The sequence below is a fragment of the Photorhabdus africana genome (assembly GCF_035181445.1).
Classification (GTDB): Bacteria; Pseudomonadota; Gammaproteobacteria; order Enterobacterales; family Enterobacteriaceae; genus Photorhabdus; species Photorhabdus laumondii.
Map to the genome: position 1 here is coordinate 1 of NZ_JAXBVE010000025.1, position 57671 is coordinate 57671.

Genomic DNA, 57671 nt, shown 5'->3' on the forward strand with positions numbered 1-57671 from the left:
CGCGGCGGTCCCACCTGACCCCATGCCGAACTCAGCAGTGAAACGCCGTAGCGCCGATGGTAGTGTGGGGTCTCCCCATGCGAGAGTAGGACACTGCCAGGCTTTAATTTTAGCTTTATGTGATGGACAGCATGACATAAGGCGTAATGGTAGCGAGTAGGGCAACTCCGTCGAGAACGGATTTGAACGTCGCGGATAGCGACGGCCCGAAGGGCAAACGGCAGGAAAGCCGTTTGTAAGCTGCCAAGCTTGATATTTAAGTTTTATGTCGTAACAGCGATGTAAATCAAAGAGAATTCGGTGGTGCGGTAGTTCAGTTGGTTAGAATACCGGCCTGTCACGCCGGGGGTCGCGGGTTCGAGCCCCGTCCGCACCGCCACCTTAATTTAGGGGCGTAGTTCAATTGGTAGAGCACCGGTCTCCAAAACCGGGTGTTGGGAGTTCGAGTCTCTCCGCCCCTGCCAGTTATAAGCTAAATGGCAACTAAGGTAGTTCATAATAAATTGATGATCCATATATGCTATTTGGATTAGATTATTGATAAGGCGTTGGCTTTTTGGTCAGCGCCTTTTTCCTAATGGAACTTTGTAAAAAAACGGATTTGCCGTTACACTAAAAATCTCCTTATGCGAACCTTTTCTCTAGAAATGATCTCACTTGGAAAATTTGTTCCCAAATATTGTCTGGTTCGTAAAGCCAATGTTGCCATCGATTTGAATTCACCATTGATGTTGTTACACATTTTTCAGTTCTCAATGTTATTCGACCTTATAGCAATAAAATCTTTCTTTCTAACTAATTAACCTCAGCTTCGTTTAAAAATAGCGATATCACAATCTCGTAAATTCAAGCTCGGTTTTTTAGGTTGGAATGTATAAGCAATTAAGCCAGCGACGATTTCCAACAAAAACCCGAGCTGACTGCGGTGTCTTGAATGCGCTATCTGAGAAATATTTTTGAGCTGATCCACGACAGTTTCTATCAAAAATCGCCTTCTTAACATCAGCTTATCCCAGAGAGATAATTCTTTTGCCTTCATGTTATTACGGACATGAGTGATTAACGTTATTCCTTCTGCTTCCAGTTCATTGCATAAGGCCTGTGACAAATACCCTTTATCGCCACATCCGGTTAACCCTTGTACCCGCGCTTTGACGGGATGGCGATCATCCTTATTTCCTGAGGTCAACTTCACTGCCAGAAGTTCACCACAATCATTGATAACCCGATGAAGTTTAAAGCCATAAAACCAGACTGTACTCGTTTTCCCTCGCTGTGCGACGCCCTCAAATACGCGATGACGGGGAATACGGAGGTGGTGACAAACGGCAATTTTGGTTGAATCAATAAAAGCGATCCCCGGGGTTTCAGCCTTGCGTGACGAAAGAAAAGCACAGAGGGGAATGAGCGCTCTTTGTTTCAAGGTTAACATCTGGGTGTAGCTGACCAACTGGGGAAAATCGGTCTTAAGATAGTGTTTGACATGCTGAATATAAAACGTTTTAAAATCACGATAATGGCTTCATGTGGAATAAAATGAGGAGCGTCATGACTTCACTGAGAGAAAGGGAAGCTTCGCGGCGACGTTTGAGCAAGCCATTTTCAATTAACTGTTGATGCCAGAGAGGAATAAATTTCTGGCAAAATCATCGACGCAGCAGTAAAGTTCTTCCAAATTAGACATGCCTAAGGATCTCCACGATTTTGTTTTCTTTGATAAAAACTTTGATCGTGCCTCAGGCACTTAGTTCCCTTCTTAAGCAAACCTCAGGTTAATTAACCCGAATTCCGTTTAAGTTGTCACAGGGAAATCTTCTTCTGAGTAGAAAACTTTCAGTGATGGTTTCTTCCATTCAAGGCAGTACGCAATCATCCCACCTAACACGGTCAACAGAAATCCTTTTATGCTTCGGTGACGCGAATGCTCTATCTGAGAAAGGGTTTTTAATTGCCCATTAATCGTTTCGATAATAAAACGCCTTAATAACATTGTTTTATCCCACTCGGCCAGCACACGCGCTTTCATGTTGCGGCGCTTTTTCGTGATGAAAGTGATGCCGGTTTTGGCTAAATTATCTGCCAGTTTTTGGTCTAGATAACCTTTATTTCCGTAAAGAGAACCTGTTAATTTTTTTGTTAATTCGCGAACAGGCTCCCGATCATGCACATTCCCGGCGGTCACTTTAAGCGCCAAAATTTCGCCCTGATGGTTAACAATCATGTGTAACTTGAAACCGCAAAACTATCCCATTGAGGTTTTTCCTCGTTTTGCAACTCCCTTAAAAACCTTATGGAGATGGCGAGGAATACGGAACGAGCAAACTCGTGGAATCAATAAAAGCTATCCCTGTTGGTTCTCCTTTTAATTGAGTAGAGGCACCAAAACGGAAGGGGCGCCACTGATAAAACGGGTATAACTGAGCAAGGTAGAAAAATCGTTGTGATGGTATTTCCAGAGGGATTCCAAATAGAAAGCTTTAAAATTACGGTAATGTGACATGTGAAAGAGGATCAAAATGGTCATGATTTCACTGGGATACATGTAATCTTGCCTGCGGCGCAGATGGTATCCGTTATCGAGACAAAACTGCGCCCATTGGGGGATGAAAAAGCGGCAAAAATCATCGACATTACAGAAAATTTCAACTAACTTATTCATAGCCTGTTCCTCCCTGGAGCTGTTTTATGCGTTCACCAAAACTTTGCTCCTGGAACAGGCTCCCCGTCAATTTCTTATCCAGAATTCGGGTTAGTTAAAGTCCTTCTGAACTAAGTGTCTGGAGGATATGTACGAATGGATCTTAGCTAATATTTTGATTGTGAAAGTTTTCTTCTTAAGAAAAGCTCGGTTTGAAGGAAAGGATACCTAAAACGATAAGGTGGGAACATTACGTCTGATTCAGGTTATACTATACGTAAGGAGTACTTGGTAAATAGGGAGCTATATGTGGGAATATAGCAAAAGTAATCCCACCTTAATGCTCGATCTGAAATTTCTTTCTCCCTTACTATTTTCATCCCTGTTTTCGTATAGTATTGCTATCCATAAATTTTGCAGAACATATATTTGCTGATTAAATGATTTACATGGATGCTTCTTAACCTCTTGTAGAAGTATGTATGATAGGTATTTTTAATAGCTGTTGGATGAATGCTTGCTGATCATTTTTTTGTAGCCATATGGCATATAATGGGCGTTCAATTAGTTCAGTATTTGGATAGGAGATCAACTCTGGATATTCATTTTGCCAGTGTATTGGTAGGAAGGCGGCTCCTCTTACGCTATTGAGCAGTTGGCGGGCTATATGTGCTGAAGTGGTTGTGATGGTGGGTAACTGCTCACTTTTTAAAATCCGTTGTTCCTGATGATGGAAATCAGCTCCCCATTCTAGTTTGATGTAATTTTTAATTTGGTATTTCAGATTTTCTTCTGTTGTTAATAACTTCAAGCGAATATTTCCTAATAATAGGCTTTGGAACTCATCCATTTTGGGCGGTTCGGTAGTAATCAACAGATCTAACTCACGTGAATGAAGCTGCTTAACAAGGGATTGCCGTGTAGAAACTCGGGATTCCAATCTTAATTCCTGATGTTTTTTATAGAAGTCTTGTAACCAGGAAGTTAAATATGCTTCCCATAGTGATGCAGTGGCACCAATTGTTAATTCAGTATGTTGAGAAGCATGCATTATCTCTTTTTTAGCCAATTGCCAGGTGCTCATCAGTGATTCTGCATAGGGAATAAGGCGCTCGCCTGCTGCTGTAAGACGGATGTTATTGCGGTGGCGAGTGAAAAGATGAGTACCTAATTGATTTTCTAGTTGGCGTATGCGAAAGCTAACGGCTGATTGCGTCAGGTACAGTGATTCGGCCGCTCTCCCAAAGTGACGAGTTTTACTGACTTCCAAGAAGGTTTTCAGTAATTCAGTGTCCACATATATCTCCAATAATATTTATCGTTAAGATTTAAATTTTTTGTTTTACAGAACGCCAGGCCTATCTAATACTCCGCGCCATAATTGTCATGATAGTAACAGTACTAGAATTAGGAGTGTGTCAGATGGCCGAAAGCTTCATCACGACTAATCGTTTTTTTGATAACAAAAATTACCCTCGCGGATTCTCCCGCCATGGCGATTTCACCATTAAAGAGGCGCAATTGCTAGAGCGCCATGGTTTTGCGTTCAATGAGTTAGATCTTGGTAAACGCGAGCCTCAAACAGAAGTAGAAGAGCTGTTTGTTGCTGTTTGCCGGGGTGAACGGCAGCCTGTGACAATAGAAGAAAAAGTATGGACCAAATATCTTGCAAGGATTAGGCGTCCAAAACGTTTTCATACTCTTTCAGGCGGTAAGCCCCAGATCGATGCTTCTGATGACTATACCGACGCTGATGATTAATATCATCATAAATTGTGAATATAGGGGCTTTGCCCCTTTTTCATTGCTAACCCGATTGTTTTTGTAATTGTATTAATAACCTGTCCATACTGCGGTAGCTTAAGGCTTCCATGATATGTGGTTTTTCTATCTCTTTTTTTTCTTCTAAGTCGGCCAGTGTCCGGGATGTTTTCAGAATTCTATGCCATGCTCGGATTGAAAGCCCTAGTTTTATTAGCGTTTGTTCTAGAAATACAGCATCGTTAGGTTTGAGCTTACAAAATGCCTCTGTCTCTTTACTATTTAGATGAGCATTAATTTTTCCACAGCGTTTCAGTTGTATTTCTCGCGCTGCCAGCACTCTTAATCTTACATCTTTACTGCTTTCGCTTGATCTAAGAGGGCTGCTCAATGTTCCAATGGGTAACAGAGGAACTTCAATTGAGAGATCAAAACGATCCAAGAAAGGACCAGAAAGTTTTGCTAGGTATCGAAGTATTTGCTGAGGACTACTTCGATTGTTAATGCCCTGATGATAGCCTGTAGGGCTAGGATTCATTGCTGCTATCAATTGAACTTGGGCAGGAAAACAAACTTTTGCTCTGGCTCGGGAGATAATTATTTCCCCTGATTCCAGCGGTTCTCTGAGAGCATCAAGGACTCTGCGTTCAAATTCAGGTAGTTCATCTAGAAATAGCACGCCGTTGTGAGCAAGTGAAATTTCACCAGGTTTTGGAAGTCCACCGCCGCCGATCAGAGCTGCCATTGAAGAACTGTGATGAGGCGCTCTAAATGGGCGTGTATGCCATCGTTCAGGTGGAAGGTAGGTATCCACCAAGCTATTGATAGCGGCAACCTCAAGGGCCTCTTTGTTTGTTAATGGTGGTAATAGACTACATAGTCTGCTTGCCAACATTGTTTTTCCTGTCCCTGGTGGGCCAAGTAGCAAAAGATTATGCCCGCCTGCTGCTGTGATTTCTAGGGCGCGTTTTGCTTGTTCCTGGCCAATAATATCCTGAAGATCCGGTTGTGATGGTTCTGTTAAGGATTCATGTTGAATTGGTGCTGTCAGCAGTTGTTGTTCTCCCTGAAGAAAGTGGCAGATATGCAAGAGGTGTTCTGTCATTAACGTTTCATTCTGAGATAAAATTGCCAGTTCCATTGCGTTTTCTGTTGGTAGAATAAGTTGTCTTCCTGCTTCTCCTGCGCTGAGTGCGGCTGGAATTGCGCCGTTAACTTTCCGTAAACCCCCGGATAGAGCGAGTTCACCAAGAAATTCGTAATGACTTAGTTTATTGGTAGGTATTTGTTCTGAAGCGGCTAGAATAGCGATAGCGATCGGCAAATCATAACGGCCGCCTTCTTTGGGAAGATCTGCGGGTGCAAGATTGACGGTGATTCTTTTAGGCGGATAGGTAAATCCGCTGTTGATCAACGCGCTTCTGACACGATCTCTTGCTTCTTTTACGGCTGTTTCAGGCAAACCAACTAAGGTTAATCCAGGTAAACCATTACTAATATGCGCTTCAACAGTAACAATAGGGGCGTGAATACCTATAGTCGCTCTGGTATAAATAACAGCGAGGGCCATCCTATTCTCCTTAGTAAGAAAGCGTATATGATGGACTGAAATTAGATAATAAATAGTTTTCTATTATTTTTTTGCGAAGCGGCTCTAATAAATATTTTTCTGAGAAACTGTAAAAATTTTATTTTGAAATTTAGATTAAATGATTTTTATTTTATTGATTTTATTGATTTTATTGATTTAAATTTTGTTGTTTTAGTGTTTAAATCATTGTGTCTATTATCTTTATATTCTTATTTTGAGGTTTTGTTATTATTTTAGTTGTGTTTTTAGATTGATTTTTTATTGGTTTAATTTAATTCAAATTTATATATATTTATACAGTGAATAAATTTAATATGTTATATCATTATGTTTTATTTTTAATGAGAAGTTTTTGTCACCAAAGTGATTAATAATAAGCTCTTTATTTTTGATTATAGTCGGATGATTTGTTTTTTATGTTATCTATTAATGTGTTGTTTTGTTTATATCTAATCAGTTAGTTTTTATCACTTAAATCGGTCTGTTTACTGGATAAATAATCCATATGACAAGTATTTAATTGAAAATAAACAGTATTTTTTTATATCGAGTAATAAAACAAAATAAATATTGTCAAGCTATGAAGAACGTGATAACTCTTAAATATAGATTAAACAAACGAATTAAACGACCAAGATTATGAACATATTTGTCCTAGTGATTAGCCTAATTATTGTCAGCGTGGTGGTGATTATTATCCCACCGTGCGGGGCTGCACTTGGACGAAGAAAGGCTTAGAAGAACAGCCAGATCTCTCGAAGACCCCCGCACCGAAAGGCGCGGGGGTTTTTTTTCGACAAGCAAAATCCGGTAGAGACGGAAACATACAACAGAACAGAATCTTGTCTCACAGGGTAAACACAGGGGATATGAAAAATGAACGGGGCGCAGTGGATTGTAAAGGCATTACGAACGCAGGGGGTTGATAAGGTTTTTGGCTACCCTGGTGGTACGATCATGCCGGTTTATGATGCTTTGTACGATGGTGGTGTGGAGCATTTGCTTTGTCGGCATGAACAGGGGGCCGCTATGGCTGCAATCGGTTATGCGAGAGCCAGTGGTAAGCCGGGAGTTTGTATCGCTACATCGGGACCGGGAGCAACAAACTTAATCACTGGATTAGCCGATGCATTGTTAGATTCTGTTCCTATTGTTGCTATCACTGGTCAGGTTGGTTCTGAATTGATTGGAACTGATGCCTTCCAAGAAGTTGATGTTTTAGGTCTCTCCCTTGCTTGTACCAAACACAGTTTCTTAGTGGACACACTGGAAGATTTACCTCAAATTATGGCGGAAGCCTTTTCTATTGCCACTAGTGGTCGACCTGGCCCAGTTTTGGTTGATATTCCTAAAGATATTCAGTTGAAAGAGGGAAATTTGGTACCACATTTGGTACCCGTTGAGCAAAAGGAGCCCCGCTCGGAAAGTGAATTAGAACAAGCTCGGAAAATGATTGCGGTTGCGGCAAAGCCAGTGTTGTATGTCGGTGGTGGGGTAGGGATGTCTCAAGCAGTTTCTGTTCTGCGAGATTTTGTTGTGGAAACCGGTATGCCGGTTGCTTCTACGTTGAAAGGCTTAGGGGCTGCCGATTCAGAACATCCATGTTATCTGGGAATGCTTGGGATGCATGGTTCGAAAGCGGCTAATCTTGCCGTTCAGTCATGTGATTTGTTGATTGCTGTAGGTGCTCGTTTTGATGATCGTGTGACTGGCAAACTTAATACTTTTGCTCCGTGTGCAAAAATCATTCATCTGGATATCGATCCGGCAGAATTGGGTAAATTACGTCAGGCCCATGTGTCGTTACTGGGGGATGTGAAGGTATTATTGCCCCGTTTGCAACAGCCATTGTCAATTATGCCCTGGCAACAGGAAGTTAAGTATCTGAAAGCTGAATATCCTTGGTGTTATGACCATCAGGGGGAGAGTATCTATGCGCCTTGGTTATTGAAGCAAGTTTCAGATCGTAAAACATTTAATACGGTTATTACTACTGATGTTGGACAGCATCAAATGTGGACAGCTCAGCATATGACTTTTGATGGGCCTGAAAATTTCATTACATCTAGTGGATTGGGCTCGATGGGATTTGGTATCCCTGCTGCAATTGGTGCTCAGATTGCTCGACCGGAAGATATGGTGATTTGTGTCTCTGGAGATGGCTCTTTCATGATGAATGTCCAAGAATTGGGGACAATTAAACGCAAGCAATTACCCGTAAAAATTTTATTGTTGGATAACCAGCGATTGGGAATGGTGCGGCAATGGCAGGAGCTGTTTTTTGATAAGCGATATAGTGAAACGACATTAACAGATAACCCCGATTTTGTCACATTAGCGAAAGCTTTTGGTATTCCTGGGCAACATATCACTGATAAATCACAGATTGATGAAGCGCTGAATGCATTATTCAGCAGTAAGGGCCCCTATTTATTACAGGTATCTATTGAGGAATTAGAGAACGTTTGGCCGTTAGTTCCTCCCGGTGCAAGCAATGAAACTATGTTGGAGAAATCATTATGATGCAGCATCAACTTGCAATCCATGCTCGTTTCCGTCCTGAAATATTAGAGCGTATCTTACGGGTAACGCGTCATCGTGGATTTCAGATATGTTCCATGAATATGGATCAAACAATGGATGGCGATAATGTTAATATCGAATTAATTGTTGCCAGCCAAAAACCGGTTAATTTGTTGTCTTCACAACTGACTAAATTAGTGGATGTCGCTGGCGTCAAGATCCTGCAACAAAAATCACAACTCATACGTGCATAACGTAGAAATAAAGGGATAAGAGAATGACGAAGCAATCCGATTACATTTGGTTCAATGGTGAGATGGTTCCTTGGGTAGATGCTAAAGTTCACGTAATGTCCCATGCTTTGCATTATGGTACATCTGTTTTTGAGGGAATTCGCTGCTATGACTCTCATAAAGGGCCAGTGGTTTTCCGCCATCGTGAGCATATGCAGCGTTTACATGACTCAGCAAAGATTTATCGTATGCCGTTGAACCTGAGTGTCGATGAATTAATGGAGGCGTGTCGGGCAACTCTTCGTAAAAATAATTTAGTCAGCGCTTATATACGTCCATTGGTCTTTATCGGTGATGTTGGCATGGGAGTTAATCCACCCGCCGGTTATAAAACTGATGTCATTATTGCCGCCTTTCCGTGGGGAGCTTATTTGGGAGAAGGCGCATTAGATCAAGGAATCGATGCGATGGTTTCTTCATGGAATCGTGCGGCACCAAACACAATGCCAACTGCGGCTAAAGCCGGTGGTAACTACCTGTCTTCGCTTTTAGTGGGTAGTGAAGCTCGTCGTCGTGGGTATCAGGAAGGTATTGCACTGGATGTTTCTGGTTATATCTCTGAGGGGGCGGGTGAAAATCTATTTGAAGTAAAAGATGGCGTATTATTTACCCCACCATTTACCTCCGCTGCATTACCAGGAATTACTCGTGATGCCATTATCAAACTGGCGAAAGATTTAGGTCTGGAAGTGCGTGAACAGGTATTGTCGCGCGAATCACTGTACTTGGCTGATGAAGTTTTTATGTCTGGTACAGCGGCTGAAATCACACCCGTTCGCAGTGTTGATGATATTCAGGTTGGTATCGGTCGATGTGGGCCTATTACCAAAAAAATTCAACAAGCTTTCTTTGGCTTGTTTGATGGCACGACAGATGATAAATGGGGCTGGTTAGATCCAGTCAATCCTTAATAGAACTATACCCAATGGATTTCAAGATGGATCGCGACGGCAAGGGAGCGAATCCCCGGGAGCATAGAGAACGATGTGACCGGGGTGAGTGAGTGCAGCCAACAAAGAGGCAACTTGAAAGATGACGGGTATATAAATAATTTAACAGGCGGTTCGTTCCCCGCCTGTTTTGATAACACGGGAGTGAAGATAATGCCTAAGTACCGTTCTGCCACTACGACTCATGGCCGCAATATGGCAGGAGCTCGCGCTTTATGGCGTGCGACAGGGATGACCGATGCAGATTTCGGTAAACCGATTATTGCAGTAGTTAACTCATTTACTCAGTTTGTTCCAGGGCATGTTCATTTGCGGGACTTAGGTAAATTGGTTGCGGAACAGATTGAAGCATCAGGCGGTGTTGCAAAAGAGTTCAATACTATAGCGGTGGATGACGGTATCGCAATGGGGCATGGTGGTATGCTCTATTCTCTGCCGTCACGTGAATTGATCGCTGATTCTGTTGAATATATGGTGAATGCACATTGTGCGGACGCTATGGTGTGTATTTCCAATTGTGACAAAATTACCCCAGGAATGCTGATGGCAGCACTACGTCTGAACATTCCGGCGATTTTTGTTTCCGGTGGCCCTATGGAGGCAGGTAAAACTAAATTGTCAGATCAGATTATTAAATTGGATCTGATCGATGCCATGATCCAAGGCGCGAACCCGAAGGTCAGTGATGAGGATAGCAATCAGATTGAGCGCTCAGCTTGCCCAACCTGCGGTTCTTGCTCAGGCATGTTTACTGCTAACTCTATGAATTGTCTTACAGAAGCACTGGGTTTGTCTCAACCGGGGAATGGCTCATTACTGGCTACTCATGCAGATCGTAAAGTGCTGTTTCTGAATGCAGGCAAGCGCATTGTTGAGTTGACTAAGCGTTATTATGAACAAAATGATGACAGTGCTCTGCCGCGTAGTATTGCAACGAAAGCCGCATTTGAAAATGCGATGATGTTGGATATTGCAATGGGGGGGTCAACGAATACTGTACTTCACTTACTGGCTGCGGCGCAGGAAGGGGAGGTTGATTTCACTATGGCAGATATTGATCGTTTGTCTCGTCAGATCCCTCATTTATGTAAAGTTGCACCGAGTACACAAAAATACCATATGGAAGATGTTCATCGTGCTGGTGGTGTGATTGGTATTTTAGGTGAGCTGGATAGAGCGGGTTTGTTGAATTGTCAGGTTAAAAATGTTTTGGGTCTGGATTTGTTACAAACGCTTAATCAATACGATGTGATGCAGACGGTAGATGAGTCAGTGAAGGAGATGTATTCGGCAGGCCCTGCGGGTATCCGTACTACTCAGGCTTTTTCACAAGATTGTCGCTGGTCTTCGTTGGATACTGACCGTGTAGAAGGGTGTATTCGCGACATTGAACATGCCTATAGTCGGGATGGTGGTCTTGCTGTTCTATTTGGTAATTTGGCTATAGATGGTTGTATTGTAAAAACCGCTGGGGTTGATGAGGGCAGTCTGACGTTCCGTGGGCCAGCTAAAGTTTACGAAAGTCAGGAAGATGCGGTTGATGCGATCTTGGGTGGAAAAGTCGTTGCTGGTGATGTGGTGGTCATTCGTTATGAAGGGCCAAAAGGTGGGCCTGGCATGCAGGAAATGTTGTATCCGACGACTTATCTAAAATCTATGGGGCTAGGCAAAAGCTGTGCATTGATTACCGATGGCCGTTTCTCTGGTGGTACTTCGGGTTTGTCGATCGGCCATGTTTCTCCCGAAGCGGCTAATGGTGGGCTAATCGGTTTGGTGCAAGATGGCGATATTATTGATATTGATATTCCCCTACGGAAAATTAGACTTGATGTAGATGAAAGGATACTTGCTACCCGTAAAGAAGTGGAATTTACCCGCGGTGATCAATCGTGGACGCCGAAAACTCGTGAACGTCAGGTATCGTTTGCCCTGAGAGCTTATGCTTCATTGGCGACCAGTGCGGATAAAGGTGCTGTCCGTGATAAATCTAAGTTAGGGGGATAATCGTATGGCTGCATTTCTTCCCTTAACTTCCTCACCAAACGGTGCAGAGTATTTGAAAGCAGCATTAAGCGCGCCTGTTTATGAAGTTGCTCAGGTGACTCCTTTGCAGGAAATGGAGAAAATTTCTGCCCGCTTGGGAAATACTATTTTGGTAAAGCGGGAAGATCGGCAACCTGTTCACAGTTTCAAGCTCCGTGGTGCGTATGCCATGATTGCGAGTTTGACTGAGGAACAAAAAAACCGGGGAGTGATTACCGCGTCAGCCGGTAACCATGCTCAGGGGGTTGCACTTTCTGCTAATCGTTTGGGAATTAACTCTCTGATTGTTATGCCGGTCACTACCGCGGAGATTAAAGTCGATGCAGTCCGGAATTTCGGTGGTAAGGCTCTGTTGTATGGTGCTAATTTTGATGAGGCTAAAGCTAAAGCGATAGAAATGGCACAACAGGAGGGCTATACCTTTGTTCCTCCGTTTGATCATCCTGCTGTAATCGCAGGTCAGGCAACACTGGCGATGGAACTTTTGCAACAGGATGTGCGTCTGGATCGAATTTTTGTACCTGTTGGTGGGGGTGGTTTGATTGCTGGTGTTGCTGTATTGATTAAGCAACTGATGCCAGAAATTAAAATTATTGGGGTAGAAGCGGAAGATTCAGCTTGTCTGAAAGCAGCAATGGAGGCTGGACATCCGGTAGACTTACCACGAGTTGGCTTGTTTGCTGAAGGCGTTGCTGTTAAGCGTATCGGTGATGAAACATTTCGTTTGTGTCAGCAATATGTGGATGATGTTATCACGGTAGATAGTGATGCTATTTGTGCTGCGGTAAAAGATCTGTTCGAGGATGTGCGTGCGATTGCTGAGCCATCCGGTGCATTGGCACTCGCTGGATTGAAAAAATATGTTCAGCAGCATCAGCTTAAAGGTGAACGACTGGCACATATTCTTTCTGGCGCTAACGTAAGCTTCCACGGGTTACGTTATGTCTCTGAGCGTTGTGAATTGGGCGAGCAGCGGGAAGCATTGCTGGCAGTGACTATTCCTGAACAGAAAGGGAGTTTCCTGAGTTTTTGCCAGAAATTGGGCGATCGGGTGGTAACAGAGTTTAATTATCGTTATACGGATGCAGATCCTGATCAGGCTTGTCTTTTCGTTGGTGTTCGCCTGAGTCGGGGTGAGATAGAACGACGGGAAATTATCGAGGAATTGCGTACCGCAGGGTATCAGGTTGCCGATCTTTCAGATGATGAGATGGCGAAATTACATGTTCGCTATATGATCGGCGGTCGTCCATCTAAGCCATTGAAAGAGCGTTTGTTTAGTTTTGAATTTCCTGAATCACCGGGGGCTTTACTAAAGTTCCTCCAAACTTTGGGAACTCACTGGAATATTACGTTATTCCATTATCGCAATTACGGTACAGATTATGGCCGGGTGTTAGCCGCATTTGAATTGTCAGGAGCGGCAGTGCGTTTTAAGCGTCATCTTGATGCATTAGGCTATGCGTATCACGATGAGACGGACACCCCCGCGTTTAAATTCTTTTTGATGTGCCAAAACATCTGAAACAGCCGGAGATTGATCGGTGTTTGGGTGATGAAAAAACATGTTCTATAAGACGACAAAATAGCGCCTTGATAAGGTGCTATTTTGATTAAGTTTCATTGGAAAGAGTGCTAAATGGGTTCTTTGATTATTTATCGATAGTTTTGTTTTTAAGCTTATTTTTTTATTTATCATAGTGTTATTTCTAGTGTTATTTCTTTTCTCCGACGGTGGGTTTTGCCAGCCAGATAAAGATCAGCAAGATCAGAAAAATAAAACCAAATAGCCAATAAATTTCATTAGCAGCAATAATCAATCCCTGATTAGTGATTTCACGTGCCAGAGAGTGACTGGCTTGGGCGTGTGACATCCCTAATTGTTCCATTTTCTCATAGGCTTGTTGGGCAATAGGATTATGGGGAGTTATCGATTCAGTTAACTGGACATGATGGACAGCTTCGCGACGGGACCACATGGTCGTGGTAATGGAAGTACCCACGGATGTTGCCAGCGTGCGTAAAAAGTTAAATAAACTGCCCGCAGAGGCGATTTTAGCGGGTTCAACATCAGATAATATAATGGCTGTTAGTGGCATAATTAAACAGGCGATAGCAAAGCCCTGAATAAATTGTGGCCAAGCAGCCGTGGCAAAATCCATTGATATCTCAAAGGTATTAGTTCTCCAAAAGAAACAGAGTGCAAAAATGATAAAGCTAAACATAACTAAATAACGCATATCAATTTTTGAACTAAAACGACCAATGAGTGGAACGAGCATTATTGGCACTATCCCTAATGGAGCCATGACTAATCCTGCCCAAGTGGCTGTATAACCCAATACCATTTGCAATAGTTGAGGTTGCAAAACCAGAGTGCCTATATGGAGTAGGAAAGCCAAACTGATACATAAAGTACCGATAGTAAAATTACGTGATTTAAATAGTGATAAATCAATGATCGGATCATCATCGGTGAATTCCCAGATGATCAGGAAAGTTATGGCAATAACCGCGATAATGGCTAATGCAATAATTTCTGTTGAGTTGAACCAATCAAGCTCTTTTCCTCTATCAAGCAATAGCTGAAAACAACCAACACCGATGACCAATAAAATTAGCCCTACGATATCAATTGACCTAGCCGTTATTTTAGTTTCCCGGTCTTTTAACAGCATCCAGGTGATAGCAATGGCGGCAAAGCCAACCGGAACGTTGATGAGAAAGATCCATCCCCAATGGTAGTTGTCGCTGATCCAACCGCCGAGTATCGGACCACAAACTGGAGCGATAACGATAGTCATTGACCACAGTGCCAATGCCATATTGCGTTTTAGTGGAGGATAGTTGTTGAGTAGCAAACTTTGCGAAAGGGGCATAATTGGTCCGGCTGAGATACCTTGCAGGACGCGGGAAATAATCAACATTTCCAGGCTATTGGCAATACCGCACAACCAAGAAGTTATCACAAACAGTAGCATTGAAATTAAGAAAACCCGGACTTCCCCGAATCGTTTTGCTAACCAGCCTGTTAATGGGATAGAGATCGCGTTAGCAACAGCAAATGAGGTAATAACCCAGGTCCCCTGCGATACTGATGAACCCAAGTCTCCGGCAATCGTCGATATTGCGACGTTAGCAATAGTTAGGTCCAATATTTGTAAAAAAGCGGCTAATGCTAAAGCCAGGGTTAGCCAGCCAAGTTTGGCTCCTGATAATGGCTCTTTTAGCATGTTAACCTCACTTATTTTGACTGGTATTAACTTGAATGATTTCGTTAATTAGCCGATCAATTTCTCCAGTGTTGTAAGACAAGACGTTGGTTTCATAAACAATGCCATTACGAGGAGTGTCGGCAAGCACCAGTCCATTCCGATTTCGAGTATCGACAGTGGCGTGCATGGATAAACCGATGCGTAAAGGATGATCAATAAGCTTCTGTGTTTCTAGTTCAACACGGACAGGCAAACGTTGAACCACTTTGATCCAGTTGCCGGTGGCGTTTTGTGCTGGTAGTAAAGAAAATGCGCTGCCAGTACCCATATCAAGACCTACGATCCGGCCTTTATAAGTGACATCACTACCATAGAAATCGCTAATCAGGGTTACAGGTTGACCAATACGCACATTGGCAAGTTGAACTTCTTTGAAGTTAGCTTCGACCCAAAGTTGGTCAGCGGGTACGATAACCATCAGTGGAGCACTATTTTTTATTTGTGAGCCTACTTGAACACTGCGGCGTGAAACGTAGCCTGTTACCGGCGCTACAATCTGGGTGCGCTGTAAGGTTAACCATGCATCGCGGAGCTGGGAAGCGGCCAGTTTAATCGCAGGTTGTTGATCTAATTGGGTGTCTATAACTAGTGCTTTGTTGGCATAATATTGTTGTCGGGCGACATTTAGCTCAGATTTTGCCATTTGTACGCTATTGCGGGAATGAATCAGATTTTCTTTGGCGATAGCACCTGTGAGTCCCAGATGTTCACGTCGTTTTAAATCATCTTGAGCCTGTTGTAATGCCGTTTGTTTGAGCTCAATGTTAGCCAGTAGTTTTTCATTATCAATAATGGTTTGGTGAGTTTGTCTGACATTATTAGCCAAGGTATTTTTCGCTCGTTCAAAAGCATGTTCCGCATCAATAGAGTCTAAACGTAGCAAAATATCGCCTTGTTGAACGAAATCGGTATTATCGGCATAAATGGCGGTTACGCTACCGGTGATCTGGGCCATCACTTGTACCTGATTACCCACAACGTAAGCATCATCAGTCGCTTGATAATGACGTAATGAAATAAGCCAATAGGCGAAGTAACCCAACCCGACAAAAACAAATAAGAGAGTTGCGAGGATCAGTGCTAACTTACGTTTTGACTTTTTCTCATTAAGCGGAGGTGATTGTATTTCTCCGGCCATGTGTTCTCTCCCATGATTAAAAATAAATTCGTCTTAATTAATGTGCTTATATTTGATTAAACACCTTGGAGTCGACTACAAGGTCAAGCTCTTCTCATCTGATAAAATGAAAATTGCTAATATTTAGCACTTAACGCCAAGAGCATGATTTAATATTAAAATTATTTATTATCGTTATTAGCATTTGATCAGAGAGGCTGGATTGCCTTTTTGACAATGATTAACGGTATTTTGTGTCAGTACCCAGAATATTTATCTGGGTACAAATGACCACAGGATAGGGCTACGAATCCATTGATGTTAATTGTTTAACTGACTCAAGCAGTCATTCCTCCATCAATAACGAATGTTTGCCCGGTAATGTAGCGTCCTCCAGGGCTGAGCAGGAAATTGATTGTCAGAGCAATATCTTCTACTGAACCCAAGCGGCCCAATGGGATGTTAGATAACAGTTTTTTCCTATGTGGCGCGGGGATATGATCCAGCATTTCAGTGTCAATCAAGCCTGGCGCAACGGTATTGACCCGGACATTAAATCGGCCAACTTCAACAGCTAATGAACGGGTAATACCGATCATGGCGGCTTTGGTTGCAGCGTAGTTAACTTGCCCTGAGTTAGCTTTAAATGCAGTGACTGAGCTCATGTGGATAATGCAGCCTTCTCCAGCAGTCATCATTTCAGGGAGAAATGCGTGATTAACTAAATAGACAGAAGAAAGATTGGTGGAAATGACATTATGCCACTCTTCTTCTTTCATATTTATCAGCAATGCATCTTGTGTAATTCCAGCGTTATTGATGATGGCATAAGGAGCGCCATATTGTGAGATAAGTTCTGCTGACAACGTTGTGACTTCTTTCGCGTTTGAGACGTCACATTGATAGCCCTCACAGCGATAACCTTGTTGTTCAATTTCCTGACACAATATTTGCGCTTCATTTGTGCTTGATTTATAGGTAAAAACCACGTGATAGTGTTGAGCTGCCAGCATTTTTACTATGCCTTTGCCGATACCACGTGATCCTCCTGAAATAAAAACCCAAGGGGTGCTGATATTCATTAAGTGATTCCTCTAAATTTATGCCATCCGTTTGCCAATACCGCATTCATCAGATCTTAGTTGGCAATCTACTTTCTTTTTGTTGTTCCCATCAGACTCATCTCAACAACTAAAGAGATTTCGCCATTCAGCCAGATCGGAATTTCCAACGTACCGTATAACGAACCATCAACGTCGAATGTATCTTTTGGTACGATCGTATATTCGATATTTGGCATTTCATCTGGGATTTGGCGATTAAGTAGCGCTGGAGAGAAACTCACGGTGTGCATAACATGCAAAACAATGAGATCTTTGAGGCATGTTTCATCATGTTCTTGTTTGCCAAAATAGGTTTTAAATTCTGTTGCTAGTGCAGTTTTGGCACTTTGCTGCATAAAAAGATAAAACATCAGAGCATCAAGAAAGATCCAGAATTCATTGATTTCCGGAAAGGTATGCTTAAATTCGATGGATTTTTTTATTGTCTCTTGTATGGGAACTTGGCAACGTGGTTTTTCGGGAAAGCGAGTTTTTTGTGAAAAATCGAAACAACTATAGTGACCAACCAGAGGTTTCAGGTTGGTTGTTTCGTCTTGTAGATTAAAGGTCGTTTTCCCATTCCGGTTAGTGTGCTTAGTTTTGACGCAATAGCAGGCATCCAGAGGTACGGGATTGCGTAAATTAACGTGCCACTGTCTGCCCATTTCCCGATTTAGTTGTGACAGATAATCGTATCCGCTTTTGAGCGGGATCATTGCCAGCATGCCGTGTACTGCAATACCACCCAACCCAACTTCTCTTGCGATTTTTTCATCAAAATGGATAGGATTGTAGTCGCCAGAGAATTTAGCCCATTGACTGAGATCTTTTTTGCTAAATTGAACGTTCATCTATCGGCCTTCCTGAAAATAAGTGCGCAGTTTGTGCCACCGAATCCGTAATTAACATTTAAAGCAATGTCAACAACTTGGTGAGTTCGGTGGATATTGGGGACATAATCCAGATCGCATAGCGGATCAGGGTTATTCAAGTGCATCGTTGCGGGAATCGTTGCTGTTTCTATCGCTTTGAGACAGAAAATGGATTCAATTGCTCCTGCTCCGGCAATAAGATGGCCTGTATAGGATTTTGTACTGGAAATAGGAATACGATAAGCGTGCTCGCCTAGGCTCATTTTTAGAACATCGGTTTCGTTAATGTCGTTTAATGGGGTTGATGTCCCATGAGCATTAATATAGTGAATGTCTGAGGTGGAGAGCTTGGCCTGTTCCAGCGCCATCTGAATCGCCATGACCCGTCCTTTGCAATCTGGTGCCGGGGCTGTCATATCTGACGCATCAGAGTTATTGCCATAGCCAATCACTTCCGCCAGTATTTTGGCTCCCCTGGCAACAGCGCTGTCATAGTCTTCAAGGCATAATATTGCGGCACCCTCCGACATAACAAAACCACTACGATCTTTACTGAACGGGCAGCAGGCCTTTTCGACAGATTCCTGTTCTTTACTCAATGCCCCAAGAATGTCGATACTCCAGACAATGAATGGATCTCTGATACTTTCACCGCCCCCTGCTAGCATCATTTTAGTGCGTCCACTGCGGATAAGTTCAAATGCATCACCTATCGCCATACTGCCAGTTGCACAAGCTGCAACCGGGGTATTTTGATATCCCCGTAAATTCCAGTTCATCGAAATCGCCGCCGTCCCTACGCTGTGCATAGACATAATATTGGTCATAGGTGAAGCAATGCCTTGCTCAGCATAGGAGTGGCTGTTTTCAACGGTTGCATCTTCTCCTCCCCAGCCAGTGCCAAAAATAACGCCGCGTTCAAAAGGAGAATAATTTTCGTCAAGAGCGGCTTTATCGTTACCAAATGCCATCTTGATTGCTTCATCCGCCGCAATCAGCCCAAGTTTGCTGAATTTGGGCAGGTTCTTTAATAACTTTTTGGAAAACCGTGATACATCAGGAGAAAAAGGGATATTACCGAAAAACTTTGCTACGACAGAAGCGTCTGGGTGGTCTTCCTTTTTGTAGCCTACACGGTAGTTTAGAATCGCATCCCAAATTTCTTGGGTATTTTGCCCAAGCGAACAGATAGAACCATAGCCTGTGACGGCAACGCGGTGATAGCCTGTTTGAATATTCATGAAACATTATCTCCAAAATTCATTTCCTGGTGACATGCTTTATTTTTTAATACAACCAAATAATAGGATTGGTAGATAAAAGCATCATAAAAATGAATGTTAGCTGTGTTGTGATATTGTCATAGACAGCTATACCCGTCCTCTTTCAAGTTGCCTCTTTGTTGGCTGCACTCACTCACCCCGGTCACATAGTTTGCTATGCTCCCGGGGATTCGCTCCCTTGCCGTCGCGATGCATCTTGAAATCCATAGGGTATATACCCGTCCTCTTTCAAGTTGCCTCTTTGTTGGCGGTACTCACTCACCCCGGTCACATCGTTATCTATGCTCCCGGGGATTCGCTCCCTTGCCGTCGCGATCCATCTTGAAATCCATTGGGTATAACATCCCAGTGTATTAGTGTATTAGTGATGATTATTTTGCTAATTCACTGACGTAATTGACGAAATCACCGATTGTCGTCGTGTTATCTCGCTGGAACTTATCGAAATTTAGTTGAATTCCCATTTCTCTTTTTAAAGCAACCTGAATAGAAACAAAATCCAGACTCACCAAATGAATATCATCAAGTAGAGTGTCGAGAGTAATATCTTCTGGTTCGATATCAGTTAATTCAGTAATTTGAGATTGAAGTAATTCAAACAGTTTCATATTAATGTCCCCTAAAAATTTAAATAATGTTGGCGGAGCTTAGGTGCAGGGGTATAAGTACCAATTAATAAATGCGTTATTCCTGCCACACCGTTTTTTAAATATCGTTTTGCTATTATTCCTGGGTGATTAAATATTTCCCTGAAATTTTAAGTAAGTCATATGTTTCTTGTTTGATAGCGCTAGCCAATATCTCAATATCATCTTGGCTTGTGGTATATCCGAAACTGATGCGTACCGCACTATCAATACGATCATTGGGGAGCCCCATAGCAGCCAGAACATGAGAACGTTGTGTTGATTTGTTATTGCTACAGGCTGATCCTAAGGATAAAGAGATGCCGTGACGTAAATCTAGCCTGCTGGCTAGCGATTCAGCACGAATACCTGGGAAACTTAAATTGAGAGTCCAAGGTGCCTGAAACGCTGGATTGGTATTACCATTAATCAGGTAGTTAACATGATGTTGATCTAACAGAGATAGCAAGGTTGTTCTGAGCGTTTTGTAAGTATTGAAGCGTCCTTGCAAGCCGTTCAGTGATTCTTTAGCTGCCGCTGCCAGTCCAGCAAGTCCTAAGGTGTTCTCAGTGCCGCTGCGTACTCCTTGTTCTTGCCCTCCACCATGTAGCAAGGGATTTAATTGAATACCTGGTGCATGGTAGAGCCCGCCAATACCTTTCGGGCCGTTAAACTTATGGCCGGAGAAAGATACGGTCGTTACGCCGGAAAGCGTGTCACAGCTAAAAGGCAGCTTACCAATAGCCTGTACTGCATCGATATGCAGATAAACACTGGCCTCTTTTGCTAAAGAGGCGACCGCTTCATAGGGCTGGATCACGCCGGTTTCGTTGTTAATCGCCATCAATGTAATCAGACGTGTTTGTGGCCGCAGGTTTTCCTGAATACTTTGTACACTGATCCGTCCTTGATTATCGGGATTGATCAGCGTGAGCTGAAGTCCGCGTTGTTGATACCAGAGTAACGGTGCCAGAACAGACGGATGCTCAATGGAAGAGCTAATAACATGATGAGCAGACAGATCCGAACCGGAAAGTGTTGCTAACAAGCTGGATAATGCTTGGTTATTACTTTCGGTTCCCCCTGATGTAAACAGGATTTGCTCTGGGACTGTGTCCATCAATGCAGCCATCGATCTTCTAGCGTCAGTGAGCAACTTTTTCGCCATACCGCTTAAGCTGTAGTGGCTAGACGGATTAGCAAAAATAGACATTGCATCTTTAATCGCCAACTGCGCTTTAACACTTAGCGGTGTTGTGGCGTTGTAGTCGAAATATAGACTTGTCATATTTTTCCCTTTAGCTGCTCAAATAGCTTATGCAGCATATCAAGGCAGTGTTGCTGTGCGGGTTCTAACTCGCCTAATAATGCATCTATGCCTTCAGGCGATAATGTGTTCAATTCTTCGAGAGTCTTACCTTTAGCATGGCGACAAAATTGGTTAGACATTGCCAGGGAGGCGGTACATCCCCATGCACGAAAACAGGCATTATTTACCCGCCCTTGGTTATCCAGTGTCAGGTCGATATCAACCTTGTCACCGCATACAGGGTTACCTAATGCCAGTTTAATGGTAGGGGCGGATAACGTCCCTTGGCAGTCAGGATTGCAAAAGTTGTCAATAATGATGTTGTTAAACATAATTCCACCTTGCTATTTATACAGCGGGTGTAGCTGAAGTACCTTCATCGTCTGACATTTTTCTCTCAAGGTTGACTGCACAGCAACCAAACTCTTTAGCAGCAGCGGTACGCATAACAAACTGAACTCGCTGAGAATTACGCCAAGATTTATGAGGATCGGTGCGCAAGTAGACCAAATCTTCTGTCAGTAACATGCCGGGAGTGGAAACAGAGAGTGGATCTAAGATCACTAATTGTCCGGTTTCGCCATCAGGTAATTCACGTGTTAAATCGTTAGGATCACGGACGGAGAAATGAATATAAGGAGGAACATGCTTATGGTTATATTCATCTTCGATGGCAAGAACGTTTGCTTCAACCAGACCATACATATCACGTATCCGGGAAACTGGAATGCCCATCCATTCTTCGATATCAGCATTCAATTCGCCGCGGGAGATCATATCCCCGGTAAAACGTTTCCAGCCGCCCATAGTAATTACCATGCTATCGCGATCTAAAGTGAGCTTGGTATTATTCTCTTTTAGGAACGTAATAAAACGATGGATCATGAATGGAGGGCCAATTAAATGCCGGGTGAATTTGCCTTTCCACTGGATTAATTGGTTCAGAGCATCTTCTGGGGAGAAGTGGTCCTGATTAATCATATAGCGTCGGGTATCTAACAAACCTGTCAGGAAATTAAAGATTTTGACCAGTGCCATTTCTGGAATATCTTCTGTTGACGGGCATAAGCATAGGCCGGCACCGCCAGATACTTTGAACATACTGCGATAATTGGAATAGACAGCCAATACTGTATGATCCATCGTATCGTGGCAACGACGATAAACGCTAGGAATTCCACTGGTACCCGTTGAGCGCATTTCATGTTCGATTTCAGATAATGGTTTGCTTAATAAACGGTGACTTTCGGCTGATTTATAAGTTGCAACGGGTATGAGTGGGATGCGAACTAAATCATTATAGTTTTGGATGTCTTCTGGCTTAATACCTTGTTTTTCACAAATATCTTTGTAGTAAGAGTTATTATGATAATGGAAATTAAAAGCGTCCTTAAGCAAACAGGTTTTTAATTCTTGTTGCTCTTCTTTAGACAGCTTATAGAGAAAGTCAACATCGGCTATTAACCACTTCAACGGATTTCCGCCACGAGATTTTATACTGTCATATATACTTTTGATATTTTCCATTTTTCCATCTCCGGTAGGGTAAAGAGTAGATAAATTAATCTTTGCTTATTATAAGTTATAGCGATAAAGCATAAGTTACGTAGGCAAAAAGGATAGTCATTAATAATTTATTTTTATTGAATAAATTGGCTATATTATTGCTTTGATCATTATATGGATTTGTCAATATTGTTAAAATTATGCTAAAAATAGCTGGTTTATTCAAAATATTCACTTTAGTGCGAATATGACCAGTTAATTCAAGTAAATTTTTTAATTGTCTTTTATATTTTTGTGAAGTTCGTTGTTTTTTGATCTATTGAGTGTTCTTTTGTAAAGTTTTTCATTGTCCTAAGATTGGGATAATGATAGAAATAAAATATAAATAAATGCTAAATTAAAAAACGAGTACGCATGATGAAAATGGATTGCTTAATTGTGGGTGCCGGTCAAGCCGGGTTAAGTTTAGCTGCCATCCTTGCGGCTAAGAATATTAATGTCTGCATATTAGAGCGGGAGGCGCGTATTGGTGATGTGTGGCGCAGGCGTCCAGATAATATGCTATTATTCACTTCACGCGGTATGACTCAACTTCATGGCTTACCGTTTCCTGGAATTAAAGAAGGTTATCCAGATAAAAATGAAGTCGCTGATTATCTTGAGCGCTATGCTTCACATCATAACCTTGCGATACATACTCAAACCGAAGTGGTTGAGGTGAAACATGATACAGATGGCTATCGCGTTAAAACAAAAGATGGAAAAGTATTTCATGCGCCTTGTTTGGTTAATGCAACAGGGGCTAATCAATTAGTTGATATTCCGGCGCTTGCTGAACGGTTTTCTACCGATATACAACAAATTGCAGCAGATCAATATCGGGAACCTAAGCAAATTAAAACGGGCAGCCGGGTTGCTATCGTTGGTGATGGTGCGAGTGGTCGTCAGATTGCTAAAGATTTGGCAGCAACTGCGAAGGTGACATTATTTTGTGGCTCCTCCCGTCCTCTCTTACCTAATAGAATACTGGGCAAAGATATCTTTTGGTGGTTAAGCAAAAGTGGTCTGTTATTTGCTAATTATTACAGTTTGGTCGGGAAAATTATGCGGCGGCGTAATCCTATCCCTTGTGGCAATCTGAAAAACTATCGATTAGCTGCTTTGGATATAAAAATAGCGAATAGGTTAGTTGATATAAAAGACAATAAATTATGTGATTCGTCCGGCAATCAATATGAGGTGGATACGGTTATCTGGTGTTTGGGGTATAAAGATGATACGGCATGGTTAACGCTTCCCGGTGCTGCGGATGCTAATGGATTCGTTTGTAAAAATGGTCATGCAGAAGGTGGGAAAACCCCTTATCCTGGGTTATTTATCGTTGGGCGGAAATGGTTGAGTAGCCGTGGTTCTGAATTGATGTTAGGGGCTTATAAAGACACTTGTCGGGTCGCTAAATGGGTAGAAAATTACCTGAAAGAGCATGTACCATTAAAATGAATGATTAATACAGAATAGTGATATTTTACTCTGTATATACCCTATGGATTTCAAGATGCATCGCGACGGCAAGGGCGTGAATCCCCGGGAGCATAGGAAACTATGTGACCGGGGTGAGCGAGTGCAGCCAACAAAGAGGCAACTTGAAGGATAACGGGTATATTTTATTTGTCGTGGATTGAGGGTTTATTGGGTAGTATTTTTATGGTGTTGTTCTGAATTCTGTATCATTACTAAGAGTGCATAATATAGTCAATGTTCTATTAGGAATAAAATGATACAGAATCTCTAACATATTGGCTTTGATAATAACGGTTATAAATAGAAATTATTTATTTTAGGTAATTTATCAAAAATACTATTTATTCATAACACAGATATTTTTCTTTGTAAAATTTAAACCTGTTAATGTTGATGATAAATTGAAATATTTTTGTTGTGCTTGTTGAATTCTGTTCTTACTGGCATGTTTTAATTCAGAGGGCCTTAATCCATATAGCGTCATACAGGTACGACTGAAGTGTGCGCCATCGGAAAATCCGCTATTACACGCTAATAAAGTCAGTGAATCTGATGAGTGTATCTCATCAATAGCATGATGCAGACGTTTCCATAATAGATAACTGCGGAAATTAGTTCCCATTTTCTCTCTAAAGAGATGTAAGAATCGACTTTCGGATAAATAGAGTTGATTTGATATTTCACGAGAAGATATACATTTAACCGGTAATTCAGTAATAAGAGAGGCTGCTTTCATGATTCGTTTATCCTGATAACAATGGCAATCTTCTATTTTACCTAAAAGGTTATTTAAGATGAAAATATCTGGAGAGGTTTCTGATTGTAAACAATGAGTAAAATAGTTTGCTATCAAACCAGATGATTCTTGATTTAAATATATTATATCTGAGCCTCTCATCTGATGTAGTAATAAATGACATAGCGGGTTGGCTAGATCTATCAGTAAATTAAAACAGAGTTGCCCTTCCGAGTGTAATTTATGCTTAATATTAGAAGAAATAATGAACCCATGTGCCTGTCTCGATTCATTTTCGGTATCAATCCTCATGAGTGAATTATGTGGTGACACACTTAATTGGATACAAGGATGATGATGCCATTCTGTTTGCATATTATAAGAAAAAACGAGATCTTGTAGATGGAATTTATAGAATTTAATAAAATACGGTGATTTGTCTATTTTGTGTAACATGATGGTGTCCTTTATTAAATTGTTGTGTGTATTTGAACTAATTGTTTTATTTAATTATTATAAAAACTTGATGTTATTTTTTAATTAAATTATATTAACTTATTAAATAATTATTATTAGTTACTATATCATCTAAATACTATTAAATAATTATTATGAGGTTACCTCCTATGGTATCTAGGAAAAAATAATTTCACTATTGGGAAATATCGTTATGACATGGCATAGAGAATTATTTTCCACTCTGTTTATCGCGGGTGGAATATTAATTTTTTGCTGGCCAATCTTAACAATATCTGAATTTATCAATGTTAAATAGCTACTATCCACTTGATATAATTAAAAGTATTTTCTTTAGTGACATAATTAATGACCAAAAATTTAATGAGGAGCCAATATTTTCATATAATTATTTTGATTGGTTATAACTTATATTAAACATATTATCATGAGAACAATATGGTTATATTTTTATGTTCTTTGTGAATTAGGCCACATAAATTATAAGTATGTTGGCATAATACCGAAAATAAGTTGCATCAGGTTTGTCATGAATAAAAAGACCTGTTAGTCCAGTTTGTTATAACAATCCCCAAAACGCTTTAATCAAGGGTTCATTAAGCCGTTTTCTTTGTACGCACATACCCAACTCAAACGGCTCTACTAGAGAAATATTGCCCAATAAAGATATGCGACTGCGTACCGGTTCAGGGCTGTTTTCTACAACGACATTGGGAATTAATGCCACTCCACAACCCAGTGCAACCATAGAAACAATGGCTTCATGACCGGACACGGTCGCGTAAATCGATGGGTTGATAATTTTATGGTGACGGAACCAGTGCTCAATGCGCTTACGTGAAGGGCCGTGTTCCGGCAAAATGAAGGGAATGCTATTCCAGTCAGGGGACTTTTGTATTACAAGTGCTCGTACAGCGCAAGGGAGGGAAGGCGCGATCAGTACCAGTGGGACTTCACCGATTTTGGTGAAGCTGACATTATCTGGTAGTTTTTCCGGCTTACCGGCGATGCCTAAATCGGCATCATTAGACTGTATCTTATTGACCGCATCTGCGGCATCACCTGTGGTGAGTTTGATTTCAACCATAGGATGTTCTGCACGAAAACGGTCTAGGAGCTGTGGTAAGTGACTGTAGGCCGCGGTGACCGAACAAAACAGACGTAACTCGCCACTTAGAGATGGGCTTTGTTGATTCAATGAATGTTTTAGTTGCTGGTATTGTAACAGTGTCTGTTGGGCAAATTGTTTAAATTGCTCGCCGGCAAAGGTCAGTTTTACGGTGCGATTATCCCGTAAAAATAATGGATGTCCCAAAATATCTTCAATACGTTGAATTTGGCGGGATAATGTGGATGGACTGACATGCATTGCTTTTGCTGTGCGGCCAAAATGGCAGCTTTCAGCCAGATGTAGAAACAGTTTGAGATCACGTATATCCATAGCCCATTCTCCTTCTTCTATCTAATAGTCTGTATTGCACAAAATGCAATATAGTATTGTTAATATATCAATTTAAGCAATGGCTTTCATGTCATATATTGAAAATATATAAACGCCTCACAGGGTGAGGAAATCTAAAAAATAGTCGCAGCACTTCATCGCTGAGCACAACATGATAACGGAGTCACTAATGGCTAATTATTTTAATACGCTGAATTTGCGTCAGCAGTTGGGGCAGTTAGGTAAATGTCGTTTTATGGCGCGGGAAGAGTTTGTTGATGAGACAGGATATTTAAAAGATAAAAAAGTGATTATCGTCGGTTGTGGAGCGCAGGGGCTGAATCAGGGCCTGAATATGCGTGACTCCGGTCTGGATATCGCTTATGCCCTACGTAAAGAGGCCATTGAAGAAAAACGCGCTTCATGGCGTAAAGCAACGGAAAATGGTTTCCAAGTCGGTACTTATGAAGAGTTAATACCGCAGGCTGATTTGGTGATTAACCTGACGCCAGATAAGCAACACTCTTCTGTTGTTCGCGCAGTTCAACCGTTGATGAAAGAAGGCGCTGCACTGGGTTATTCTCACGGCTTAAATATTGTTGAAGTCGGTGAACAAATCCGTAAAGACATCACTGTGGTGATGGTCGCGCCTAAGTGTCCTGGCACCGAAGTGCGTGAAGAATATAAACGGGGTTTTGGTGTGCCTACTTTGATCGCAGTTCACCCGGAAAACGATCCGAAAGGTGAAGGCATGGCAATCGCTAAGGCATGGGCTGCGGCAACGGGAGCGCATCGCGCCGGTGTTCTGGAATCTTCTTTCGTGGCTGAAGTGAAATCTGACCTGATGGGTGAGCAAACTATTCTGTGCGGTATGTTACAGGCGGGTTCACTGCTGTGTTATGACAAACTGGTGGCAGATGGCGCTGAGCCGGGTTATGCAGGAAAATTGATCCAGTTTGGTTGGGAGACCATCACAGAAGCACTGAAACAAGGTGGTATCACCCTGATGATGGACCGTCTGTCTAACCCGGCAAAATTACGAGCGTATGCGCTGTCTGAGCAGTTGAAAGAACTGATGACGCCACTGTTCCAGAAACATATGGATGATATCATTTCTGGTGAATTTTCTTCCGGTATGATGGCTGACTGGGCCAATGATGATAAGAACCTGTTAGGTTGGCGTGAGGAAACGGGTAACACTCCGTTTGAGAATTCACCTGAATATGATGGCAAAATCAGTGAGCAGGAATACTTTGATCATGGCGTTTTAATGGTTGCTATGGTGAAAGCCGGAGTTGAACTGGCATTCGAAGTTATGGTTGATACCGGTATTATTGCTGAATCTGCCTATTATGAATCTCTGCATGAATTACCGCTGATTGCGAATACTATCTCTCGTAAACGCCTGTACGAAATGAATGTCGTTATTTCTGATACAGCAGAATATGGTAACTATTTGTTCTCTCATGTTGCGGTCCCACTGCTGAAAGAGAAGTTTATGGGTTCGCTACAGGCGGGTGATTTAGGTAAGCCCGTTGTAGATAACGGTATTGATAACGCCCAGTTGCGCGATGTAAACGAGGCTATTCGTCACCACCCAATTGAAGTTGTTGGCCGTGTATTACGTGGTTACATGACAGATATGAAACGTATTGCAGTTGGTGGTTGATATTGATAAAGATAAGGGGGAGAAATCCTCCCTCTTTGAATCCAATGAATATGGTTCTGAGACCGTTTGCTAAAGTTTTGGGGGATAAGTCGCTATTTACCAACTAATAGAGTGTTTTTCCTTCATAAAGAAAACGGCGTTTCCTTTCTCCCCTTTCTGCTACAATTCCATCTCTTGAAGTACTGCTTTGACATAACTTATTAAATACCATGCGATTAAATCCTAGCCAACAACAAGCTGTCGAATTTGTTACCGGTCCTTGTCTGGTCCTGGCGGGGGCGGGTTCTGGTAAAACTAGAGTGATCACCAATAAAATTGCTCATCTTATCCGTACTTGTGGCTATCAGCCTCGCCATATCGCCGCTGTGACGTTTACTAATAAAGCCGCACGGGAAATGAAAGAGCGTGTAGCACAAACTCTGGGGCGCAAAGAGGCTAAGGGGCTGATGATTTCTACTTTCCACACTTTGGGATTAGAAATCATTAAGCACGAGTACAAAGCTTTAGGAATGAAAAGCAATTTCTCGTTGTTTGATGATCAGGACCAGATGGCTCTGTTGAAAGATTTAACAGCCGATTTACTGGAGGAAGATAAAGATCTATTACAAAAATTGATCTCTACCATTTCAAACTGGAAAAATGATCTGCTTTCTCCACAGCAAGTTTTGGCATTAGCCCGTTCTGCTCAGGAGCATCAGTTTGCTGAATGTTATCGCCGTTATGATTTACATCTGGCGAGCTGTAATGTATTGGATTTTGACGATTTGATTACCAAACCGACTTTGCTAATGCAGCGTGATGAAGAAGTCAGGGAGCGTTGGCAAAACCGTATCCGTTATCTGTTGGTAGATGAATATCAGGACACCAATACCAGTCAATATCAACTGGTTAAATTGTTGGTGGGACAAAGGGCTCGTTTTACGGTGGTGGGTGATGATGACCAGTCGATCTATTCATGGCGCGGTGCAAGACCACAAAATTTGGTGTTACTGAAAGAGGATTTCCCTAAGCTTAATGTGATCAAATTAGAACAGAACTATCGTTCCTCTGGCTGTATTCTGAAAGCAGCTAATATTTTGATTGCCAATAACCCCCACGTGTTTGAAAAACGGCTTTTTTCTGAACTGGGATATGGTGATCCATTGAAAGTGATTACAGCTAATAATGAAGAGCATGAGGCGGAAAGGGTTATTGGGGAGCTGATGGCACATCATTTTATCAATAAGACCCAATATAAAGATTACGCTATTCTCTATCGAGGAAATCATCAATCCCGCGTGTTTGAAAAGATGCTGATGCAAAATCGCATTCCTTACCGGATTTCTGGTGGTACTTCTTTCTTTGCCCGCCCTGAAATTAAAGATTTGCTCGCTTATCTGCGGGTGCTGACTAATCCCGAAGATGACAGCGCATTCCTAAGAATTGTGAATACACCAAGACGCGAAATTGGCGCGGCTACCATTCAAAAACTGGGTGAGTGGGCGAATCAGCGTAATAAAAGTCTCTATCAGGCTAGTTTCGATCTTGGTTTGGAACAAAGTCTAACTGGCCGCGGTTTGGCGGCATTACAGCGTTTTACTCACTGGATGGATGAGATAACGCGTCAGGTTGAACGAGATCCTTTGCTCGCTGTGCGTGATCTACTACATGGTATGGATTATGAAAGCTGGCTGTACGAAACATCACCGAGTCCAAAAGCGGCTGAAATGCGGATGAAAAATATTAATCAGTTATTCACTTGGATGAGTGAAATGCTGGAAGGTGATGAACTAAACGAGTCAATGACTTTATCTCAGGTGGTTGCGCGTTTCACATTACGGGATATGCTGGAGCGAGATGAAGATGGTGAGGAGTTTGATCAGGTGCAGTTGATGACTCTACATGCTTCCAAAGGATTGGAGTTTCCCTATGTATTTCTGGTCGGTATGGAGGAAGGGCTGTTGCCTCATCAGAGCAGTATTGATGAAGAAAATATTGATGAAGAGCGACGACTGGCTTATGTAGGGATCACCCGCGCTCAACGGGAGTTATTTTTTACTTTATGTAAAGAGCGTCGTCAATATGGCGAGTTAATCCGTCCAGAACCAAGTCGTTTTTTGCATGAGTTGCCACAGGATGACTTACATTGGCCACAAGATAAAAAAATAGTGACTGCCGAAGAAAGAATGCAAAAAGGGCAATCGCGTATTGCGGATATCAAATCGCGTTTAGGGCTTGGACAAAAAAATAAGTCGTAAATATGTTGGAGATTCCCTGTATCACAGAGATACAGGGAAAGTGATATTATTCAGGTTTGAGTGTCCTGCTCGCCTAAAACAAGTGACCATTGAGCATGGCTTTGCCACTGGATTTCTTGCTGTAAAGACTCTGCCCTCAGAGGGTGTTGCATTAGCCAGCCATTCACATGAGGTAACGTTATTGTTAACGCTTCATCACTCACTTTTAAACGTAGAGCAGGGAGCGTGTCATCTCGACGACGGTTGGCGAAGATGATAGCTAACCGCAACAAACGACATAAACGTTGAGCTTGTATCAGAGGTAAGGCGTTTTGTTGATTAAAGGAAAACAAATCAATAGGGCCACTCTGGTTCTTTAGCAATGTGGCTAAGAGTTTTTTCTGTGCAGGCGTATAGCCGGGGAGAGCGAGATAATTGATCAGATAGGCCGCATGTGATGGAGCTTGATGGAAATCAATACTTAGGCCAATTTCATGTATCAGACAGGCACTTTGTAATAATTCATGACATCGGCTATCAAGCTCCCAAGGTTTAGCAACCTGTTGTAGGAAGTGTTCAGCCAATTGTTTGACCCGTTGAGACTGTTCAACGTCTAGCTGAAAACGTCGCTGTATATTACGTAGTGTTCTGGTACGAATGTCTGGTTCTATTGGTAAATCCAGCATGCCGTAAACAAGACCTTCCCGTAAAGCGCCGCCCGCAAGGATCATACTTTCAATATTTAATGCCTGGAAAATCGCTATCAGGATAGCAAGGCCACTTGGGAAAACCAAAGCCCGTTCCAGCGTCAATCCTTCTATTTCCAGCTCTTCCAGCTTACCGCATTCAATCGCTTTATGTTTGAGCTCTTGAAGTTTCGGCAAAGTGATCAGTTCATCCATACCTTGAGCAATCATGATTTCTTGCAGAGCCTGAACGGTACCGGAAGCGCCTACACAAGTCTGCCAGCCTTGTTCGATAAGTTTTGGGGCAATGGGTTTCAATGTTTCATGTGCGGCAGCTTCGGCTTTGGCGAAATTTTCTTCCGTCAGGCTACGGTCATTAAAGTAGCCTTCAAGCCAGGTAACACAACCCATACTTAGGCTGGATAACTGAGAGGCTTTTGCCCCATTCCCCGTAACCAGTTCTGTACTTGCACCACCAATATCCACAACCAGACGTTTTTCAGGGCCGCCAGTTGTATGGGCAACGCCTTGATAAATAAGCCGAGCTTCATCTTCGCCACTGATTACCTTAACCGGACAATCAAGGATTTCTGATGCTTTTTTCACAAATGCGTCTGAATTTTCAGCGATGCGTAAAGTTGCCGTAGCAACAACGCGGATTTGTGATGGAGGTATATCCTGTAAGCGTTCAGAAAAAATCCTGAGACATTGCCAGCCTCTCTCCATTGCCTGTTGAGATAAGCAGTTATTTTTATCTAATCCGGCGGCCAGCCTGACTTTACGTTTGATTCGTGCCAGTATTTGCATACTGCCGGATACTTCACGCACAACCAGCATATGAAAACTGTTTGAACCCAGGTCGATAGCCGCATAGAGCGAAGAAGAACTCAGCATCATTTTCAGCCTGAACGTTTACGGTTATTACGTGGTGTATTATTACGATGCGACAAATTGTTACGGCGCTGATGGTTTCCTGAACGTGAACGATGTCGGCGTTTAGGTGCCGGTAAATCTTTCAGCAAGGCTTGACTGTTATATTTGCTGACCGGGATAGGGTGTTGAATATAATCTTCAATCGCTGGCAGGTTTAGTGCATATTCTTCACAGGCCAGGCTGATCGAATGACCACTTTCACCTGCACGACCAGTACGGCCAATGCGGTGAACATAATCCTCGCAGTCGTCTGGTAAGTCATAATTAAGAACATGAGTGACTGAAGGAATGTGCAATCCACGGGCTGCGACATCAGTTGCAACCAGAATATCAATATTGCCGTTGCTGAATTCTTCCAGAATGCGTAACCGTTTTTTTTGTGCTACATCACCGGTTAGTAACCCAACTCGATGTCCGTCAGCAGCCAGATGCGCCCAGATATCTTCACAGCGATATTTGGTATTGGCGAAAATAATGCATCGATCAGGCCACTCTTCTTCCAATAATGTTTGAAGCAGGCGCATCTTTTCTTCATTAGAAGGATAAAACAGCTCTTCGCGTATACGGTGTCCCGTTTTCTGTAACGGTTCTACCTCGATATATTCTGCATGATTCATTTGCTCAAATGCCAGTTCTCGGACTCGGTAAGAGAGTGTGGCAGAAAACAGTAGGTTCATACGTTCGTTTGCTGGTGGCATCCGACGGAATAGCCAGCGGATGTCTTTGATAAAACCGAGATCGTACATGCGATCAGCTTCATCAAGAACCACAACTTGGACCACATTCAGATTAATGTGCCCCTGTTTGGTATAGTCGATCAGACGTCCGGTAGTGCCGATAAGGATGTCAACTCCGGATTCCAGTATTTTCAGCTGTTTGTCGTAACCATCACCGCCGTAGGCAAGACCCATCTTTAGACCTGTTGCCTGTGCCAGATCTTCTGCATCAGAATGAATCTGTACAGCGAGCTCGCGGGTAGGAGCCATAATCAGCGCTCTTGGCTGATTGGTTTGACGCTCCTCCGCTGCGGGATGAGTCAGTAAATAATGAAAAGCAGACGCTAAAAATGCTAGCGTCTTCCCCGTACCGGTTTGCGCTTGCCCCGCGACATCACGACCTTCGACAGTGAAAGGCAATGTCAGTGCTTGTATCGGTGTACAATTAGAAAATCCCTTATTATCAAGAGCTTCTATAACCTTGGGGTGCAAGGCGAAGTCGGAAAACTTCTTTTCTGTCAAGTGTGTTTTACTCATAGTGTGGTAGAATATCAGTTAACCATTGTCTTACGAAAGTGTATCCGCTGAAATAAAGGCAACCTTATATCAGTAATGTTACACTAGCATGGTAAAAAATTATTCTTTGGAGTAAAAAATGAGCGACAAAATTATTCATTTGAGTGATGCTAGCTTTGATACTGACGTTCTTAATGCAGTAGGTCCAGTTCTTGTCGATTTTTGGGCTGCCTGGTGTGGACCATGTAAAATGATTGCACCTATTTTAGATGAAATTGCCCCAGAATATTCGGGCAAACTGACTATTGCTAAATTGAACATTGATGACAACCCGGTAACCGCTCCTAAGTATGGTATCCGTGGTATTCCTACACTGTTGTTGTTTAAAGATGGTCAGGTTGCTGCTACGAAAGTGGGAGCACTGTCAAAAACTCAATTGAAAGAATTTTTGGATGCTAATCTCTGATTGAAGTGAGCTCACATTAATGCCGGGCGTTTAGCGTATATTATTATTTATTTCATTGGCCGCTAGACGTCCGTAAAGAAGCGTGATAAGTTAGCGCCACTGCTTGTATCACATACATCATGTTAGAAGTATGTTGCATACTGAATAATCTGTAGTGTCTGATAAGTCTGTTATCTCTGGATAGTCTAAAATATCCAATGGGTTATACGGGAATAATCTGGCGTATAGCTTGTTACGTTGAGATAGTTTTTATAGAAATCAGTAATGTTTCAGCATTATCTCAACAGCGTTTTTGACAGCCTGTCAGTCTTATTTGAGCACAATCTTAGTACTTCAAATTATTACCTTTTTATATGAATAATGTATTAAAGGTCTGATTTGTTTTTGTACAAAATAAACAGGCACCGATCGATGACGCTGCCATACTATTCACGTTCATAGTTCGAGATATACCCCGAGTTTAAGAACCCACCATTATGAATCTTACCGAATTAAAGAATACGCCGGTATCTGAACTGATTACACTCGGCGAAAATATGGGGCTGGAAAATCTAGCCCGTATGCGTAAACAAGATATTATCTTCTCTATCCTTAAGCAGCATGCGAAAAGTGGGGAAGATATCTTCGGTGATGGCGTGCTGGAGATATTGCAGGATGGCTTTGGATTCCTCCGTTCAGCAGACAGCTCCTACCTTGCCGGCCCCGATGATATCTACGTTTCTCCCAGCCAAATCCGTCGTTTTAACCTCCGCACCGGTGACACAATTTCAGGTAAAATTCGTCCACCTAAAGAAGGTGAACGCTATTTTGCCCTGTTGAAGGTTAACGAAGTTAATTTTGACAAACCAGAAAATGCCCGCAGTAAAATTCTTTTTGAAAACTTAACCCCGCTGCATGCTAATAGCCGCCTGCGTATGGAACGTGGTAATGGTTCCACTGAGGATCTGACAGCACGCGTACTGGATCTGGCTGCACCGATTGGCCGTGGACAACGTGGTCTGATCGTCGCGCCACCAAAAGCGGGTAAGACGATGTTGCTGCAAAATATTGCTGCTAACATTGCTCACAATCATCCAGACTGTGTATTGATGGTACTTCTGATTGATGAACGTCCAGAAGAAGTCACTGAAATGCAACGCTTGGTAAAAGGTGAGGTTATTGCTTCTACTTTTGATGAGCCAGCTTCTCGTCACGTTCAGGTGGCAGAGATGGTTATTGAGAAAGCAAAACGTCTGGTTGAACACAAAAAAGACGTGATTATCCTGCTTGACTCTATTACTCGTTTAGCGCGTGCCTATAACACTGTTGTTCCTGCATCCGGTAAGGTATTGACTGGTGGTGTGGATGCTAACGCATTACATCGTCCGAAACGTTTCTTCGGTGCTGCGCGTAATGTGGAAGAGGGCGGAAGCTTGACCATTATTGCGACTGCGTTGGTGGATACGGGTTCCAAGATGGATGAAGTGATTTACGAAGAGTTTAAAGGTACAGGTAACATGGAACTGCATCTCTCCCGTAAAATTGCTGAAAAACGCGTCTTCCCAGCTATCGATTACAACCGTTCTGGTACACGTAAAGAAGAGCTACTCACTACCTCTGAAGAGCTACAGAAAATGTGGATTCTGCGCAAAATTATTCATCCGATGGGCGAAATTGATGCGATGGAATTCCTTATCAACAAACTGGCTATGAGCAAAACGAATGACGATTTCTTTGACATGATGAAACGTTCATAGTTTTTAACTCAGTTCATGATCATTTTAAGCGCCACAGTTTCGTGGCGTTTTTTGTATTCACCGCACGTTATAGCTATATATGGCATGTATTTTGCAAGCTGTATATGTTGCTATATATACCTTATGGATTTCAAGATGCATCGCGACGGCAAGGGAGCGAATCCCCGGGAGCATAGCAAACTATGTGACCGGGGTGAGCGAGTGCAGCCAACAAAGAGGCAACTTGAAAGATGACGGGTATATTTGAAATAAATATTAAAAGAATGATGTAAGAGCATAAGGGCCATTAATTTTTTCATATAAGCAGTGTTTTCGTCAGCTAAGGCGCTCGTGAGGGTAGATTTTGGCTAGAAAATCACATGCTTTCGGTTGATAAATGACCAGGGTGTGTTTACTTTTTACAGAGAGTTATCATCGTGAATATTCTCAGCATGAATATTGAAATTTTTTATGTTTTTCTGTTTTCTTTTGCGTTTTTGTTTATGGCTCGCAAAATAGCAAAGAAAGTTGGCCTTGTTGATAAGCCCAATTATCGTAAGTGTCATCAGGGGTTAGTGCCTCTGGTTGGAGGAATATCAATATTTGTTGGCATCTGTTTTGCTTTTGTTATCACGAAAGAATTTATTCCTCACAAGTGGTTATATTTAGTTTGTGCTGGTGTATTAGTATTTGTCGGCGCATTGGATGACCGTTTTGATATCAGCGTTAAGGTCCGGGCAACCATCCAAGCTCTGGTTGGTATTGCGATGATGTATTTTGCTGGTCTGAAATTAGATAGTCTTGGTTATGCTTTTGGCCCTTGGGACATGACACTTGGACCATTTAGTTATGTTGTGACACTATTTGCTGTCTGGGCTGCTATCAATGCATTCAATATGGTTGATGGGATAGATGGATTATTAGGCGGATTATCCTGTGTCTCCTTCGGTGCTTTGGGGATCTTACTGTATCAAAGTGGTAATACGGCGCTAGCATTATGGTGTTTTGCATTTATTGCTGCCATTCTCCCTTATATTGTTCTTAATCTTGGTTTATTAAGCCAACGTTTCAAAGTGTTTATGGGGGATGCGGGCAGTACACTGATTGGTTTTACCATTATCTGGCTGCTCATTGAATCTACTCAGGGGAATGAGCATCCTGTTAATCCAGTTACTGCGTTGTGGATTGTTGCCATTCCATTAATGGATATGGTTGCTATTATGTACCGTCGGTTACGGAAAGGAATGAGTCCATTTTCTCCTGACAGGCAACATATTCACCACCTAGTTATGCGGTCTGGATTCTCATCGTGTCAGGCTTTTATTTTAATCACTGTTGCTGCCACTTTATTAGCCGCTGTCGGCATTACTGGAGAATGGCTGGAATTTGTGCCTGAGTGGATAATGTTGGCACTGTTCTTGCTTGCATTTGTGTTGTATGGCTATTGCCTCAAGCGTGTATGGAAGGTAGCTCGTTTCATTAAACGGCAAAAGCGTCGTATGCGCCGTTCAGCTAACCATTAAACATCTATTATCAGCAGAGGTTCTGTGCAGTGATAAAATCAGAAACGAAATCTATTCAGGATGAACAAGCTCTGGAGCATGAGCTGGATATCAGAGCCTTGTGCAGTGCGCTATGGCATGGAAAGGTATGGATCGTTGTACTGGCAATAATTTTTGCAACCGCGGCGCTAGGGGCATCTTATCTAATGCAACAAAAATGGAGTGCCACTGCAATCACTGATCTGCCTACGACTAATCAGTTGGGAAGTTATTACTCTCAGCAGCAGTTTTTGCGCAATCTGGATACTCACATTAACATTTCACTGGAAACTCAGTTACCGTCTATTCCAGAAGAAGCCTATAAGGAGTTCATCACTCAGGTTGCCGCATATGATACTCGCCGTGAATTTTGGTTGAAATCTGATTATTACAAGCAGCATCAGGAAGGCGATGTCAGAGCCGATGCGGCCTTATTAGATGAATTAGTCAATAATATTCAATTTATTCCTCATGATGATAAAAAAATGCTGAATGACAGCATTAAACTGATTGCTGAGTCTTCTAGACAAGCAAATCAACTCCTGCGCCAGTACATTGCTTTTGCCAATAGTCGTGCTAGTACCCATTTAAATGATGAAGTAAAAGGCGCATGGGTTACCCGTGCCCAATCTATGGATGCACTGGTTAAGCGCCAAGAAATGGTCGCTAAAGCGGTTTATAACCGTGAAATGAATGTATTACAGCAGTCCCTGAAAATTGCGGAAAAACAAGGGATTCAGCGCAATCAAACGGATACGCCAGTGGATCAATTGCCCGATTCAAAAATGTTTATGTTAGGGGTGCCGTTGTTACAGGCTCAACTTGAGACTTTGGCAGCAATAGGGCCTAAGTATGATGTGGACTATGACCAGAATATTGCAATGTTAGCAGCGTTGAATATTCATCCAACATTACAGGATCAATTCCAGGCTTATCGCTATTTGAGAACACCAGAGGAACCTGTTACCAGAGACAGTCCTCGCAGAATGTTCCTGATGATCATGTGGGGAGCAGTTGGTGCTTTAGTGGGAGCCGGCGTGGCATTGGTTAGATGTTCGCGTAAATAATCAGATAATCATTAGGAATAACTGCTTCTGAAGGATATTTTCTGCAACTCCAGTAGCAGAAGTAAATAGCATTCAGAGTATTGTTTGCAGGGAAATCTGCAAGTTACTGACTATAAGAGAGTCACTGTGAAAGTGTTGACTGTGTTTGGTACTCGGCCGGAGGCTATCAAGATGGCTCCGCTAGTACACGCATTGGCAAAGGATGAAGCCTTCGAAGCGAAAGTATGTGTCACCGCCCAACATCGGGAAATGTTGGATCAGGTGTTACATCTTTTTGAGATTACTCCCGATTTTGATCTCAATATTATGAAATCAGGGCAAGATCTAACGGATATTACCTGCCGTATTTTGGAAGGATTGAAGCCCGTTTTAGCAGAATTTAAGCCTGATGTTGTATTGGTTCACGGAGATACAACAACAACGATGGCAACCAGTTTGGCTGCGTTCTACCAACGTATCCCTGTTGGTCACATTGAAGCTGGATTAAGAACGGGTGATCTTTATTCCCCTTGGCCGGAAGAGGCAAACCGTAAGATTGCTGGACATCTGGCAATGTATCATTTTGCTCCGACAGAAAATTCTCACAATAATTTATTGAAAGAATCAATTGCAGATAATCGGGTTTTTGTCACCGGAAATACAGTGATTGATGCGTTGTTGTGGGTACGCGATCGAATAATGAATGACGAGGCTATGCGGAGTAAGCTAGCGAAGCACTACCCGTTTATTGATACTAATAAAAAAATGATTCTGGTGACAGGGCATCGTCGTGAAAGTTTTGGTGGCGGATTTGAGCGAATTTGTGAAGCTTTGGCACAGATAGCCCGTGCTCATCCAGATGTGCAAGTAGTCTATCCGGTTCATCTCAACCCGAATGTCAGTGAGCCAGTAAAGCGCATTTTGCATGATATTGATAACGTTATTCTCATCAAACCACAGGACTACTTGCCATTTGTTTATCTCATGAACCATGCCTATATGATCCTGACGGATTCCGGCGGCATTCAGGAAGAAGCGCCTTCTTTAGGAAAACCGGTATTGGTAATGCGTAATACTACTGAACGGCCAGAGGCAGTTGATGCTGGAACGGTACGTTTGGTCGGGACGGAAACAAGAACTATCGTGGAAGAGGTGACTCGATTGTTGACAGACGATGCTGCCTATCAGCGAATGAGCCGCGCTCATAATCCTTACGGGGATGGCGATGCCTGTCAACGTATTCTCGACGCTTTGAAAAAAATCAGGTGACACTATGAGCTTTGAAACTATTTCTGTTATTGGTCTTGGCTATATTGGTTTGCCAACGGCGGCAGCGTTTGCATCCCGTAATAAGAAAGTCATTGGCGTGGATGTTAATCAGCATGCGGTAGAAACCATCAACCGTGGTGAAATTCATATTGTAGAACCGGATCTAGACAAAGTGGTGAAAGTTGCCGTAGAAGGCGGTTACCTGAAAGCGGTGGTTGCTCCGTTACCCGCAGATGCTTTTCTGATAGCGGTTCCGACGCCTTTTAAAGGCGATCATGAGCCGGATATGACGTATGTCCGTTCCGCAGCCGAATCTGTCGCGTCGGTGCTGAAAAAAGGTGATCTGGTTATTTTAGAATCTACCTCACCAGTAGGCGCGACGGAGCAGATGGCCGAATGGTTAGCAGCAGCGCGCCCTGATTTAACGTTCCCGCAACAGATGGGAGAGGGGTCTGATATTGATATCGCTTACTGTCCTGAACGTGTGTTACCAGGGCAAGTGATGGTTGAATTAATTAAGAATGACCGTGTTGTTGGTGGTATGACGTCAAAATCTTCAACCAGAGCTAGTGAGCTGTATAAAATTTTCCTTGAAGGTGAATGTGTTGTCACTAATTCAAGAACGGCAGAAATGTGTAAGCTGACAGAAAACAGTTTTCGAGATGTAAACATTGCATTCGCCAACGAACTTTCCCTGATTTGTGTTGATCAAGGTATCAACGTGTGGGAACTGATTAGTTTGGCAAATCGCCACCCGCGTGTAAATATTCTCCAACCAGGTCCTGGCGTGGGTGGTCATTGTATTGCTGTTGATCCGTGGTTCATTGTTTCTCAAAACCCGAAACAATCACGCCTTATTCATACAGCACGTATGATTAATGATGACAAGCCATTGTGGGTTGTGGATCAAGTAAAAGCGGCTGTTGCGGATTGTTTGGCTGAAAGTGGAAAACGTGCAAGCGAAGTGAGAATTGCCTGTTTTGGTTTGGCATTTAAACCAAATATTGATGATTTGCGTGAGAGTCCAGCAGCACATATCACCGGTATGATTGCGCAATGGCATGCAGGTGAAACGCTGGCGGTAGAGCCTCATATTCATGAATTACCCGCTCCCTTAAAGGAAATAACTCGATTAGTTAATCTGGAAAAAGCGCTGGAAGAAGCAGATATTCTGTTGATGCTGGTAGATCATAATCAGTTTAAAGCTGTAAATAGTCATGAAATTAAACAGAAATGGATTGTGGATACAAAAGGAGTCTGGCGTTGAGACGTATTCTAATCACAGGTGGTGCAGGTTTTATTGGTTCCGCTGTTGTACGGCATATCATTCATAATACAGAAGACAGCGTGGTTGTAGTTGATAGCCTGACTTATGCCGGTAATCTGGCGTCTCTTGCCCCGGTTGCGGATAGCCCTCGTTATGCGTTTGAACAGGTTGATATCTGTCAACGCGGAGCGCTGAATCGGGTCTTTGAACAATATCAGCCGGATTGTGTAATGCATTTGGCGGCAGAAAGCCATGTGGATCGCTCTATTGATGGCCCTGCGGCATTTATCGAAACCAACATTGTGGGTACTTATACTTTGTTGGAAGCTGCGCGTGCTTTCTGGCAGAAACTTAGTGAAGAGAAGCAAGCTGTTTTCCGTTTTCACCACATTTCAACAGATGAAGTGTATGGTGATTTACATGGTGAGGAGGGCTTCTTTACCGAAACAACACCTTATGCGCCAAGTAGCCCATATTCGGCGTCCAAAGCATCCAGCGATCATTTGGTAAGAGCATGGTACCGGACTTATGGTTTACCGGTCATTATCACCAATTGTTCAAATAACTATGGTCCTTACCATTTCCCGGAAAAACTGATCCCACTGATGATCTTAAATGCATTAGCAGGAAAATCTTTACCGGTATATGGTGAAGGGAAACAAATTCGCGATTGGTTGTATGTGGAAGACCATGCCAGAGCGCTCTATTTGGTTGTGACAGAAGCTGAACCGGGCAAAACCTACAATATTGGAGGTCATAATGAACGCAAAAATATTGATGTGGTTTGTTCAATTTGTGAGCTTCTGGAAGAATTTTGTCCTGAGAAACCCGCGGGCATTGCTTATTATCGAGATTTGATTACTTATGTTGCAGATCGCCCAGGCCATGATATGCGTTATGCTATTGATGCGGCGAAAGTTGAACGTGAGCTAGGCTGGAGACCACAAGAGACATTTGAATCAGGTATTCGTAAAACAGTTCAATGGTATTTGGAAAATGAAAACTGGTGGCGTAAGGTTCAAGATGGTTCTTATGCCGGTGAGCGTCTTGGATTAGGTAAAAACTGAATGACGATGGGGGCAGTAAATATGAAAGGGATCATTCTGGCAGGTGGATCGGGAACTCGGTTGCATCCGATAACACAAGGTGTTTCCAAACAACTACTGCCAATTTATGATAAGCCGATGATTTACTATCCTTTGTCAGTACTCATGCTAGCAGGGATACGTGATATTCTCATTATCTCTACGCCAGAAGATTTACCTTCTTTCCGTCGGCTGTTAGGTGATGGTAGCAGATTTGGTATTCACTTGAGCTATAAAGAACAGCCATCACCGGATGGTTTAGCTCAGGCATTTTTGATTGGTGAGGAGTTCATTAACGGCGGGCCTTGCTGCTTGGTATTGGGAGACAATATCTACTTTGGACAAGGATTTAGCCCAAAACTGAAGAATGTTGTTTCCCGTGGAAAAGGGGCGACTGTTTTTGGTTATCAAGTGATGGATCCTGAACGATTTGGGGTGGTGGAATTTGATGACGCGTTCCGCGTTCTTTCCATTGAAGAAAAACCAGAAAAGCCAAAATCCAACTGGGCGGTAACGGGTCTCTATTTCTACGATAATCAAGTGGTAGATTTTGCCAAGCAGGTCAAGCCTTCTGCCAGGGGTGAACTAGAGATTACCAGTATTAACCAGATGTATTTGGAACGTGGTGAACTAAACATTGAGTTGTTAGGGCGTGGTTTTGCCTGGTTGGATACTGGCACTCATGACAGCCTGATTGAGGCCAGCACTTTTGTGCAGACCGTTGAGAAACGTCAGGGTTTTAAGATTGCCTGTCTTGAAGAGATCGCCTGGCGTAATGGTTGGCTGGATGATGTACAGTTAAGAGAAACAGTAAAATCCTTGTCAAAAACTGGTTATGGTCAATATCTGCTGGATCTGCTCCATGTCCGTGCGCGCCAATATTGAATCATTAGAGTGGGATAGCCACTATTTTGGGTTGTCCACCGCTCGCCTTGATTTCACGCCTGATGCCGGTCTGCTAACCTCATCTCAGTTAGAGCCGTATGCTTTAGTGCAAGCTAAAGTACCTGCACAGCGATTGGATCTTATTGATGGATTATCAACTGTAGGCTTTTCGTTAGTGGAAGGGGAAGTAGACCTTTCCTTAATAATTGGCATAGAAAATGCTAATAACGACAACTCTGAGAGTAAGTTGCTTTCGGCTGAGCGGCGAGATATCCCGATGTTGAAGGAGGTAGCTTCTAACGTATTTCCGTTGAGTCGTTTTCGAACCCCGTGGTATCAACCGCAAGATAGTGGTCGTTTCTACGCGACTTGGGTGGAAAAAGCGGTATTGGGGACATTTGATCATCAATGTTTGCTGGTAAATGGAGATAATGGGCAACCCGCAGGGTTTGTTACCTTACGAGATATAGGATCAGGAGAGGCTCGTATGGGTTTGCTGGCGGTATTCCCAGGAAATATTGGCCGTGGGATTGGCTCTAAATTGATGTTGGCGGCGCAGCAGTGGTGTCAACGCCACAAAATACGGCAGTTAAGGATTGCGACACAAACCAGCAACATTGCTGCTTTGCGCCTTTATACACGCAGTGGTGCGTTTGTTGAAAGCACCGCGTATTGGTTATATAGGGGATGAAATGATTCCATTTAACAAACCACCAGTAGTTGGCACTGAATTAGATTACATGAAGCAAGCAATGGAGAGCGGTAAGCTTTGCGGGGATGGTGGTTTCACCAAACGTTGTGAAGAGTGGATGGAACAACATTTCAATTGCCCGAAAGTTCTATTGACACCATCCTGTACCGCTGCACTGGAAATGGCGGCTATTTTGCTAAATGTCCAACCCGGTGATGAAGTTATTATGCCGAGCTTCACTTTTGTTTCTAGTTCTAACGCGTTTGTGCTGCGTGGAGCAACTATTGTATTCGTGGATATCCGCCCGGATACCATGAATATTGATGAAACCAAAATCGAAGCAGCAATTACAGCTAAAACACGCGTGATTGTTCCAGTGCATTACGCTGGCGTAGCCTGTGAAATGGATACCATTATGGCCTTGGCAGAGAAATATAATCTGTTTGTCGTGGAAGATGCTGCACAGGGGGTAATGTCTACTTATAAAGGGCGCGCACTGGGAACTATCGGACACATTGGTTGCTACAGTTTCCACGAAACCAAAAACTACTCTTCTGGTGGTGAAGGTGGTGCAGTACTTATCAATGATCAGTCATTGATTTCCCGTGCGGAAATTGTCCGTGAAAAAGGGACTAATCGTAGCCAATTTTTCCGTGGTCAAGTTGATAAATATACTTGGCGTGATATCGGTTCGAGTTATCTTATGTCGGAGCTTCAGGCTGCTTATTTGTGGGCGCAATTGGAAGAAGCTGAGAAAATCAATGAGCGTCGTCTTGCCTTGTGGAATGCCTATTATCAAGCATTAAAACCGCTGGCTGATGCTGGTCTCCTGACATTGCCTATCATACCGGAAGGGTTGGAGCATAATGCTCACATGTTCTATATCAAGCTGAAAGATGTTGAAGAACGCTCAGCATTCAATAGCTATATGAAGGACGCAGGTGTACTAACGGTATTCCATTATGTTTCCCTGCACACCAGCCCCGGCGGTGAAAAATTTGGCCGTTTTCATGGGGAAGATCGTTTTACTACTTGTGAAAGTGATCGTCTAGTGCGCTTGCCGATGTTTTACAACATAACAGACGCTGAACAGCAGATTGTCATTAAACATATTCGAGAATACTTCGCCTGATATGTCGTTGGCTAAAGCATCAATATGGACTGCGGGCTCCACACTGATAAAAATCGGTGTGGGGCTTTTGATCGTTAAATTGCTGGCGGTTGCTTTTGGCCCCAGTGGCGTTGGGCAGGCAGGTAATTTCCGTCAGCTTATTACTGTGCTTGGGGTGTTGGCTGGTGCTGGTATTTTTAACGGTGTGACGAAATATATTGCTGAATATCAACAGCAACCAGAAAGATTGCGTGCGGTATTGGGAACATCTTCTTCCATTATCCTTGGTTTTTCCTCTCTACTGGCAGTGATTTTTCTGTTATTCAGCGGGCCTATTAGTATAGGGTTATTTGGTCATCAAGATTATGAGTCAGTTGTGCAGGCACTCGCCTTTATTCAAATGGGGATTGCTTTCGCCAACTATTTTTTGGCTATTTTGAAAGGATACCGAGATGCTCAGAGGAATGCGCTGGCGATTATTTTTGGTAGCGTGATTGGCGTGATGGCCTATTATCTCTGTTTTGTCCTTGGTGGGTATGAAGGTGCTTTGGCGGGTTTGGCTTTAGTGCCAGCATTAATCATATTTCCCGCGGGATTGATGGTTTGGCGTCTCAAAGCGGTATCGATTTCAAGCTTTAAGCCCATGTGGGATAAAGTACTGGCTGGTCAGCTTGGCAAGTTTACCCTTATGGCTCTGCTGACTTCTATTACCTTACCGGTTGCCTACATTATGATGCGAAATCTGCTGGCAGCGCATTATAGTTGGCGCGATGTGGGTATCTGGCAAGGTGTAAGCAGTATTTCCGATGCTTACCTGCAATTTATCACAGCATCTTTTACTGTTTATCTGTTGCCAACCCTTTCACGGTTGCAGGGTAAGGACGAAATATCAAATGAGATAATTAAGGCGCTGAAATTTGTTTTGCCTGCTGTGGCTGTTGCAAGTTTTACTGTATGGCTGCTGCGTGACTTTGCCATTTGGTTACTGTTTTCTGACAAATTTACGGCTATGCGTGATCTATTTGCCTGGCAGTTGGTGGGTGATGTCTTGAAGGTGGGCGCTTATGTTTTTGGTTATCTGGTGATTGCCAAGGCTGCGTTGCGTTTTTATGTGTTGACAGAAGTTAGCCAGTTTTTATTGCTTACTGGTTTTGCCCACTGGCTTATTCCGGTAAATGGAGCGTTAGGTGCAGCACAAGCCTATATGGCAACTTACATTATTTATTTCACCCTTTGTTGTGGTGCATTTCTTATTTATCGTAGGCGAGCATGACAACCCTCATTCACGTTTTGGGATCTGATATTCCACATCACAATCGAACGGTATTGCGCTTTTTTAATGATGTCTTAGCGCATGAAATTGGTTTTTTAGCCAAACCGAAGTTTATGGTAGTGACCAGAAATCGCGCTTTATTGGATGATTGCACGGCATTGGATGTGGCATTCTTCGACAGTAAAAAATCTCTGGCGCAGGCGGTTATTGCTAAAGCGCGTTCAGATAGAGATTGTCGGTTTTTTTTTCACGGCCAATTTAATGTGAGTTTGTGGTTGGCGCTGTTGTCAGGAAAAATCAAACGTCATCAGTTTTGGTGGCATGCCTGGGGAGCTGATCTGTATGAAGACTCCCATCAGTTAAAATTCCGTCTATTCTATTTCTTGCGCCGTCTGGCGCAGCGCCGGGTAGGGCATGTGTTTGCGGTTCGTGGAGATCTCTATTTTTATTCTCAATATCATCCAAACGTACCAACATCATTGCTCTATTTTCCAACCAGAATGGAACCTGCTTTGACTATTGCAGAAAGAATACCTGTTGAAGATAGCAAGATGACAATTTTGTTGGGCAATTCTGGTGATCGATCGAACCGTCATATTACGGCATTGAAAACAATTCATCAGCAGTTTGGCGATCAGGTGCGAATCATTATCCCAATGGGTTATCCTGAAAACAATCAGGTTTATATTAATCAGGTTGAACAGGCTGCGTTATCATTGTTCCGGCCAGAAAATTTGAACATTATTAAGCAAAATATGGCGTTTGATGATTATTTGGCATTGTTGCGCCGTTGTGATTTAGGGTATTTCATGTTTAATCGCCAGCAGGGGATTGGAACAATTTGTCTGTTGATACAATTTGGTGTGCCATTTGTACTCAGTCGTCAGAATCTTTTTTGGCGAGATTTAGTAGAACAACAGGTGCCGGTATTTTTCTCTGGTGATCCTTTAGATAGCCAACTGATTGCGGAAGCACAACGGCAGATGTTCTCCTTGGACAGAAATGCGATAGCTTTCTTTAGCCCGAACTTTATTTATGGCTGGCGGCAGGCGTTGGCAAAAGCGGCGGGAGAGCAGCAATGACTTTAACGCAGTTTGGCGGATTATTTGCTGTTTACTTGATATCGCTGGTTTTCATCCTGACGCTGACCTATCAGGAATTCCGGCGTGTACGTTTTAATTTTAATATATTCTTCTCATTGCTTTATTTGCTGACATTCTATTTTGGTTTTCCACTGACGTGTTTGTTGGTTTTCCAATTTGATGTTGAAGTGGTGCCTGTAGAGGCCTTACTACATGCTCTACTGGCTTCGACCTGTTTTTATGCTATTTATTACGTCAGCTATAAAACACGGCTAAGAAAGTCGTCTATGCAGCCTAAAACACCGGTATTTACCATGAACCGGGTAGAAACTAACTGTACATGGTTACTACTGGCATTAGTTGCGGTGGTGACAGTGGGGCTGTTCTTTATGCAAAACGGTTTTTTACTGTTTAAGTTACAGTCGTACAGTCAAATTTTTTCCAGTCAGGTTTCCGGTGTTGCCCTAAAGCGATTCTTTTACTTCTTTATTCCTGCCATGCTGGTGGTTTATTTCTTGAAGCCGACCCAGTTACGCTGGCTATTTTTTCTGATGAGCACAGTGGCTTTTGGGATACTGACTTATGTCATTGTTGGCGGAACACGGGCTAATATTATCATTGCGTTCGCGTTGTTTCTGTTTATTGGCATTGTGCGTGGTTGGATAACCTTGTGGATGTTGGTAACGGCGGGTGTAATAGGGATTGTTGGCATGTTTTGGTTGGCACTCAAACGTTATAGTTTGGATGTCAGTGGTGCAGAAGCGTTTTATACTTTCCTTTATTTGACAAGGGATACTTTCTCTCCGTGGGAAAATCTTGCATTACTGCTGAATAACTACGACAAAATTGATTTTCAGGGATTAGCGCCTATTATCCGTGATTTCTATGTCTTTATTCCAAGTTGGCTCTGGCCGGGACGCCCTGATGCCGTGCTGAATTCTGCGAATTATTTTACCTGGGAAGTACTGGATAACCACTCTGGTCTGGCAATTTCCCCAACTCTGATAGGTTCTCTGGTTGTGATGGGGGGAGTACTGTTTATTCCGGTTGGTGCGATTGTTGTTGGATTGATAATTAAGTGGTTTGACTGGATTTATGAATTAGGAAAACAGGAGACTAATCGTTATAAAGCCGCTATCTTGCAGGCATTTTGCTTTGGCGCGATCTTCAACATGATAGTATTGGCCCGTGAAGGCGTGGATTCATTTGTTTCCCGTGTGGTATTTTTTTGTATTATGTTTGGCTTATGTCTGGTAATTGCTAAGTTGTTGTATTGGCTATTTGAGAGTGCAGGGCTTATTAGAACGTATCTGACTAGCAACCTAGTGGTATCACAAAAACGTCTGTTGCAATGTAAGGAAAGAAAATGGAGCTAAGCAATATTCCTAAATACAGTATTCGTGGCCTGAATATTTGGGGCTTCCGCGATATGGCGCATTTTCTTGACCATATTTTTCAACGTGGACAGGTAAAGACGGGTACTATGGTGGCGATTAATGCGGAAAAAGTTCTGACGGCAGAGGAAGATACAGCTTTAAGTACACTGCTGAGTGACGCAGAATATCTGTATGCTGATGGCATAAGCATTGTACGTGCTATTCGCCGTAAATACCCTGATGCTAAAGTTTCTCGTGTGGCGGGCGCTGATTTATGGGAAGCCATTATGGAGCGTGCTGGCAAAGAAGGCACACCTATTTTTCTGGTCGGAGGTAAACCAGAGATATTGGAACAGACGGAAAGTAAACTGCGAGCTCAGTGGAATGTCAATATTGTTGGCAGCCAGAATGGTTATTTCACACCAGAGGAACGTAATGCTGTTTTTGAACGGATTCATGCCAGCGGTGCGGCGATTGTGACAGTTGCAATGGGATCGCCTAAACAAGAAATTTTTATGCGTGACTGTCGGAAAATTCATTCGGATGCGTTGTATATGGGAGTTGGCGGTACTTATGACGTATTTATCGGTCATGTGAAACGTGCGCCAAAAGCATGGCAGAATTTGGGGCTTGAATGGCTTTATCGCCTGTTATCACAACCAAGCCGTATTCGTCGCCAGTTTAAGTTACTGAAATTTCTTGGATATTACTATAGTGGCCGTCTGTAAACCCGCTTCTTGCTTGTCGTGTAAATTTTCGTCAGGCGATACTTTCGTCAGACGATACAATGAATTTATTCCACAATATTTATCTAACAGTTTGATCCTGCCAAATTTTCACTATTTATAGTTAATTATTGAATAATTTTTTATTCCACTCAGTGGAAAAACATGTTTTGATCCCTGACCTTTTTATGGCTGATCAACATCAGTCTTGTATGTTTTTATTATTACACATTACAACATATAACAATGGACAGGGAATTTATGGCAGATCAACAACATAGCTTGCAACGGGGTTTAGAAGCCCGTCATATAGAGCTGATCGCATTAGGCGGCACAATTGGTGTCGGTCTGTTTATGGGCTCGGCCAGTACACTGAAATGGGCTGGTCCTTCCGTTTTGCTGGCTTACATTATTGCCGGAATTTTTGTTTTTTTCATCATGCGATCGATGGGAGAAATGCTGTTTCTTGAACCTGTCACGGGTTCTTTCGCCTCTTTTGGACATAAATATCTCAGCCCATACTGGGGATGCCTCACCGCTTGGGGCTATTGGTTTATGTGGGTGGCGGTAGGGATATCAGAAATAACGGCTATCGGGGTTTATGCTGAGTTCTGGTTCCCTGGACTTCCTCAGTGGGTATCAGCATTGATTGCGGTGGCATTGGTTGCGGTGGCGAACCTTGCGGCAGTACGTCTTTATGGTGAGCTGGAATTTTGGTTTGCCATGATTAAGGTGACCACAATTATTGTCATGATCCTGATTGGCTTAGGATTGATATTTTTCGGTATTGGTAATCAATGGCAGCCTATTGGATTGGATAATCTGACTGCGAATGGTGGTTTCTTTGCGGGTGATTGGCAAGGGTTTCTGTTTGCACTCTGTATTGTGGTTGCATCTTATCAGGGGGTGGAGCTGGTTGGTATCACTGCGGGGGAAGCGAAGAACCCTCAGGTGACATTGAAAAAAGCGATTAACAATATTCTCTGGCGTATCCTGATTTTCTACGTGGGTGCGATCTTTATTGTAGTGACATTATTTCCATGGACAGAAGTGGGTTCTCAGGGCAGCCCGTTTGTCATGACATTTACCAAAGTAGGGATCACCTCAGCGGCTGCCGTGATTAACTTTGTTGTATTGACGGCTGCGCTTTCCGGTTGTAACAGTGGTATGTACAGTGGTGGGCGGATGCTTTATGCGTTGGCGCAAAACCATCAGCTACCTTCATCACTGACTAAATTGTCAAAAAATGGGGTACCGGTAGTTGGTATTGCTATCACAATCTTGTGTTTGATTGTGGGCTCTAGTTTGAATTATTTGATCCCAAATCCGCAGGCGGTTTTTGTTTATGTTTATAGTGCCAGTGTGTTACCTGGAATGGTACCGTGGTTTGTTATTCTGATGAGCCAATTGCGTTTTCGTCAGTATCATCAACAAGCACTGAAACAACATGGTTTTAAATCCATTTTGTTCCCTTATGTAAATTACCTGACATTAGCATTCTTATGTTGTGTGTTGATAGGGATGGCAATTAACCCGGATACTCGTTTCTCATTGCTGGTCGGTGGGGGATTTTTGTTGATAGTGTCGCTGATTTATTGGTTGGTGAAGCTTTTTAACGGTAAAAAACCAAAAGCCTGATATACCTTATGGGTTTCAAGATGCATCGCGGTGGCAAGGGAGTGAATCCTCGGGAGCATAGCAAACTATGTGACCGGGGTGAGCGAGTGCAGCCAACAAAGAAGCAACTTGAAAAATGACGGGTATAGATTGATTTACTGTCATGGTGGTAGTGAGTAGGGAAGTGAAGAGCTGGCTTTATCTACGAAATGAGCAAGGTGTAATCAAACGCATTATTTCTTTAAAAAAGCACTGGACAGTAGATTATTAAATCCGTACTATCCCCACCCGAAACGGCGTTAAGCGCCCGTAGCTCAGCTGGATAGAGCGCTGCCCTCCGGAGGCAGAGGTCTCAGGTTCGAATCCTGTCGGGCGCACCATTATTTGCGTGCAAGAGCTGCGGTGATGCATTACGCTGTTGGAGTATTTAGCAGTAAATAGTTGTTATGGTGGCTATAGCTCAGTTGGTAGAGCCCTGGATTGTGATTCCAGTTGTCGTGGGTTCGAGTCCCATTAGCCACCCCATCTTTTTTGTGACATGCGAGGGTGGCGGAATTGGTAGACGCGCTAGCTTCAGGTGTTAGTGTCCTTACGGACGTGGGGGTTCAAGTCCCCCCTTTCGCACCATAAAAAAGAGAAAAGAAAGAGTAGAAAATTTCGGCGAGTAGCGCAGCTTGGTAGCGCAACTGGTTTGGGACCAGTGGGTCGGAGGTTCGAATCCTCTCTCGCCGACCAAATTCTGAAAAACCCCGCAATGCGGGGTTTTTTGCATCGTATCCCTTTTTGTCCCCCTGACTTTTTGTTCCCTTTCCTAATCCATATACCTTCAAGTTGTGCTCTGTTGATTCAAATTTAGTGGATTATTTTTTTGAAAATAACTATTTGTTTTATATGAAAATTTTTTATTTTTTGTATTTTGACGACAATTGATATATTAGCTGTCTCAAATAAGAGACTTATAACAAATTGAATTATAATGAAAATAATAAATACCTTATGTTTTGTCTCAAATAAGAGACAGTGCATGAGGTGGATTTTGTGATGATTCGATTTGTTGTTGTAATAAATAGAGAAATAGCTGATGAAGCGAGGCAGCTTTCATTTGAATAAAAGTTGGCACACTAAATGCATTATTATAAACGTAGATGCTCATCCTATTTCTTATGATTGCGTATGCTTCATAAACCCAGGGATGATGCAGAGCCGATTATCGGTGCCTATTGTCCATGTCACAGATGAGTAAGATATAACCGTCTTTTCATCGCCGACCGGACTCAACGTTGAGTGAGGCACTATCCGTCTGTAGACCTGATTGTATTTGTACACCTATCTTTGTTTTTAAGGTAGGTGTTTTTTTATTTCTGAAAGGTATGTTTGGCAGGTTTATATACTGTTTAGGTATTACTGTCTAATATAAACAGAACTGAAAATATGATGGTTAGTTTTTTGGCTATAAAATTAATTGAGTTACTTCGTTCCTAAACTTATCTTAAGGGGAATATTGATGTCAAAAATGATTGGATGCTTTGGTTGTGGTCGAATGTTGCATGAGTCTGCACAATCATGTCCACATTGTGGCGCGATGATAAAGGCTTATTCTTCTGGTAGTAAAAACCGAATTGTTGCTGCACTGTTGGCGTTTTTTCTTGGTTACATTGGCGCTCATAAATTTTATCTGGGCAAAATCGGTATGGGGATTTTATATCTGCTATTTTGCTGGACATTAATCCCTGTACTTATCGCATTTATTGAATTTATTATTTATCTTTGCACTTCCGATGAAGATTTTGCCAAGAAGTATGGTTAGAAAAATGCCCCGTGTGGGGCATTTTTAATCAGCGGCATAAAAACTTGCTAATAAAGATGGCGATGGATGAGAGATCACGATGTTACAGTGTTAGTTGACACTATTGTTATTAACTAAATCACTCTTCACGACATTACTCTCACGTTTTAAAGTGAGTACTAATCCTTCGCGACGAACTTGTGCGGCCTCTTCTGGTTTACGTAGTTTATCCAATGCATCGGCTAACCAAGCATAATCATGTACATCAGGACGTTGAGCTAATGCGGTTTTAAAGTCTTTTACTGCTTTTTCCCATTCTCCGTGGCGCAAAGCAACTTGTCCAAGCGTACTGTTTAACAGAGAGGTCGAACCATGTTGTTTTAACTGATGATCCAACGCATTTTGTATCGGCTTTGGATCTTCGCTTTTTAAGCGTGGGATCAATAAGAGTAAACGTTCGTCGTATTGCCGTTTTAAACTTTCCAAGATGATCTTTTGTGCAGTTTCATGGTCATCACATTCAATTAAATGTTCGGATATTGCCACTTGTAACGCCACATCATGGCGAATTTTTCGGCTTTGATCGTGCCACCAACGTTTTAAGCCTTCGCTGCCTTGTTCTGCCATGTGCTGATTCATCAGACCGATATAGGCTTGCTGGCGCAATTTGTGAATTTGTAACTCATCATGTAGATGGATTTTTTCCATTACCGGTAGTATATCAATCAGTGATTGGTAAGCTCCTGACTTCATATAAGCCTGTTCAGCCAGGCGTAAAACTTCTGGATGGCGTGAAGCTTGATTTAATAGCTTGTCTACACCATGACGGGCGGCATGAATTTCACCTTGAGTAAGCTGAATACGTACACGGGTAATATCCACAGGCAACTGGTTATTATCTGCAACTTCTGCTGCGCGTTGTAAATATTGATTGGTACGAAATTCATCCCCGCGTTGTTGGGCTGCTTCAGCCGCCAGTAAGTAGTTAACTACAGGTTGTTCAGCATGGTCAGCATTACGGGTCAATAATTGCTCAACTTGTTTGAAATCGCCTTCTGCCAGTTTGATCAGCGCTGCTTTTGTTTGGGCATGGGCGCGGCTGCGTTTGCGTCCAAGGAACCAGCCACGGGTACGTGAGCCTGTGCGTATAACTCTGCGGTAGCACCAGCCAAGGAGGCAGAGTACCAGTTGTAAAAGAACAAATATAATGAACAGGCCGGTAACACTGGTTTCAATGTTGTAATTGTCAGTTTGAATCAGCACATATCCCTGATGGCCGGCAATTATCGGACCGAGCACAATACCAACAATGAGTACTACAAACAGTAATAGAACTTTCAGCATAGCTTAACCCTCCTGATTGGTTTCAGAAGATTGGGAAAGCAAGCTGCGAACCCGGGTTTGCATCAATTTTTCCAGTAAAGGCTGGCTTGAAAGTTGGTCTGGCGCAGTGATGGAAATAGGCTGCTGGCTTAGTGAATCAATTTCTTCCAGGAATGCTTTGGTATTGGGATCGTTGATATCAAAGTAAGCTCTAACCCAAGTTGAAACTGTTTCTAGTGACTGTTTAAAAACTTCACCTTGATGACGTGGTATTGCTTGGGCGGCAATCAACAGACGGGCTCGGATATTCTCTCGTAGATAGATATCTTGATTTGGTGCCAGTAAGGGCTCTGCTGCGGTATCCCGGCGGCGGATGGTAATGAAATTATCCATGAAACTCTTCCAGCTTTTGCTCAGATTTTGGTGCCATTCAGATAATGTACCGGTTAATTCATCATTATCTTCGTCCATTGGCGAACCATCGGTTGTATGGTCAGCCAGACGCAGGTTATCTACTTGGTTAGAAAGCTGATTAACTCGCAGGATAATGCCGTCAAAATCAATCTGACTAATGGCGGATAATGTACTGATGTCTTGTGTAATTGCCCGACGGATTTCAATCAAGCTTGGATCATTCATTTCAGCGAGACTGGCATCTGCATTTTTCAGCAAAGCAGCGGCGGTGACTATATCTTGATCATTCCATAATTTCCGGCCTGCCATTTTGACCAGAAAATCAGCTTGTGCCAGTAGCCAGCTTTTTACATCAGAGCTGGATAACGCAGAGATTTTGGCCTGTAACTCTTGTAGGCTATTACCTAGTTGATCATTTCGTGCGGAGAAATGGCTTAAAGTCTGTGATTGTTCTTTAAACAGCGCTTCAATATGCTGTTTATCCTGTGATTGCTGTTGTTTCAGTGATTCCAGTTGTTGGCGTAGCTCATGGTTCTCTGCACTCAGTAAATGGCTTTGTTGCTGTCCGTAATAATAAAGACCGCCGCCGATTGCCAGCATGATTGCAATAGCAATTATGTTTTTTAGCGTGCCAGAACGTTCTTGCTTTTGAGGTGCGGTTTCGAGCTGTTGCGAGTTTTCAACCGTAGTTCTTGTTTGTTCAACTATCTCGGCGGACTGTTTTTGCTCCGTCATAGTGGGCATCCCATGTCAGTTTATTCTAGTGCCTGAATTAAGGCGTCGTTATCTGCACTTTTTGCAACTTTAACATCCTGCCAGCCCAAATTTCGGGCGGCATGTGCAAGACGTTCGCTTACCACAATCAGGCGGCAATGCAATAACCACCTGTTTCGATCACTTTCGGGTATTAAGTTATATAACAGTTGCAGTATTTCGCCACTGGTTACAACTAAAGTTTGTACTCCATACTTTTGCCAGTGGGCACTGAATTCTGCTGCCGGGTAGTCTACGGGCTGGCGGAAATAACATTCACAATAGTCAACTGTGGCACCTCTTTCTGTCAGCGTCCGGGCAATAAGTTCACGTCCGCCATTTCCTCTGAGCAGCAAAGCTTGTTTATTTTCAACCTGATGTAGCGATGGTAGTTTTAGCAAGATTTCGCTGGTCTCACCCTCTGATGACCAGATAACATTCATACCCGTTAGTTGATGAAAAGCCAGAGCGGTTGATCTGCCGATAGCATAATAAATCAGCTTGTCGGGCCAGAACAGATTAATTTTATTTAACTGATCGTTTGCATAATAAACTGCATTTTTTGACAATAGAAATACCATATCACGGGTATTTAGAGGGTTAAGCTTCTCAGCTAGCTGTGGCAGCTCTGAACCTGGGTGAATATTGATTAAAGGTGCGCTGAAAGCTGTTTTTCCCGCAGCCTGTAACTTTTTGACTAGTTCCTCTCCGGCAGGAGCAGGGCGAGTCACCAGAATACTCATGTGGAGGGATTTCCTCGATAAACTTTGGTTAGAATTTCCCGTGCTCCCCGTTCCAACAACTCTTCTGCCAATTCAATCCCTGCCTGGCAGGCATCTTTTGGTAAAGCCGTTCTCTCACCGCGAATAATAACGCTACCATCAGGTGCGCCAACTAATGCTCGTAACCAGATTTTCCCGTCCTGCCAGATAGCATAGCTACCTATTGGTACTTGGCAGCCTCCTTCCAGCCGGGTATTCATCGCACGTTCGGCAAGAACACAAACTTCTGTATCATGGTGGTTTAATGGTGCTAACAGAGTTTGTGTTTGTTGGTCGTCGAGGCGGCATTCAATTCCTACCGCGCCTTGACCAACGGCAGGTAATGATTGTTCTGCCGTCAATGGCGTACGGATACGCTCATGCAGTTTTAACCTTTTCAATCCTGCGACGGCGAGGATGATCGCATCATAGTGACCATTATCCAACTTGTTCAGGCGGGTTCCAACATTACCCCGAAGGTCACGGACAATCAGATCAGGACGTAATTCACGGAGTTGACACTGGCGGCGTAAACTTGATGTGCCAATGATACTGCCTGTTGGCAATTCATCAAGAGAGTGATATTTCACAGAGACGAAAGCATCACGAGGATCATCACGTTCACAAATAGTGACCAGACCTAGCCCCTCAGGAAAAGAGATCGGGACATCTTTCATTGAATGGACGGCGATATCCGCTCGGCCTTCAAGCAGAGCTAATTCTAACTCTTTGACAAATAATCCTTTTCCTCCAATTTTTGCCAGAGGCGTGTCCAGAATGACATCGCCCTGGGTTACCATTGGAACCAGTTGAACTTCCAGATCTGGGTAATATTGTTGTAGTTTTTGCTGAACATACAACGCTTGCCACATAGCTAAAGGGCTTTGGCGGGTTGCGATACGGATGGTTTTAGTTGACATAGATGGTTGTATTTCTCGGGCTTTTCAGCCGTCATATAAATGAAAAAACATAACACTCGTTTTAACACTTCAGCCGTTTTTTTTCCAGTTAGGAGCTGAGAAGAAGAGATGCCGGTTATGTTAAAGTATAAAATAAATTTTAATTTTTAAATTATTTTGATATCGATAAAAATAGATTGATTTAATTATGAATTAACTTTTCCAGTAAATTATTTCTGTAATTAAAGAATCCCGAATGGAAAAAATCATTAATTAAAATATAGCCAACGGAGTCATTTTTATCGGGTTGGATAACAAGGTATTACGTGCATTAACTTGAAAAAATGGGCAGAGAAAATTTCTTTTGCATAATGAAGGTATAAACGGTATGGGTTTTTTGATTATTTCCATATATAACAATGTATTATTTGATTTTTCGTACGATAAGGCATCGAATTCAATTGCTTTACTGACTTTACGGTTTATCGACAAGGTGTTAAATTGATCACGTTTCCGGTAATAAATTGGTAAAAATCATTCTAAATAATTCCATCGAGCTATAACAGCCGGAAACGGGGGATTTATCTGGGCACTGGAACTCAATCGGGCGAGACGTCTTGTACCTTTATATCGAAACACTGAAGCAGAGACTGGATGCGATAAACCAACTCAGGTTAGAACGCGCCTCTACCGCCATGAGTGCGGAATTTAAACAGGTATACAGTTTACTGCCAGTATTATTGCACTATCATCATTCGATGATGCCAGGTTACATTAACGGTAAT

The 57671-nt window shown here is 42.7% G+C and carries 47 protein-coding genes, 6 tRNA genes, 1 rRNA gene and 2 pseudogenes (1 of these 56 running past the window's edge); 34 read left to right on the forward strand and 22 right to left on the reverse strand.

Annotated elements, in window-relative coordinates; genetic code table 11:
* From rrf to SLS51_RS14550, 3 genes are all read left to right on the forward strand, one after another.
* A 5S ribosomal RNA gene (gene rrf / locus SLS51_RS14540) occupies positions 1–102 on the forward strand; the annotation flags it as partial.
* A gap of 200 nt (positions 103–302) precedes the next feature.
* Positions 303–379 (forward strand) — tRNA-Asp (locus tag SLS51_RS14545).
* Positions 380–388: 9 nt separating this feature from the next.
* Positions 389–464 (forward strand) — tRNA-Trp (locus tag SLS51_RS14550).
* A 341-nt stretch (positions 465–805) separates the two neighbouring features.
* On the opposite strand, the pseudogene SLS51_RS14555 reads toward SLS51_RS14550, so the two are convergent.
* From SLS51_RS14555 to hdfR, 3 genes and pseudogenes are all read right to left on the reverse strand, one after another.
* Positions 806–1684, reverse strand: a pseudogene (locus SLS51_RS14555) (IS982 family transposase).
* Between the two features lie 108 nt (positions 1685–1792).
* Positions 1793–2659 (reverse strand): annotated as a pseudogene (locus SLS51_RS14560) (IS982 family transposase).
* Between the two features lie 439 nt (positions 2660–3098).
* Positions 3099–3935 carry an HTH-type transcriptional regulator HdfR gene (gene hdfR, locus SLS51_RS14565; RefSeq protein ID WP_323839440.1) on the reverse strand — a complete coding sequence of 279 codons (837 nt, stop codon included), beginning with the start codon at positions 3933–3935 and terminating at the stop codon, positions 3099–3101.
* A gap of 125 nt (positions 3936–4060) precedes the next feature.
* Here hdfR and SLS51_RS14570 point away from each other — a divergent pair, with 125 nt between their 5' ends.
* Positions 4061–4399 carry a MaoP family protein gene (locus tag SLS51_RS14570; RefSeq protein ID WP_323839441.1) on the forward strand — a complete coding sequence of 113 codons (339 nt, stop codon included), beginning with the start codon at positions 4061–4063 and terminating at the stop codon, positions 4397–4399.
* A 46-nt stretch (positions 4400–4445) separates the two neighbouring features.
* On the opposite strand, the gene SLS51_RS14575 is transcribed toward SLS51_RS14570, so the two are convergent.
* Positions 4446–5969, reverse strand: a complete 1524-nt coding sequence (locus SLS51_RS14575; RefSeq protein WP_323839442.1) for a YifB family Mg chelatase-like AAA ATPase — start codon at positions 5967–5969, stop codon at positions 4446–4448.
* Positions 5970–6629: 660 nt separating this feature from the next.
* Between SLS51_RS14575 and ilvL the strand changes: the two genes are divergently transcribed.
* The 6 genes from ilvL to ilvA all read left to right on the forward strand — a co-directional run bounded on the left by ilvL (position 6630) and on the right by ilvA (position 13324).
* Positions 6630–6728: an ilv operon leader peptide gene (gene ilvL / locus SLS51_RS14580; protein WP_323839443.1), complete on the forward strand. Its 99-nt coding sequence runs from the start codon at positions 6630–6632 to the stop codon at positions 6726–6728.
* A 138-nt stretch (positions 6729–6866) separates the two neighbouring features.
* The gene (gene ilvG / locus SLS51_RS14585) at positions 6867–8513 is read left to right on the forward strand and encodes an acetolactate synthase 2 catalytic subunit (protein WP_323839444.1); all 1647 of its coding nucleotides are present in this window, start codon (positions 6867–6869) and stop codon (positions 8511–8513) included.
* Positions 8510–8767, forward strand: coding sequence for an acetolactate synthase 2 small subunit (gene ilvM / locus SLS51_RS14590; RefSeq protein WP_011148754.1), 258 nt, complete (start codon positions 8510–8512; stop codon positions 8765–8767). Before ilvG ends, ilvM begins: the two co-directional genes overlap by 4 nt.
* A gap of 23 nt (positions 8768–8790) precedes the next feature.
* The gene (locus SLS51_RS14595; RefSeq protein WP_323839445.1) at positions 8791–9717 is read left to right on the forward strand and encodes a branched-chain amino acid transaminase; all 927 of its coding nucleotides are present in this window, start codon (positions 8791–8793) and stop codon (positions 9715–9717) included.
* A 192-nt stretch (positions 9718–9909) separates the two neighbouring features.
* Positions 9910–11760, forward strand: a complete 1851-nt coding sequence (gene ilvD, locus SLS51_RS14600) for a dihydroxy-acid dehydratase (RefSeq protein ID WP_323839487.1) — start codon at positions 9910–9912, stop codon at positions 11758–11760.
* Positions 11761–11764: 4 nt separating this feature from the next.
* Complete coding sequence (gene ilvA, locus SLS51_RS14605) at positions 11765–13324, forward strand: threonine ammonia-lyase, biosynthetic (RefSeq protein WP_323839446.1); 1560 nt, start codon at positions 11765–11767, stop codon at positions 13322–13324.
* Between the two features lie 190 nt (positions 13325–13514).
* Here the strand turns inward: ilvA and SLS51_RS14610 are convergent, their stop codons facing one another.
* The 9 genes from SLS51_RS14610 to SLS51_RS14650 all read right to left on the reverse strand — a co-directional run bounded on the left by SLS51_RS14610 (position 13515) and on the right by SLS51_RS14650 (position 22911).
* On the reverse strand, positions 13515–15032 hold the full coding sequence (locus SLS51_RS14610; RefSeq protein ID WP_323839447.1) for a DHA2 family efflux MFS transporter permease subunit: 1518 nt from the start codon (positions 15030–15032) through the stop codon (positions 13515–13517).
* Between the two features lie 7 nt (positions 15033–15039).
* Entirely contained in the window at positions 15040–16212 is a 1173-nt protein-coding gene (gene emrA / locus SLS51_RS14615) for a multidrug efflux MFS transporter periplasmic adaptor subunit EmrA (RefSeq protein WP_323839448.1), read from the reverse strand.
* 317 nt (positions 16213–16529) lie between these two features.
* Positions 16530–17273 (reverse strand): 3-oxoacyl-ACP reductase FabG, encoded by a 744-nt coding sequence (fabG, locus tag SLS51_RS14620; RefSeq protein ID WP_323839449.1) that lies wholly within the window; start codon positions 17271–17273, stop codon positions 16530–16532.
* A 68-nt stretch (positions 17274–17341) separates the two neighbouring features.
* Positions 17342–18145, reverse strand: a complete 804-nt coding sequence (locus tag SLS51_RS14625; protein ID WP_323839450.1) for a MaoC/PaaZ C-terminal domain-containing protein — start codon at positions 18143–18145, stop codon at positions 17342–17344.
* Complete coding sequence (locus tag SLS51_RS14630) at positions 18142–19407, reverse strand: beta-ketoacyl-[acyl-carrier-protein] synthase family protein (protein WP_323839451.1); 1266 nt, start codon at positions 19405–19407, stop codon at positions 18142–18144. Before SLS51_RS14630 ends, SLS51_RS14625 begins: the two co-directional genes overlap by 4 nt.
* 413 nt (positions 19408–19820) lie before the next feature.
* Complete coding sequence (locus SLS51_RS14635) at positions 19821–20057, reverse strand: acyl carrier protein (protein WP_011148745.1); 237 nt, start codon at positions 20055–20057, stop codon at positions 19821–19823.
* 115 nt (positions 20058–20172) lie between these two features.
* Entirely contained in the window at positions 20173–21363 is a 1191-nt protein-coding gene (locus tag SLS51_RS14640; RefSeq protein ID WP_323839452.1) for a cysteine desulfurase family protein, read from the reverse strand.
* Positions 21360–21716, reverse strand: a complete 357-nt coding sequence (locus SLS51_RS14645) for an iron-sulfur cluster assembly scaffold protein (RefSeq protein WP_323839453.1) — start codon at positions 21714–21716, stop codon at positions 21360–21362. The genes SLS51_RS14640 and SLS51_RS14645 overlap by 4 nt, the downstream gene beginning before the upstream one ends.
* 16 nt (positions 21717–21732) lie before the next feature.
* Positions 21733–22911, reverse strand: a complete 1179-nt coding sequence (locus SLS51_RS14650; RefSeq protein WP_323839454.1) for a LuxE/PaaK family acyltransferase — start codon at positions 22909–22911, stop codon at positions 21733–21735.
* 393 nt (positions 22912–23304) lie between these two features.
* Between SLS51_RS14650 and SLS51_RS14655 the strand changes: the two genes are divergently transcribed.
* A complete protein-coding gene (locus SLS51_RS14655; protein WP_323839455.1) occupies positions 23305–24390 on the forward strand; it encodes a flavin-containing monooxygenase in 1086 nt (361 codons plus the stop codon).
* 358 nt (positions 24391–24748) lie between these two features.
* On the opposite strand, the gene SLS51_RS14660 is transcribed toward SLS51_RS14655, so the two are convergent.
* Both SLS51_RS14660 and ilvY read right to left on the reverse strand, forming a co-directional pair.
* Positions 24749–25603: an AraC family transcriptional regulator gene (locus SLS51_RS14660; RefSeq protein WP_323839456.1), complete on the reverse strand. Its 855-nt coding sequence runs from the start codon at positions 25601–25603 to the stop codon at positions 24749–24751.
* Positions 25604–26183: 580 nt separating this feature from the next.
* Complete coding sequence (ilvY, locus tag SLS51_RS14665) at positions 26184–27065, reverse strand: HTH-type transcriptional activator IlvY (protein WP_323839457.1); 882 nt, start codon at positions 27063–27065, stop codon at positions 26184–26186.
* Positions 27066–27255: 190 nt separating this feature from the next.
* Between ilvY and ilvC the strand changes: the two genes are divergently transcribed.
* A complete protein-coding gene (ilvC, locus tag SLS51_RS14670) occupies positions 27256–28734 on the forward strand; it encodes a ketol-acid reductoisomerase (RefSeq protein ID WP_323839458.1) in 1479 nt (492 codons plus the stop codon).
* Positions 28735–28943: 209 nt separating this feature from the next.
* Positions 28944–30971, forward strand: a complete 2028-nt coding sequence (gene rep, locus SLS51_RS14675; RefSeq protein WP_323839459.1) for a DNA helicase Rep — start codon at positions 28944–28946, stop codon at positions 30969–30971.
* Positions 30972–31021: 50 nt separating this feature from the next.
* Here rep and gppA read toward each other — a convergent pair whose 3' ends face one another.
* Positions 31022–32530 (reverse strand): guanosine-5'-triphosphate,3'-diphosphate diphosphatase, encoded by a 1509-nt coding sequence (gene gppA / locus SLS51_RS14680; protein ID WP_323839488.1) that lies wholly within the window; start codon positions 32528–32530, stop codon positions 31022–31024.
* 5 nt (positions 32531–32535) lie between these two features.
* A complete protein-coding gene (gene rhlB, locus SLS51_RS14685; protein WP_323839460.1) occupies positions 32536–33822 on the reverse strand; it encodes an ATP-dependent RNA helicase RhlB in 1287 nt (428 codons plus the stop codon).
* Positions 33823–33940: 118 nt separating this feature from the next.
* Here rhlB and trxA point away from each other — a divergent pair, with 118 nt between their 5' ends.
* From trxA to SLS51_RS14780, 19 genes are all read left to right on the forward strand, one after another.
* Positions 33941–34267 (forward strand): thioredoxin TrxA, encoded by a 327-nt coding sequence (gene trxA / locus SLS51_RS14690; protein ID WP_323839461.1) that lies wholly within the window; start codon positions 33941–33943, stop codon positions 34265–34267.
* A 476-nt stretch (positions 34268–34743) separates the two neighbouring features.
* Entirely contained in the window at positions 34744–36003 is a 1260-nt protein-coding gene (gene rho / locus SLS51_RS14695; RefSeq protein WP_011148733.1) for a transcription termination factor Rho, read from the forward strand.
* A 416-nt stretch (positions 36004–36419) separates the two neighbouring features.
* Entirely contained in the window at positions 36420–37505 is a 1086-nt protein-coding gene (gene wecA / locus SLS51_RS14700; protein ID WP_323839462.1) for a UDP-N-acetylglucosamine--undecaprenyl-phosphate N-acetylglucosaminephosphotransferase, read from the forward strand.
* Between the two features lie 29 nt (positions 37506–37534).
* A complete protein-coding gene (gene wzzE, locus SLS51_RS14705; protein WP_323839463.1) occupies positions 37535–38590 on the forward strand; it encodes an ECA polysaccharide chain length modulation protein in 1056 nt (351 codons plus the stop codon).
* 126 nt (positions 38591–38716) lie between these two features.
* Positions 38717–39838: a non-hydrolyzing UDP-N-acetylglucosamine 2-epimerase gene (wecB, locus tag SLS51_RS14710; protein WP_323839464.1), complete on the forward strand. Its 1122-nt coding sequence runs from the start codon at positions 38717–38719 to the stop codon at positions 39836–39838.
* Positions 39839–39842: 4 nt separating this feature from the next.
* The gene (gene wecC, locus SLS51_RS14715) at positions 39843–41105 is read left to right on the forward strand and encodes a UDP-N-acetyl-D-mannosamine dehydrogenase (protein ID WP_323839465.1); all 1263 of its coding nucleotides are present in this window, start codon (positions 39843–39845) and stop codon (positions 41103–41105) included.
* Positions 41102–42172 (forward strand): dTDP-glucose 4,6-dehydratase, encoded by a 1071-nt coding sequence (gene rffG / locus SLS51_RS14720; RefSeq protein WP_323839466.1) that lies wholly within the window; start codon positions 41102–41104, stop codon positions 42170–42172. Before wecC ends, rffG begins: the two co-directional genes overlap by 4 nt.
* Before the next feature lie 21 nt (positions 42173–42193).
* Positions 42194–43075, forward strand: a complete 882-nt coding sequence (rfbA, locus tag SLS51_RS14725; protein ID WP_323839489.1) for a glucose-1-phosphate thymidylyltransferase RfbA — start codon at positions 42194–42196, stop codon at positions 43073–43075.
* Positions 43053–43766: a dTDP-4-amino-4,6-dideoxy-D-galactose acyltransferase gene (rffC, locus tag SLS51_RS14730; protein ID WP_323839467.1), complete on the forward strand. Its 714-nt coding sequence runs from the start codon at positions 43053–43055 to the stop codon at positions 43764–43766. Before rfbA ends, rffC begins: the two co-directional genes overlap by 23 nt.
* A gap of 1 nt (position 43767) precedes the next feature.
* A complete protein-coding gene (gene rffA, locus SLS51_RS14735) occupies positions 43768–44898 on the forward strand; it encodes a dTDP-4-amino-4,6-dideoxygalactose transaminase (protein ID WP_323839468.1) in 1131 nt (376 codons plus the stop codon).
* A gap of 1 nt (position 44899) precedes the next feature.
* Positions 44900–46150, forward strand: a complete 1251-nt coding sequence (gene wzxE, locus SLS51_RS14740; protein ID WP_323839469.1) for a lipid III flippase WzxE — start codon at positions 44900–44902, stop codon at positions 46148–46150.
* Positions 46147–47232 carry a TDP-N-acetylfucosamine:lipid II N-acetylfucosaminyltransferase gene (locus SLS51_RS14745; RefSeq protein ID WP_323839470.1) on the forward strand — a complete coding sequence of 362 codons (1086 nt, stop codon included), beginning with the start codon at positions 46147–46149 and terminating at the stop codon, positions 47230–47232. The genes wzxE and SLS51_RS14745 overlap by 4 nt, the downstream gene beginning before the upstream one ends.
* Entirely contained in the window at positions 47229–48608 is a 1380-nt protein-coding gene (gene wzyE, locus SLS51_RS14750; RefSeq protein ID WP_323839471.1) for an ECA oligosaccharide polymerase, read from the forward strand. The genes SLS51_RS14745 and wzyE overlap by 4 nt, the downstream gene beginning before the upstream one ends.
* Positions 48599–49336: a lipopolysaccharide N-acetylmannosaminouronosyltransferase gene (gene wecG, locus SLS51_RS14755; RefSeq protein WP_323839472.1), complete on the forward strand. Its 738-nt coding sequence runs from the start codon at positions 48599–48601 to the stop codon at positions 49334–49336. Before wzyE ends, wecG begins: the two co-directional genes overlap by 10 nt.
* A gap of 258 nt (positions 49337–49594) precedes the next feature.
* Positions 49595–50971, forward strand: coding sequence for a bifunctional threonine/serine APC transporter ThrP (gene thrP / locus SLS51_RS14760; protein WP_323839473.1), 1377 nt, complete (start codon positions 49595–49597; stop codon positions 50969–50971).
* A gap of 282 nt (positions 50972–51253) precedes the next feature.
* Positions 51254–51330, forward strand: a tRNA-Arg gene (locus tag SLS51_RS14765).
* Between the two features lie 69 nt (positions 51331–51399).
* Positions 51400–51475 (forward strand) — tRNA-His (locus tag SLS51_RS14770).
* A gap of 15 nt (positions 51476–51490) precedes the next feature.
* Positions 51491–51577: transfer RNA gene (locus tag SLS51_RS14775), tRNA-Leu, on the forward strand.
* 31 nt (positions 51578–51608) lie between these two features.
* A tRNA-Pro gene (locus tag SLS51_RS14780) sits at positions 51609–51685 on the forward strand.
* A 271-nt stretch (positions 51686–51956) separates the two neighbouring features.
* Here the strand turns inward: SLS51_RS14780 and SLS51_RS14785 are convergent.
* The gene (locus tag SLS51_RS14785; RefSeq protein WP_323839474.1) at positions 51957–52103 is read right to left on the reverse strand and encodes a hypothetical protein; all 147 of its coding nucleotides are present in this window, start codon (positions 52101–52103) and stop codon (positions 51957–51959) included.
* 351 nt (positions 52104–52454) lie between these two features.
* Between SLS51_RS14785 and SLS51_RS14790 the strand changes: the two genes are divergently transcribed.
* Positions 52455–52757 (forward strand): NINE protein, encoded by a 303-nt coding sequence (locus SLS51_RS14790; protein ID WP_214087079.1) that lies wholly within the window; start codon positions 52455–52457, stop codon positions 52755–52757.
* 90 nt (positions 52758–52847) lie between these two features.
* Here SLS51_RS14790 and hemY read toward each other — a convergent pair whose 3' ends face one another.
* From hemY to hemC, 4 genes are read right to left on the reverse strand one after another with little or no spacing between them, the layout of a single operon-like run.
* Positions 52848–54080 carry a protoheme IX biogenesis protein HemY gene (hemY, locus tag SLS51_RS14795; RefSeq protein WP_323839475.1) on the reverse strand — a complete coding sequence of 411 codons (1233 nt, stop codon included), beginning with the start codon at positions 54078–54080 and terminating at the stop codon, positions 52848–52850.
* A 3-nt stretch (positions 54081–54083) separates the two neighbouring features.
* Complete coding sequence (gene hemX / locus SLS51_RS14800) at positions 54084–55208, reverse strand: uroporphyrinogen-III C-methyltransferase (protein ID WP_323839476.1); 1125 nt, start codon at positions 55206–55208, stop codon at positions 54084–54086.
* A 20-nt stretch (positions 55209–55228) separates the two neighbouring features.
* Positions 55229–55969: a uroporphyrinogen-III synthase gene (hemD, locus tag SLS51_RS14805; protein ID WP_323839477.1), complete on the reverse strand. Its 741-nt coding sequence runs from the start codon at positions 55967–55969 to the stop codon at positions 55229–55231.
* Positions 55966–56907, reverse strand: coding sequence for a hydroxymethylbilane synthase (hemC, locus tag SLS51_RS14810; RefSeq protein WP_323839478.1), 942 nt, complete (start codon positions 56905–56907; stop codon positions 55966–55968). The genes hemD and hemC overlap by 4 nt, the downstream gene beginning before the upstream one ends.
* 596 nt (positions 56908–57503) lie before the next feature.
* Here hemC and SLS51_RS14815 point away from each other — a divergent pair.
* A protein-coding gene (locus SLS51_RS14815) for a class I adenylate cyclase (protein WP_323839479.1) crosses the window boundary here: on the forward strand, positions 57504–57671 show its beginning. 2403 nt of this gene lie beyond the right edge of the window; 168 of the gene's 2571 nt are visible here — the first part of the coding sequence; its start codon is at positions 57504–57506; its stop codon lies beyond the right edge, outside the window.

Coding starts and splice junctions, on each gene's coding strand:
- SLS51_RS14570 (WP_323839441.1), top strand. CDS start 4,061: ATGGCCGAAAGCTTCATCACGACTAATCGTTTTTTTGATAACAAAAAT.
- SLS51_RS14575 (WP_323839442.1), bottom strand. CDS start 5,969: ATGGCCCTCGCTGTTATTTATACCAGAGCGACTATAGGTATTCACGCC.
- ilvL (WP_323839443.1), top strand. CDS start 6,630: ATGAACATATTTGTCCTAGTGATTAGCCTAATTATTGTCAGCGTGGTG.
- ilvG (WP_323839444.1), top strand. CDS start 6,867: ATGAACGGGGCGCAGTGGATTGTAAAGGCATTACGAACGCAGGGGGTT.
- ilvM (WP_011148754.1), top strand. CDS start 8,510: ATGATGCAGCATCAACTTGCAATCCATGCTCGTTTCCGTCCTGAAATA.
- SLS51_RS14595 (WP_323839445.1), top strand. CDS start 8,791: ATGACGAAGCAATCCGATTACATTTGGTTCAATGGTGAGATGGTTCCT.
- ilvD (WP_323839487.1), top strand. CDS start 9,910: ATGCCTAAGTACCGTTCTGCCACTACGACTCATGGCCGCAATATGGCA.
- ilvA (WP_323839446.1), top strand. CDS start 11,765: ATGGCTGCATTTCTTCCCTTAACTTCCTCACCAAACGGTGCAGAGTAT.
- SLS51_RS14610 (WP_323839447.1), bottom strand. CDS start 15,032: ATGCTAAAAGAGCCATTATCAGGAGCCAAACTTGGCTGGCTAACCCTG.
- emrA (WP_323839448.1), bottom strand. CDS start 16,212: ATGGCCGGAGAAATACAATCACCTCCGCTTAATGAGAAAAAGTCAAAA.
- fabG (WP_323839449.1), bottom strand. CDS start 17,273: ATGAATATCAGCACCCCTTGGGTTTTTATTTCAGGAGGATCACGTGGT.
- SLS51_RS14625 (WP_323839450.1), bottom strand. CDS start 18,145: ATGAACGTTCAATTTAGCAAAAAAGATCTCAGTCAATGGGCTAAATTC.
- SLS51_RS14630 (WP_323839451.1), bottom strand. CDS start 19,407: ATGAATATTCAAACAGGCTATCACCGCGTTGCCGTCACAGGCTATGGT.
- SLS51_RS14635 (WP_011148745.1), bottom strand. CDS start 20,057: ATGAAACTGTTTGAATTACTTCAATCTCAAATTACTGAATTAACTGAT.
- SLS51_RS14640 (WP_323839452.1), bottom strand. CDS start 21,363: ATGACAAGTCTATATTTCGACTACAACGCCACAACACCGCTAAGTGTT.
- SLS51_RS14645 (WP_323839453.1), bottom strand. CDS start 21,716: ATGTTTAACAACATCATTATTGACAACTTTTGCAATCCTGACTGCCAA.
- SLS51_RS14650 (WP_323839454.1), bottom strand. CDS start 22,911: ATGGAAAATATCAAAAGTATATATGACAGTATAAAATCTCGTGGCGGA.
- SLS51_RS14655 (WP_323839455.1), top strand. CDS start 23,305: ATGATGAAAATGGATTGCTTAATTGTGGGTGCCGGTCAAGCCGGGTTA.
- SLS51_RS14660 (WP_323839456.1), bottom strand. CDS start 25,603: ATGTTACACAAAATAGACAAATCACCGTATTTTATTAAATTCTATAAA.
- ilvY (WP_323839457.1), bottom strand. CDS start 27,065: ATGGATATACGTGATCTCAAACTGTTTCTACATCTGGCTGAAAGCTGC.
- ilvC (WP_323839458.1), top strand. CDS start 27,256: ATGGCTAATTATTTTAATACGCTGAATTTGCGTCAGCAGTTGGGGCAG.
- rep (WP_323839459.1), top strand. CDS start 28,944: ATGCGATTAAATCCTAGCCAACAACAAGCTGTCGAATTTGTTACCGGT.
- gppA (WP_323839488.1), bottom strand. CDS start 32,530: ATGCTGAGTTCTTCTTCGCTCTATGCGGCTATCGACCTGGGTTCAAAC.
- rhlB (WP_323839460.1), bottom strand. CDS start 33,822: ATGAGTAAAACACACTTGACAGAAAAGAAGTTTTCCGACTTCGCCTTG.
- trxA (WP_323839461.1), top strand. CDS start 33,941: ATGAGCGACAAAATTATTCATTTGAGTGATGCTAGCTTTGATACTGAC.
- rho (WP_011148733.1), top strand. CDS start 34,744: ATGAATCTTACCGAATTAAAGAATACGCCGGTATCTGAACTGATTACA.
- wecC (WP_323839465.1), top strand. CDS start 39,843: ATGAGCTTTGAAACTATTTCTGTTATTGGTCTTGGCTATATTGGTTTG.
- rfbA (WP_323839489.1), top strand. CDS start 42,194: ATGAAAGGGATCATTCTGGCAGGTGGATCGGGAACTCGGTTGCATCCG.
- rffC (WP_323839467.1), top strand. CDS start 43,053: ATGTCCGTGCGCGCCAATATTGAATCATTAGAGTGGGATAGCCACTAT.
- rffA (WP_323839468.1), top strand. CDS start 43,768: ATGATTCCATTTAACAAACCACCAGTAGTTGGCACTGAATTAGATTAC.
- wzxE (WP_323839469.1), top strand. CDS start 44,900: ATGTCGTTGGCTAAAGCATCAATATGGACTGCGGGCTCCACACTGATA.
- SLS51_RS14745 (WP_323839470.1), top strand. CDS start 46,147: ATGACAACCCTCATTCACGTTTTGGGATCTGATATTCCACATCACAAT.
- wzyE (WP_323839471.1), top strand. CDS start 47,229: ATGACTTTAACGCAGTTTGGCGGATTATTTGCTGTTTACTTGATATCG.
- wecG (WP_323839472.1), top strand. CDS start 48,599: ATGGAGCTAAGCAATATTCCTAAATACAGTATTCGTGGCCTGAATATT.
- thrP (WP_323839473.1), top strand. CDS start 49,595: ATGGCAGATCAACAACATAGCTTGCAACGGGGTTTAGAAGCCCGTCAT.
- SLS51_RS14785 (WP_323839474.1), bottom strand. CDS start 52,103: ATGAGCATCTACGTTTATAATAATGCATTTAGTGTGCCAACTTTTATT.
- SLS51_RS14790 (WP_214087079.1), top strand. CDS start 52,455: ATGTCAAAAATGATTGGATGCTTTGGTTGTGGTCGAATGTTGCATGAG.
- hemY (WP_323839475.1), bottom strand. CDS start 54,080: ATGCTGAAAGTTCTATTACTGTTTGTAGTACTCATTGTTGGTATTGTG.
- hemX (WP_323839476.1), bottom strand. CDS start 55,208: ATGACGGAGCAAAAACAGTCCGCCGAGATAGTTGAACAAACAAGAACT.
- hemD (WP_323839477.1), bottom strand. CDS start 55,969: ATGAGTATTCTGGTGACTCGCCCTGCTCCTGCCGGAGAGGAACTAGTC.
- hemC (WP_323839478.1), bottom strand. CDS start 56,907: ATGTCAACTAAAACCATCCGTATCGCAACCCGCCAAAGCCCTTTAGCT.